Annotated in this window: 43 protein-coding genes and 2 pseudogenes (1 of these 45 running past the window's edge); 18 read left to right on the top strand and 27 right to left on the bottom strand. The window is 55.9% G+C overall.

From position 1 onward, the window contains the following. Window positions 1–104, top strand: the end of a protein-coding gene (locus tag AC2FLU_RS02360) for a DNA cytosine methyltransferase (protein WP_496811850.1). Its footprint begins 1,429 nt before the window's first position; 104 of the gene's 1,533 nt are visible here — the last part of the coding sequence; its start codon lies beyond the left edge, outside the window; its stop codon occupies window positions 102–104. 50 nt (window positions 105–154) lie between these two features. Here AC2FLU_RS02360 and AC2FLU_RS02355 read toward each other — a convergent pair whose 3' ends face one another. The 11 genes from AC2FLU_RS02355 to AC2FLU_RS02305 all read right to left on the bottom strand — a co-directional run bounded on the left by AC2FLU_RS02355 (window position 155) and on the right by AC2FLU_RS02305 (window position 17,708). Next, a complete protein-coding gene (locus AC2FLU_RS02355; protein WP_496811849.1) occupies window positions 155–1,474 on the bottom strand; it encodes an ATP-binding protein in 1,320 nt (439 codons plus the stop codon). A 223-nt stretch (window positions 1,475–1,697) separates the two neighbouring features. After that, window positions 1,698–3,503: an AIPR family protein gene (locus AC2FLU_RS02350; protein WP_496811848.1), complete on the bottom strand. Its 1,806-nt coding sequence runs from the start codon at window positions 3,501–3,503 to the stop codon at window positions 1,698–1,700. 1 nt (window position 3,504) lies between these two features. Next, window positions 3,505–4,509, bottom strand: a complete 1,005-nt coding sequence (locus AC2FLU_RS02345) for a PD-(D/E)XK motif protein (protein WP_496811847.1) — start codon at window positions 4,507–4,509, stop codon at window positions 3,505–3,507. Next, complete coding sequence (locus AC2FLU_RS02340) at window positions 4,493–7,381, bottom strand: Z1 domain-containing protein (protein ID WP_496811846.1); 2,889 nt, start codon at window positions 7,379–7,381, stop codon at window positions 4,493–4,495. The genes AC2FLU_RS02345 and AC2FLU_RS02340 overlap by 17 nt, the downstream gene beginning before the upstream one ends. Beyond that, window positions 7,378–8,844 (bottom strand): ATP-binding protein, encoded by a 1,467-nt coding sequence (locus AC2FLU_RS02335; protein WP_496811845.1) that lies wholly within the window; start codon window positions 8,842–8,844, stop codon window positions 7,378–7,380. The genes AC2FLU_RS02340 and AC2FLU_RS02335 overlap by 4 nt, the downstream gene beginning before the upstream one ends. 32 nt (window positions 8,845–8,876) lie before the next feature. Continuing rightward, window positions 8,877–11,813, bottom strand: a complete 2,937-nt coding sequence (locus AC2FLU_RS02330; RefSeq protein WP_496811844.1) for a sigma-70 family RNA polymerase sigma factor — start codon at window positions 11,811–11,813, stop codon at window positions 8,877–8,879. Then, window positions 11,797–12,657, bottom strand: coding sequence for a WYL domain-containing transcriptional regulator (locus AC2FLU_RS02325; RefSeq protein WP_496811843.1), 861 nt, complete (start codon window positions 12,655–12,657; stop codon window positions 11,797–11,799). Before AC2FLU_RS02325 ends, AC2FLU_RS02330 begins: the two co-directional genes overlap by 17 nt. A gap of 440 nt (window positions 12,658–13,097) precedes the next feature. Continuing rightward, a complete protein-coding gene (locus AC2FLU_RS02320) occupies window positions 13,098–14,750 on the bottom strand; it encodes a recombinase family protein (protein WP_496811842.1) in 1,653 nt (550 codons plus the stop codon). A 1-nt stretch (window position 14,751) separates the two neighbouring features. Then, window positions 14,752–15,246, bottom strand: coding sequence for a DUF2924 domain-containing protein (locus AC2FLU_RS02315; protein ID WP_496811841.1), 495 nt, complete (start codon window positions 15,244–15,246; stop codon window positions 14,752–14,754). Then, entirely contained in the window at window positions 15,243–15,569 is a 327-nt protein-coding gene (locus tag AC2FLU_RS02310) for a DUF3489 domain-containing protein (RefSeq protein WP_496811840.1), read from the bottom strand. Before AC2FLU_RS02310 ends, AC2FLU_RS02315 begins: the two co-directional genes overlap by 4 nt. Window positions 15,570–15,827: 258 nt before the next feature. After that, the gene (locus tag AC2FLU_RS02305; protein WP_496811839.1) at window positions 15,828–17,708 is read right to left on the bottom strand and encodes an ATP-binding protein; all 1,881 of its coding nucleotides are present in this window, start codon (window positions 17,706–17,708) and stop codon (window positions 15,828–15,830) included. Between the two features lie 544 nt (window positions 17,709–18,252). Here AC2FLU_RS02305 and AC2FLU_RS02300 point away from each other — a divergent pair. From AC2FLU_RS02300 to AC2FLU_RS02275, 6 genes are all read left to right on the top strand, one after another. Then, the gene (locus AC2FLU_RS02300) at window positions 18,253–18,723 is read left to right on the top strand and encodes a ParB N-terminal domain-containing protein (RefSeq protein WP_496811838.1); all 471 of its coding nucleotides are present in this window, start codon (window positions 18,253–18,255) and stop codon (window positions 18,721–18,723) included. A 182-nt stretch (window positions 18,724–18,905) separates the two neighbouring features. Further along, window positions 18,906–20,267 (top strand): site-specific DNA-methyltransferase, encoded by a 1,362-nt coding sequence (locus AC2FLU_RS02295; protein WP_496811837.1) that lies wholly within the window; start codon window positions 18,906–18,908, stop codon window positions 20,265–20,267. Then, a complete protein-coding gene (locus AC2FLU_RS02290; RefSeq protein WP_496811836.1) occupies window positions 20,264–20,647 on the top strand; it encodes a DUF5681 domain-containing protein in 384 nt (127 codons plus the stop codon). The genes AC2FLU_RS02295 and AC2FLU_RS02290 overlap by 4 nt, the downstream gene beginning before the upstream one ends. After that, the gene (locus AC2FLU_RS02285; RefSeq protein ID WP_496811835.1) at window positions 20,640–21,038 is read left to right on the top strand and encodes a DUF5681 domain-containing protein; all 399 of its coding nucleotides are present in this window, start codon (window positions 20,640–20,642) and stop codon (window positions 21,036–21,038) included. Before AC2FLU_RS02290 ends, AC2FLU_RS02285 begins: the two co-directional genes overlap by 8 nt. Before the next feature lie 323 nt (window positions 21,039–21,361). Then, window positions 21,362–22,696, top strand: coding sequence for a metallophosphoesterase family protein (locus tag AC2FLU_RS02280; protein WP_496811834.1), 1,335 nt, complete (start codon window positions 21,362–21,364; stop codon window positions 22,694–22,696). Beyond that, window positions 22,693–26,142: an ATP-binding protein gene (locus tag AC2FLU_RS02275; protein ID WP_496811833.1), complete on the top strand. Its 3,450-nt coding sequence runs from the start codon at window positions 22,693–22,695 to the stop codon at window positions 26,140–26,142. Before AC2FLU_RS02280 ends, AC2FLU_RS02275 begins: the two co-directional genes overlap by 4 nt. A 59-nt stretch (window positions 26,143–26,201) precedes the next feature. On the opposite strand, the gene AC2FLU_RS02270 is transcribed toward AC2FLU_RS02275, so the two are convergent. Both AC2FLU_RS02270 and AC2FLU_RS02265 read right to left on the bottom strand, forming a co-directional pair. Next, window positions 26,202–26,867 (bottom strand): hypothetical protein, encoded by a 666-nt coding sequence (locus AC2FLU_RS02270; protein WP_496811832.1) that lies wholly within the window; start codon window positions 26,865–26,867, stop codon window positions 26,202–26,204. A 25-nt stretch (window positions 26,868–26,892) separates the two neighbouring features. Next, entirely contained in the window at window positions 26,893–27,873 is a 981-nt protein-coding gene (locus tag AC2FLU_RS02265) for a helix-turn-helix transcriptional regulator (RefSeq protein WP_496811831.1), read from the bottom strand. Window positions 27,874–28,024: 151 nt separating this feature from the next. Here AC2FLU_RS02265 and AC2FLU_RS02260 point away from each other — a divergent pair, with 151 nt between their 5' ends. The 4 genes from AC2FLU_RS02260 (at window position 28,025) to AC2FLU_RS02245 (ending at window position 35,522) form a co-directional block, all read left to right on the top strand. Next, window positions 28,025–28,288, top strand: coding sequence for a hypothetical protein (locus tag AC2FLU_RS02260; protein ID WP_496811830.1), 264 nt, complete (start codon window positions 28,025–28,027; stop codon window positions 28,286–28,288). 180 nt (window positions 28,289–28,468) lie between these two features. After that, entirely contained in the window at window positions 28,469–31,738 is a 3,270-nt protein-coding gene (locus tag AC2FLU_RS02255; RefSeq protein ID WP_496811829.1) for a TM0106 family RecB-like putative nuclease, read from the top strand. Further along, window positions 31,735–34,206: a DUF8426 domain-containing protein gene (locus AC2FLU_RS02250; protein ID WP_496811828.1), complete on the top strand. Its 2,472-nt coding sequence runs from the start codon at window positions 31,735–31,737 to the stop codon at window positions 34,204–34,206. The genes AC2FLU_RS02255 and AC2FLU_RS02250 overlap by 4 nt, the downstream gene beginning before the upstream one ends. Beyond that, window positions 34,206–35,522, top strand: a complete 1,317-nt coding sequence (locus tag AC2FLU_RS02245) for an McrC family protein (protein WP_496811827.1) — start codon at window positions 34,206–34,208, stop codon at window positions 35,520–35,522. Before AC2FLU_RS02250 ends, AC2FLU_RS02245 begins: the two co-directional genes overlap by 1 nt. 234 nt (window positions 35,523–35,756) lie before the next feature. On the opposite strand, the gene AC2FLU_RS02240 is transcribed toward AC2FLU_RS02245, so the two are convergent. Further along, complete coding sequence (locus AC2FLU_RS02240) at window positions 35,757–36,590, bottom strand: plasmid partitioning protein RepB C-terminal domain-containing protein (RefSeq protein WP_496811826.1); 834 nt, start codon at window positions 36,588–36,590, stop codon at window positions 35,757–35,759. A 70-nt stretch (window positions 36,591–36,660) separates the two neighbouring features. Here AC2FLU_RS02240 and AC2FLU_RS02235 point away from each other — a divergent pair, with 70 nt between their 5' ends. Next, on the top strand, window positions 36,661–37,059 hold the full coding sequence (locus tag AC2FLU_RS02235; RefSeq protein ID WP_496811825.1) for a hypothetical protein: 399 nt from the start codon (window positions 36,661–36,663) through the stop codon (window positions 37,057–37,059). A 740-nt stretch (window positions 37,060–37,799) separates the two neighbouring features. Here AC2FLU_RS02235 and istB read toward each other — a convergent pair. From istB to AC2FLU_RS02210, 5 genes and pseudogenes are all read right to left on the bottom strand, one after another. Beyond that, window positions 37,800–38,591 (bottom strand): IS21-like element helper ATPase IstB, encoded by a 792-nt coding sequence (istB, locus tag AC2FLU_RS02230; protein ID WP_496808375.1) that lies wholly within the window; start codon window positions 38,589–38,591, stop codon window positions 37,800–37,802. Then, window positions 38,581–40,110 carry an IS21 family transposase gene (gene istA, locus AC2FLU_RS02225; protein WP_496811824.1) on the bottom strand — a complete coding sequence of 510 codons (1,530 nt, stop codon included), beginning with the start codon at window positions 40,108–40,110 and terminating at the stop codon, window positions 38,581–38,583. The genes istB and istA overlap by 11 nt, the downstream gene beginning before the upstream one ends. Before the next feature lie 142 nt (window positions 40,111–40,252). Further along, complete coding sequence (locus AC2FLU_RS02220; RefSeq protein WP_496808377.1) at window positions 40,253–40,681, bottom strand: hypothetical protein; 429 nt, start codon at window positions 40,679–40,681, stop codon at window positions 40,253–40,255. Then, window positions 40,662–40,991, bottom strand: coding sequence for an HU family DNA-binding protein (locus AC2FLU_RS02215; RefSeq protein ID WP_496808378.1), 330 nt, complete (start codon window positions 40,989–40,991; stop codon window positions 40,662–40,664). The genes AC2FLU_RS02220 and AC2FLU_RS02215 overlap by 20 nt, the downstream gene beginning before the upstream one ends. A 101-nt stretch (window positions 40,992–41,092) precedes the next feature. After that, a pseudogene (locus tag AC2FLU_RS02210) lies at window positions 41,093–42,042 on the bottom strand (IS3 family transposase); the annotation flags it as partial. A gap of 175 nt (window positions 42,043–42,217) precedes the next feature. Here AC2FLU_RS02210 and AC2FLU_RS02205 point away from each other — a divergent pair. After that, entirely contained in the window at window positions 42,218–43,648 is a 1,431-nt protein-coding gene (locus AC2FLU_RS02205; RefSeq protein WP_496811823.1) for a sulfatase-like hydrolase/transferase, read from the top strand. Window positions 43,649–43,996: 348 nt separating this feature from the next. Here the strand turns inward: AC2FLU_RS02205 and AC2FLU_RS02200 are convergent. Beyond that, window positions 43,997–44,455: pseudogene (locus AC2FLU_RS02200) on the bottom strand (ATP-binding protein); the annotation flags it as partial. A gap of 370 nt (window positions 44,456–44,825) precedes the next feature. Here AC2FLU_RS02200 and AC2FLU_RS02195 point away from each other — a divergent pair. From AC2FLU_RS02195 to AC2FLU_RS02185, 3 genes are read left to right on the top strand one after another with little or no spacing between them, the layout of a single operon-like run. After that, window positions 44,826–45,851, top strand: coding sequence for a hypothetical protein (locus AC2FLU_RS02195; RefSeq protein WP_496808380.1), 1,026 nt, complete (start codon window positions 44,826–44,828; stop codon window positions 45,849–45,851). After that, on the top strand, window positions 45,848–46,693 hold the full coding sequence (locus AC2FLU_RS02190) for a hypothetical protein (RefSeq protein ID WP_480554285.1): 846 nt from the start codon (window positions 45,848–45,850) through the stop codon (window positions 46,691–46,693). Before AC2FLU_RS02195 ends, AC2FLU_RS02190 begins: the two co-directional genes overlap by 4 nt. After that, window positions 46,686–48,107, top strand: a complete 1,422-nt coding sequence (locus tag AC2FLU_RS02185; RefSeq protein ID WP_480554286.1) for an AMP-binding protein — start codon at window positions 46,686–46,688, stop codon at window positions 48,105–48,107. The genes AC2FLU_RS02190 and AC2FLU_RS02185 overlap by 8 nt, the downstream gene beginning before the upstream one ends. Window positions 48,108–48,417: 310 nt before the next feature. Here the strand turns inward: AC2FLU_RS02185 and AC2FLU_RS02180 are convergent, their stop codons facing one another. The 7 genes from AC2FLU_RS02180 to AC2FLU_RS02150 form a co-directional block, all read right to left on the bottom strand. Further along, window positions 48,418–49,158, bottom strand: a complete 741-nt coding sequence (locus AC2FLU_RS02180) for an outer membrane protein (protein WP_496808381.1) — start codon at window positions 49,156–49,158, stop codon at window positions 48,418–48,420. Window positions 49,159–49,367: 209 nt separating this feature from the next. Continuing rightward, complete coding sequence (locus tag AC2FLU_RS02175; RefSeq protein WP_480474890.1) at window positions 49,368–50,123, bottom strand: ABC transporter ATP-binding protein; 756 nt, start codon at window positions 50,121–50,123, stop codon at window positions 49,368–49,370. Between the two features lies 1 nt (window position 50,124). Beyond that, window positions 50,125–50,973 carry an ABC transporter ATP-binding protein gene (locus AC2FLU_RS02170; protein WP_209506685.1) on the bottom strand — a complete coding sequence of 283 codons (849 nt, stop codon included), beginning with the start codon at window positions 50,971–50,973 and terminating at the stop codon, window positions 50,125–50,127. Next, window positions 50,970–51,881 carry an ABC transporter permease gene (locus AC2FLU_RS02165; protein WP_480474889.1) on the bottom strand — a complete coding sequence of 304 codons (912 nt, stop codon included), beginning with the start codon at window positions 51,879–51,881 and terminating at the stop codon, window positions 50,970–50,972. Before AC2FLU_RS02165 ends, AC2FLU_RS02170 begins: the two co-directional genes overlap by 4 nt. Then, complete coding sequence (locus AC2FLU_RS02160) at window positions 51,878–52,936, bottom strand: ABC transporter permease (protein WP_480486517.1); 1,059 nt, start codon at window positions 52,934–52,936, stop codon at window positions 51,878–51,880. The genes AC2FLU_RS02165 and AC2FLU_RS02160 overlap by 4 nt, the downstream gene beginning before the upstream one ends. Beyond that, window positions 52,937–54,532 (bottom strand): ABC transporter substrate-binding protein, encoded by a 1,596-nt coding sequence (locus tag AC2FLU_RS02155; RefSeq protein WP_480773392.1) that lies wholly within the window; start codon window positions 54,530–54,532, stop codon window positions 52,937–52,939. It lies immediately after the preceding gene. A gap of 34 nt (window positions 54,533–54,566) precedes the next feature. Next, window positions 54,567–55,622 (bottom strand): dipeptidase, encoded by a 1,056-nt coding sequence (locus AC2FLU_RS02150; protein ID WP_496808382.1) that lies wholly within the window; start codon window positions 55,620–55,622, stop codon window positions 54,567–54,569. 121 nt (window positions 55,623–55,743) lie between these two features. On the opposite strand from AC2FLU_RS02150, the gene AC2FLU_RS02145 reads away from it, so the two are divergent. Beyond that, the gene (locus tag AC2FLU_RS02145; RefSeq protein ID WP_480518276.1) at window positions 55,744–56,655 is read left to right on the top strand and encodes a LysR family transcriptional regulator; all 912 of its coding nucleotides are present in this window, start codon (window positions 55,744–55,746) and stop codon (window positions 56,653–56,655) included. 299 nt (window positions 56,656–56,954) lie between these two features. After that, window positions 56,955–57,353, top strand: coding sequence for a cupin domain-containing protein (locus AC2FLU_RS02140; protein WP_496808383.1), 399 nt, complete (start codon window positions 56,955–56,957; stop codon window positions 57,351–57,353). Window positions 57,354–57,671: the final 318 nt, after the last annotated feature.

Raw genomic sequence — 57,671 nt, 5'->3', positions numbered from 1 at the left:
TGTTCATGGGCAATCGAACGCAACAATACGTGCAGGTTGGTAATGCGGTTCCTCCGTTTCTTGCTGTCCAGATCGCTAGACTCCTAAATGCCATTCTCAACTAGCTTAAGTATCTTTGAGCAGCGTGACTTCGCTCAACAACTATTTGGATTTCTTAATCCTGTGCGGCTCTGATGGCGGAGGCATCCTTTGCTGAAATGGTCAATACATCTTCAGGATTTGCACAATCAACGATGGTGGGCGAGTGGGTAGCAATAAAAATCTGACCAAATTTGCGCGCGGCCAATTCAACCATTCGGATCTGCAGTTCAGGATGGAGATAAATGTCTGGCTCATCCAAGACCAAGACAGACTTTTCAGAACCACGCATGAACTGTAAAACCATCTGCATCCACACCTGAAGGCCAAAACCTGACCAGAACACCTCTCTCGGGATTCTTTCTTCGAAAAACATCATCTCCATCGGCTCCCCAGGGCTCAAAACCCGTGGGCGCTCCAGCGAGATTTCTGGCCATGCAGATGACACTTCCTCAGAAAACTCGTCAAACTCATCTTCTGTTTTTCGAATGAGGATATTTCTTAGATGTCGGTGAGCGGTGCGGGTATTCTCGCTGCTTGAGATCGTTTTATCGGTCAAATATTGTTCGCTCTCCTCAACTGGACCCAAAGTTGGAACCACAACCAATGATAAAGGAAACTGGCGCCGAAAGGCTGCGGTCGTTCGAGGTAAGGGTCCGTCACAAAGAAGATAGGCTCTAATTGGTTGATCCGCGTGAAGGAGGATTACAAATTGAGATCCGTTTTTTAGTGATAGCCGAACTGAGGCTGGGTCATCAGAGTAATTCCAAGTGATATTATCGATCGGGATTTTTATGGTACTGGTTGGCATGGAGAAGCTAGCGCAACTTCTTCCCTCGAACTCGGATATTTCAGGTCTTCTTCGGGTGGCGTACCTGAGAACGTCATGAGCGACTCGGAGAGCGTCAAGAATGCTTGATTTTCCAGCATTGTTTTTGCCGGTAAGTATGTTTGTAGCTCCACAGTCAATTCGGAAGCTTCGAAACTTTTTAAAATTCCTTAATTGTATGGAAGCAACATGCTCGCAGCTTGTTGTGTTGCTCTTAAGTGTCTCTTTATTCTTTTGCGCACTTGATGTAGCTGGCGTGATGGGAGTCGCGCGATCAATTCGCTCCGTTGGTGAAGGCCGACCATCCTCAAAACTCTCCGTCTCGATAGACGTTCCCGTGCCCAAGCCGTCCAATGACCAATCGACTTCTTGATGATCCCATCTAGTCTCACTAACCTTTATGAATTCACCTTTCGAGGTTTCTGCCTGTCTTGCTCGATGGTAGTCTTCCGCGGCAACCTCCGAACTGAATTCTGAGGGCAAAAGCTCTGAAAGGTCTTCCAAGGAAGCTTCATGATCTTTGGTCGATCCAAGATTATTTTGGCCCGTCTTCGTATCATTTGGCATGGTTTCACCTGTTAAAAATCTGGGAACATGCCCATCTGGAATTTTGCTCGTGCGGTTGTCTAGTGCGCAGCGAGGTTCACTTCAATTTCGCTGTCAACGGACACAGTGAGACTTCGCATCAGTCTTTGAAACGTGGCCTTTGTGTGCGCGCGAGTTAAAAGATTGCCTTGCTTTTGTAGAGAACCGGCTCATCTGCCCGAAGCCCAATTCTTACCTTCCAGTGTTAATTCTCCTTCAATTCATCGATGCCTCCATATTGCATGGGGAAGCTAGCTATTTTGATCTTGTTCCAAGTTTCGAGCCGCTTGGCGACCTCGGAAAACTGCTGACCAGGAGCGATTCTGTTGAACTCGTCATTCACAATAACCGCCCAATCCCAAAGCAGATCCCGGAACCCTTCCGAGATGCTCTGTCGCCTCCAAATCTTCTCAAAGTCGAGCCTTTCGCCAATTCGGTCTGAGACAACAGCAACAACGTATGTGGCAATGTTTACATAACCTTGTCGAAAGATCTCCTTGGCGTCCTTCGTCTTAATCATACTTTCGATGGCCTTGAAAATGATAACTTTTGCAATCATTTCGCGATACCATCTGACGTCTAGTGGACTTGGAACCAAGTTTGGATTTTCGTCGAGCGCCTCCATGAACGCTCTGAAATTTTTTTCTCCAGCGAGAGCTACTTGATTGGGCTTTCCTCTCCAAGCTTCGTGATACTTGGCAATTTCTGTTTTGGTCAGTTTACGCCTAGGTGGGATCATCTCCTTCAGCTTGCGGCGTTTGGCAGGGGTAGTGCCCTCTCTCAACAGCATGACGTTGTAGGCGCCAGCCGCACGCTCATAGAACCAGCGGGTAGCTCCATCCGGACACCAAGTGTCGTTTGCAAGTTTTTCGAGCTCCCGGTGGAACGGGCGATTTGCAGAGAGATCTGACATTTTGACTGCGTTCTGACTGTTTGCAAATCGCGAGACGTTGCTGATCAACCGCTCTCGCGCATCGTCTTGAGAGGCCTTGAGAATGATGATCTTGGCCGGAACCATCACATGGCTGAGATCTATGGTACGGTCGTCGCGCGACGCGAAATATATGCTCGAAGTCGTCTGACCACCGTTCACGATCTGCAATCCCTTCATGAACGACAAACCCAGATTACCGTCATCAGAACGCTCGAACGCAGCCTCGTCGCAGACTAGGACCAGACCGTTGTTGAATGCGAGAAAGTGCTCCGGTTCCTTTCGAAGAGTTTCGACTATTCCTCTGTTCACGGCACGTTTGTTCCCCAAAAACGTGCGAATGTTGGCTTCGAGCAGTGTTGTGCCGTAACGAAGATAAAGATCGCGAATGAGTTGCCCCGGAATGGCGGTCAGAGCGTACTCGTAATCCGCATCAGGATCAGGAACATGAACACAAGGTAGAGGTCTACCTATCGACTGAACAAAACTGACGGCAAGTTCATCTCTTGGTTTACCTTCGGTGTGTCGAAACAGCCGCTCAATGTCCATGGCTTCGACGGCCACCATCTTCTGATGAACCTCTTTGTTCGAGAAGCGCTTGGTCTTGGTTCGTCCATCTGTGATCACGAAAACCCGCAGGCGGTCAATGTCGTGCCAGCGAGAACGGATGGTTGCAACGAGGTCCCTGACCGGGTGGGTAGGATCGATTTTAGTGTCAAGCTGCCCGCTCGCAGCGCGGAAGAGGAAGCGCACGCCTTCGCTGGCGGATCTGGTGGCATCCGAGTCACGCAGATCGTTTAATTCATCTGTTCCAAAATAGTGGGTCACGAACAAGTCGAGCGCCGTTTCATCTGAACTGAGGGCATAGCCGGTTATGCGCAGCTTTGCGTTACCGACCTTGCCGTTCCAATGACAAACGGTCGGCGCGTCGCATATCCCGGTTTCTGCCACGTGCTCCATTACCATTTCGGCAAAAACGAGTTCCTCGGAAGGAAAGGGACCCTCACCATCCGCAACGCGTTCCGCGATGATCGTCTGCATGTCGGAACGGAAATTGTGGTGAAATTCTTCAAGACTCATGTTAATCCAGTCCAAATTCGTTGATCAATTCGGGAAGCGTAATGGAGGGAATTTCCAAAGCATCCAGGTCAAGTACATAGGCGGCAGAACGGATGGCGACCGGCAGCTCAGCACGCGTGAGGCGTGGCATTTGACCTTCCGCATGAAATACCCTTGCGTCCCTCAATATTAACGTGCGGCCATAGAGCGGCGCATGCTCGTCAAGGTAGCCCATCACCATCAGTAGGGCTTCGAAGCAGCGCTGGACTCCAGCATGCTTAAATCTTTGGCGGAGTTCAGAGACGAAATCGACAAGCGAAAATCCGTCCGTTTTTTCCTCGAAGCGAAGCCCGCATAGAAGAATTGGATCTCGAGAACCATCCAGCTGCTCGATGCTGTTGATCCGGGCCAGGAAGCTGCCGGTCCGAACAGTGCTCTTCACTTCAATCGCGCCTCCGCGCACGTGAAAGTCTTGCGCCGCTCGTAATGGTCCTTGCCAGCAATCAAGAGCACCAACTCCCAAGGAAGTGTCTGCGAGCAGTCTCAAAATCCATAACTCGCCGAGAAGGCCGATCTGTGCATCGGGCGAAAGGGGGCGGTGCGTACGGGCCATGAATGCCTGCCATTCCCTGACCCGTTCAAGGAAGGCCTCTATCACATCACGATTCGCCGTGTTTGCTGCGACTTCCAATGTCCGCAAGACATCGACGACCATGATGGCGAAGATGTCCGGCGATCCTTCGGGCCGTCTGACCAACGCTATGGCGGTCTTTCCGACAACGACAGTCTGCCCCTCGATGACAGCTACATCGAAACCCTTGCCTTCAGGCAACCGTGCCGAATTCACTGGCCACGAGCTGGGAAATGAAACAATCAAAGCTTCTCGCCCCAGCGGAAAGTGGCAGCCGGCCTCAACAGAGACAGCACCCATCTCGGTGAGATGTACAAAGCGCCAGTCTTCACTGGCCTCTTGGCGCGCGAGCGCTCGCCAAGCGCGTTCAAGCCCGTCCTCAGTCCACCCAGTCATTCAGACCTCCCCACAGAACGCTGTTGGCGATATACTTGGAATTGGAAACTCTTCTCTCGGAAGTGCTCGAAGGGAAGCTGATTGCCCAAGCTACTACAGGGTCTGCATTTTCGAGTTCAGGGACGCCAGAACCGGCAGGATCTAGCAGGTAGAGCATCAGTAAACCACGTTCGCGTCGAGCCGGAATGCCAGCGTCAAGCACCCCGTTTCCGAGAACGTGACGGATCTGCGGTCCTCTGGGTTCGGAAGGTGGTTCTTTGCCATCGTTTCGATCCGTATCATTGCGCCAGGTTTTTTGACTGAGTTCGAGGGCTGCCTTCCACTCTGCCTCGGTTAGGTCAATAGCCTGATCGCGTGGGGAAATGAGGGTCTTGATGGAGTAACGATCCGCATGCTCGGCCGCTCTGCGGCGATCCAGCATTTTGACCGATGCGCCACCAACCGACTTTTCTGTTCCGGGTTGTTCCTTTCCGATAAGGGCCACGGTCCAGTCTGTCAGTTCCTGGTCCTTGTTCATTTCCTCAACGAAGTCCGCGATCAGCGGGCTCATAATCCGGAAGCTGGCCGAATGGGTCCTGTACTCCCGAAGGAACGAGATCACGCTGAGTGCTGGCACATCTCGCCACAGGTGTCCGTTCCACTTCTGACCTTCAGGTACAAAGAGCTGGTGGTTTAGGTCTTTCGATGGGCCTAGTGCGCTGATGAAGCGATCAGTGGCATTGAAGTTTGCCGTGATATCGTCCTTTCGATTTGGGAACACGATGGTCTGCAGCAGATCGCCTGAATAGGTTAACTGCATCGCTCGCGCGTTTCGCATCTTTGCCCGCGACGTCACGGTCAGCACGGAGTGGGATTTCACGCGCAGGCCGAACTGCTTCGGCGTGGCACCGGCCGCAACCATGTTATCAAACTCTTGGCGAAGCTCTTCGGCTGCATCGGCGATATGGCCGAACCACTCCACCATTTCTTCGGATGTGTATAGGCGGCAGACATCGAGGTAGCCGTCACGGTAGCCGAACCACCGACCCATTTGCATCAGTGTGTCGTACATGCGTGCGGTCCGCAGGAAGTAGCTTGTGCATAGACCCTCGAGCGTCAGACCACGCGCAAGCTTGTCGCCACCGATGGCGATAACCTTCAGGCCGCTGGCGTCGTTCTCAGCATAGTCCAGAGCGTCCTTCGCCGTGCCGTTGATCTCGCGCACGCGAATGTCCGACAGGACGTCCGGCAAAACGTCACGAATTTCCGCCCATGAGAAGTCATCCAGCGTCTCGCCTTCCACAAGCGCATCTCGGATCCCTCGCATACCAGGGAGAAAGGTCGCTTCATATTCTTCGCGCATGGATGCCTCGAGGGGAGCAAGTTCGATGCCACGTGTGTATCGGCCTTTCATGTCTCTCACGTAGGTGGCTACCTGATTGAACACTTCATTTTGTACTGAGGTGAAGCGCGTCACGTGGATGAGCATGGAGGAGTGCTTGTCGCCTTGCCCGCGCAGTTTCCGTACGGCGCAGGCATACACGAATGACCGGATCGCTTCTGCGAGCGAGTCCGGCACGCGATCTTCGCCCTCCCAGCGTGGTCGATGCCCGTTCTTGTGCGGCTTCATTTCTGGCGACGTCGTCGACTTGCTGGGCATCCAGGGCTGGAATTCATCGTCTGATAGTGCGCGCACCAGTGGCAGGTCTTCTGGCGTGCTTGAAGCGGACCCAAACACGCGTCCCGGCCCAACGTAGTTCGATGGTGCCGCTAGGCTGGTGATGAATGCGGAAGGGAATAGGTCGGGACCATGCTCCTGCGTTTCACCTCGCTCGTGAATGAAGATGTTTGCAAAGGGTGTCGCGGTGTAGCCTACGTAAGCCTTGCGTGCAAAGTGGTGCAAAATCGCACGGATGAGCCTGTTGATGGTTTTCGGCTGATGCTCGAGATCTGGATTGCCGAAATCATCTACGACGTCTTCGCCCGTGTCTACTGAACCATGATCCGACTCATCGTCGATCACAAGAATTGGCAAATTGGTAACCATCTTGCGACCCGTCGTGGGATCGGTGTGATTGGCGACTCGATTGCGGATCCAGTGTAACAAGCGCTCAAGGACGGTCTTGTTTTTCTTGACGACGAACAACCAAGGTCGCTGCTCCGGACTGATGTTCATCTTGGCCGCAACGGCTGTGTTGAAGTCGCCTTTGTCACTTCGATTGGTTGCGGCATTGGGGCGGACAGATGTGTCGTTGTCGATAAGTCCAACCCCGACCGCGGGAAGCTCATCGGCATCCGCGATCGTGGCAAAGCCGAGGAACCCCTCGTCTAGGCGGATCTGGGTCTGAGCCCTCAAGTTGTTGTGAAGGCCCGCAAGCACGATAATGATCTTGTAACCAGCGTCTGCTGCCTTGCAGATCAGACCGGTGTAATTGCCTGTCTTTCCGGACTGCACGTGGCCGACGACGAGACCGCGGCGATCCCAAGCGCCTTCGCGAACGGGATCCTCGAGGTTTGAAAGAACTTCATCGGTAGCAACGTCGAGGGCGTCGAGAGCCGACCACGGAATACGCGTTTCCATGTATTCGGAGTAGCGTTGCCAGTACGTCCACCCCTTTTTTCTTTCAGCGTCGAGCCAGGGAATATGGTCCTCGCCGCTCATTAGGGTGGCGTTCTGACCAACGGTGCGGCTTGAGCGACGGATCAGTTCGTCAACGAGAGCGTCCCGATCGACGAGGGCAAAATCCTCCTCCATCATTATTGCGAGCTTTGCCAGCTCCTTTTCGATCATTTCTGGCGTCACAGGGCTCTGTGCCCGTTCCGAAGCGAGGCGCAGCATGTTCTGCGCCATGGAAAGTATTGAATCGAAGGCTTTCTGATCAGAAACCGTCATGGCGAATCTTTCACTTCAAGGGATGAAATTAGGTCTAGATACCTGTCGAATGGGGGCGTGCGACCGAGCCGTTCGCGCGCCTCAGCAGGACTCAGACCGCGAAATGTCACAAGTGCTTCGAACATCGAGGACAATGTCTCCATAACTTCTTCGTCCGGTGCCCCGGCGAAACCTGTCCTCGGCGTTTCTTTGTCTTCTGCGGTATCAAGCCAGATGCGCTGAACTGGAACGGTCTCCTCAATGAGCCTTAGAACAGCGAGGATGTCCGGCTTGAGCGATCCTGCGCGTTTCAGGATCGAGGCGACGAGGTCATGGTCGCGGGCAATCCGGTAAGAGGTCCCTTGTGCGGAGCGCCGCACTTGCCAAGCCTCGGCAACCGCGTTTGAGCGCGTGCCCGAAACAGGCGTAACGTGACCTCGGTGGGCAAAGACCCGTCTCGCCGTATCCCGCGTCTCCGATGCAAGGCGGTGAAGTTGAGGCCGCAGACGTACCGGCGGATTGGCGGTCGACTTCAGAACATTGATCTTCCAATCGGCGTCCGCGCTGTTTGGTATGTCAAGCCTTATGCGGGCGAGCCGGTGAGCTTCATCGCGCGGCCATGGCTTGCCGCCGTCGCCTAGGCCCAGCCAGCCCCCTGCAAGAAGGAGACGGCGGTTGCGATACACGTAGAAGCCTTCCTGCTGCGTCCATCCTCCGGGTCCGGCCGCGGATTCTTGTTCGGTGGGCTTGAGCATGTCGCGGTGCGGAAGGACATGACATTGAACCGTCACACCTGTTGTATGGAGGATGCGATACTCGGGGCTTTCGAGCGCTTTGCCGGGATGTCCCATCATGTAAGGATCCCAGGGCTTCACCCCTCTACCGTTTAGAAGGAGGCGCAGAATCGGCTGCTGGCTGTCCAAAAGACGATGAAAGGTCATAGCAAGATGTGCTTCGACGCGATCGGCGAGCTCGATCATGTCAGTGGCGGCGAAGCCATCGGTCACAATCCGGTCTAGCTTCTCCCAAAGGACGATGGTGCCGTGTTCCATCTGCTCGAGGGGCGCAAGCAGTTGCTCAGATCCTTGTGCGGGCCCTTCAAAGAGGGGCCATTCGGCGCCCGGCTCCTGGCCAATTAGGTCGAGATCCCAGCGCAGGCATGCAACAGGTCCGCCATTCTGCCGACTAGCAACGGTCAGTCTTCGAGCTTGAGAGAAACTTGCTGTCTTAAGGCCTAGTCCGAAGCGCCCAAGGTCGCTGGCTGCGCGCTCCGCTCGAGGATCGCGTGCACCAAGGCGCATTCCGGCTTCAAGGGCCGCGTCGTCCATGCCGTCGCCGTCGTCAACAATCCTTACCCAGCTGTCTGGGCCAGCCCATTCGAGATGGATGGCGACCTCGCTTGAATTCGCCGTAATGGAGTTGTCAACCAGATCGGCCAGTGCAGTAGGAAGCGCATAGCCGAGCCCGCGAAGTGACTCGAGCATTGAACCGGCATAGGGGGGAGCATTTCGCACAGTCATAGACGTTGCTCTCTGCCTGAGTCTGCCAGACCGAGGCGGCTCAACTTACCAATTACTGCATTCCGGCTGGTTCCCCCCAGCTCCTCCGCAATCTCACTTGCGCTCATGCCGGCCGCCCAAAGCTCCTCGAGACGAGCTACTCGGTATCTCGTCCAGGACATAAGTTGCCGCTTGTTGTTAGTTGTTTCGGATGCACCATCTTTTTCTGTGTGCTGCACAGAGGGGACTTTCAATCCTCGACTGCTGTCGTAGCCCAGTAATTCTTGGAGCTGGCGCTTGCGACCAGGATGAGAAAGTCGGTCAAGGCCCTTTGCCTCGATCTGTCGAATGCGCTCGCGTGTCACTCCATAGATCTGGCCAATTTCCTCGAGGGTCATCTCGGAGTCGCGATCGATCCCAAAGCGCATCCGAATTATATCTGCCTCGCGCTCTGGCAGTTCAGCTAGGGCGTCAGCAATGATTTTTTCAGTCTCTGCCTCGTCGAAGGCGTTCGCGTCCTCTTGACTAGGAAATAGCTCATCCCAGTCGTCGATGCTTTCTGGATACACAGCCTCGCGGGGAAACCCACGAAACTGAGACACCTCATCAGTTGTCCATTCCAGTTCCGCGGCAAGATCCTTTTCGGAAACAAAGCCGTCAGCCCTAACGTCGAGCTTATCCATGGCGAGATCTAACCTCGCAATTTTCTCCTTCCGATGAACAGGTATGCGGATCGTAGATCCTTCGTCAGCACGCCATCGCATGATCGCCTGCCGCATCCAGTAAGAGGCATAAACAACGAAGCGATAACCGCGCTCTGGATCAAAGCGCCGCGTGGATCGCTGTAGACCCATGAACGCCACCTGAAACACGTCCTCCGGGTCTTCACCTTCTTCCACGCTCCGTGCAGCAAAGCGTCGTGCGTAAGGCAGGTGTTTGCGAACTAGTCGCTCGTTGGCGGCCTCAAAGAGTGAGATTTGGGTATTCAGCTCGTTGACATGCTCCGGTCCAGCAAGGTTTTTTTCAATCGAACTAACGAGCTCTTTTAGGAATCCCAGAGATAGATCGAGCGCCTCAAGCGCGTTAAGCGCTTGACGTCGCCGTTTACCATCCATAACGCGGCCATTTTCTTGCCAAGACTTGAGGGATTCCGCAGCGGTCATGACTTCGGCCGTCTCGGTGTGGCCGGGGCGAGAAGGGATGATGGTCTTCAGCGAGACAGAACTTGGGTTCCGGACACCACTCTGGATGGTGTCGACGACATCAAGGATCATTTGGACGGCAGCTTCGGAGGCGAGAATTCCCAACTGAAGCTCTTGCTTTGCCCGGACCATGGGCTCCAAGAGTTGCCGTTCATCGGACTTGTCCATGACGAACCGTTGTGTTCCAGGCAGCCGCGTCGATCTCGTGAGTGCTGCCTCGATTGCTTCAGAAAGCTCATCCCCGGATATGTCCGTTCGGGAGTCCCAAAGCCCGTCATTATGTCTGAAGGCAAAATCCACCTCGTCGAAGCCGCCGACCTCAAGGGTGCGCTGGAGGTTGATGCGCAATTCGTCAAGATCGCCATTGCCTTCGCATAGAGCGAGAAGGCTTTCGATGTCGCTGATTGAGTACCATCCCTTCTGCAAAACTTCCTTGGCCCATGTGGTGCAGATCTCCGTATCGATTGACAGTTGCGTGCCGCTCTGAACCACCGCGGGTTTGATTGATTGGCGCCCGCGGTTACGTACCTTGAGAAAATCATGCTCTGCGCCATTGTCCGCGCTTACGGCGGCGGCACCAATGCCTTCACCGACAATCGATGCTGGTGAAAGGTCGAGATCCCAATCTCCGTTCTCATCCGTGGAAACTACAGGTGAGGGACTGACGAGCGCAACGAATGTCCCCGAAACCGCTTCGCGCTCGGACTCGCCGAAGAAACGCTCTGGCTCTTCCTCAGCCTCAAAAACAAGCAAGTCGTCAAGGTCATCTAGTTGGCTTGGTGCCGCACTAGATTGCTCAGTTTCCGCACTAGGCTGTTCCGATTGCGCTGCAATGGGCGGAGCGGCATTGGGCGGGGGTACTTCAGCTACCGTTTGGGAGCTACTGTCGTCATCACCCTCTTTTTTCCGCAGGCCGAGACGATGTGCTTTGCTCAGAACTGCGTTGCGGCTGACCCCACCCAACTCCCTTGCGATCTGGGTCGCACTTCGGCCGTCGGCCCACATTCTTTCCAGGAGGTCGACACGCTCGTCTGGCCAAGACGAACTTGCGGTGGACTTTGGAGTTTCCTCGTGTTGCGAGCGCTCACTGGCCGTTGCCCTCAACTTGTATATGCCCAAACAGTGAATCTGGTTGAGTATTGCGCCGGGAGTAGCGAGCCCGCCAAGTCGCTGAGCGATCTGGCTTGGTTCTGCGCCTAAGGACCAAAGGCGCACCAATTCCTCGTTTCTTTCTGCGGTCCAATACTTTTCCTCAATTTGTTCATCAGCAGGCTTCGAAGGCGCTTCCGGCTTTCTTTGCGGGGTAGGCGTGGATCGATGTTCTGAGACATCGTTTCTCAGCGCTTTGCTGGTTTCGGGTCTTGGGGTGATGCCGCCTTCTTCAGGTTTTTCTTCGATTGGCGATTCTGTAATAAGCGAAGACAGAAGCTGCGATGCTAACCCGTGACCCTCTGAAAGTGCGACGTCAGCGGGGGTTTGCCGTTCATGGTTAAGTGTATTGGGGTCGGCCCCGGAACGGATGAAGAGATCGCATAGAGCAAGGTTTCCCGTCCGTGCTGCCAGATGGAGTGGGGTGTCTCCCTTCGGATCAGCAAAATGGAGGCGTGCAGACGCTGCGAAATCGGCGAGTCTATCGAGCTTACCTTCGGCAATCAGGCGGATCTCGTAAGGGGCAAGAGCTTGGCTTTCAGGTTTGTAGTTAGGCGAGGCACGACCGCCGAGGACTCGAGACAATTTATCCAGTATTTTCATAAACGGCCTCCCTGTTGAGAAGCACGATTTTCTGATCCTGCGGCTTCCTTACGCCGGGATCAGTATCTAGCCCAAGCCGCCTAAGCGCATAGTAGAGCAGCGCGCGCCGAACCTTGATCTTCGTTTTGCCGCCCCGCATGCCGTAGTCGAGAGCGATGACCTTCGCCTGCGTTTCCGAGAGATCTGGGTGGGGGACGACTTCGAGCGTTACCTTGGAATGCCAATCGCTGTCGGCAGCAGCCGTCGCATCGCTCTCCCGTGACCCCCGGATATTCACAATTCGGGACAACAGGAAGTCCTTGAAGACTTCGTCAGTCAGGCAAAATGCCCGCGCGTGCCATCGGTAGCCGTCGAAACCGATCGCGTGTGGAGCTATCCAGCGCCAACGGGGCTCGGGGAACGAAAGCGACTGGTATTTCACCTCTATCGCTTGAGAGCCGCGGATGGCTGTGACCAAAGAACGAAGGGTGACGGGATTAACGCCTCGGGCTGGCGTCGGCACGGCCTCAAAAGGTGGGAGATCGGCGATCCAACAATCTTCGCGATCAAGAATGTCCTCTTTGACTGAGCGTAGTTGAGCCAAGTATTGTGCGGCATCTGGTTGCTGGAAGTTTGGGGAAAAATCCGAACCTCGAACATAGGTCCGTGCGCTCTTGTCATAGACCATATTGTCCGGCGCGATTCTGAGATAGCGGTTCAGGTCGGATGACGCTTGATTTACCGACAACCCAAACTGCTCCATCAAATCACTACGGTTTACATGACCCTCCCAGAATAGGCGGAATTCAATGAACTCGAGCCTTTGCTCGACCCCCCAGCGTAGTTCTGGCTTTTCGTTTTCCACCGCGCCCTCCGTGGATTTATGCGTCCAAAAAATATGCGCGCACAATAATTGGGCTTATGAGAAGATAGCCATGGAGCGCTACGCATTCAATCGGGATGGTGGAGGAATCTTGCAGCGCAACAAGCCTTCTTCTGGAATTGCCTTAGTCGCAAAGCTTTGTCTCACTCAAACGCGCAGGCTTTCGCAAAAATGGCAGCTTGTCCGAAACTGGCACGATATAGAGTTGGGGGCGTGTTACTTTCCCTGCTGTCAATATTAGAAAAAAAGATGCGCTCGCAGCGTCGATCCCCGCCGAGGCTTCAGTTGGTTTTTGTTCACTAAATGCTCTAGGCGCACCCGTTGCGCATCCACTTACTTTGCGTTTTCCGAGCTATCCGAGCGAGCAGTTGCACTCGACGCAGTTACCTCGAATTATGAAGCCTTGCCGACCTACGAAATCGTTAAAGGTCACGGACAACTTGAGTTTGCTCATCCCACCGTTGTGGTAACTGCCTTCGCTTGAACCATTCCGACGTGAAGGCAGCAGGCTGGCGACCCGCTGCCACCTGATCGAGAATATCTGGTGCGAGGAAGGCAAGGCCGATCACCTGCTGGATGCGGCTCGAGGTGGTCTTTTCACTGGCCGCGAGGTCGCTAAAGGAGGCACCAGCCTTGATGGCCGCATACCATTTTTTTGCCGTCAGAATGTTCTTCACCAGCACCTTATCGACCTGTGGCACGGCGGCACCGAGGATTATGCGGGCTTCGACACCTCGGCGCTGCATCCGGAAGGACGCACTGATCCGTCGGGTCGCGCTATCGATCCGATCCGGCGCGATGCCGAGCCGGTCCGCCAGAACCTTCCGTTCGAGCCGCAAGAAGATGCGACCCTGCGCGAGATCGGCGCGGCGTAGCAGCGGTGCCCAGACGTCTGTGGCACCCTCGGGGTCACAATCATTTGCGACTTTTCGAAGCTTTGCCTGCAGATTGGGCACCTCGGAGGCCGTGATATCTCGGACCAGATCGGTCACCACGGCGGGCTTGTGCAGGTGATCGCGGAGGACTCGGGCAATACCGTTCTCAAGATCGCGGGCCGGCAACCGCCACGCATCGGTGTGTTTCTCGCGCCGCTCGGTGACCAGCCTGCGCGAGATGTAGTACCGCAGACGCTTGCCGTTTTTCCGAGAATGACTGGGGGTCAATCGATCACCGGTCTCATCGAAGAGCTTGCCGACCAGGGGCGAGCGTTCGGCAACGTTCGACCGACCGCGTGTGCGGGCCGCCTCGGCGGCAAGACGATTTTGTAATTCGTCCCATGTCGTGGGGTCGATGATTGCGGGATGCTGCCCGTCGTAGATTTTCTCGTGGTGCCGTATGCGGCCAGCGTAGAGCGGATTGGTCAGGATCTGATAGATGTGTCCGCGGCTGAAGGGCGTTCCGCCGGTCGAAGCGCCCGTAGCGAACAAACGCGGCCGCGTTCGGTAGCCGAGGTCTTCAGCACGTTCTGCGACAGCGCGGACCGAGCCGAGATCGTGATAGAGCTCATGTATGTGGCGGATGATGGGCGCTTCGACCTCATCGATCTTCAGGCTGCGCCCCTCGGGCTGGTAGCCGAAGGGCACTGTCCCGCCCATCCAAAGCCCCTTCTTCTTCGAGGCGGCGATCTTGTCGCGGATTCGTTCGGCCGTCACCTCCCGTTCGAACTGGGCAAAGCTCAGCAACATGTTCAACGTCAGCCGTCCCATGCTGGTGGCGGTGTTGAAGGACTGGGTGACAGAGACGAAGGAGGCGCCGGCAACATCAAGCCGATCGACTATTTTTGCAAAGTCGGAGAGCGAACGGGTCAGCCGGTCGATCTTGTAGACGACAATCTGATCAACCAGGCCCGCCTCTATATCCGCAATCAGTTGCTGCAGCGCAGGCCGCTCCAGGGTCCCCCCGGACAACCCGCCATCATCGTAGCGTGTCGGGACCTGTACCCATCCCTCTGCCTTCTGGCTCGCGACATAGGCCGCACAGGCTTCGTGCTGGGCGTCGAGCGAATTAAAATCCTGATCAAGTCCTTCTTCGGAGGATTTCCGAGTGTATATGGCACAGCGTATCCGGCGCGCCATCTTAAGCAGCCTTTCCGCGATGAGACGGCTTGGTGGGCGTTGCTTCCTTTTCGACGTCGCTTGTCAGCCCGAAAAACCGTGGTCCCGACCAGCGCGCGCCAGTGATCTTCCGGGCGATAGCGGAGAGCGAGACGTATCGGTCCCCAGCCATCAGGAACCCGCCGTCGATCACCTCGACTGTCCAAGTGCGCCCATGCCATTCCCGGATAAGCTTGGCGCCGGGGCGCAGTCTGGTGCCAACGGACGCCCGAGACGCACTGCCATCGGCGATGCGATTCAGGTCCTCGATCGTTCGGACCTTGGGCCCCCCGAGCGTCTGACACTGGAGTTCAAAGGCAAGCGCGCGGCGCAAGAACGGCAGCGAGAGGTTCTTTGGGGGCGGTGCCCCGATCATCTCGCGCCAGAGGTTGAGCAGGGCAGCACGATCTGCGGTTTCGAGAGCGGCGAGAGCTTCAGGCAGGTCCTTTAGAGCAACCGGCTGGTTAGCCGAGCTCATTGGTTGGCCTCCGAACTGCTGATCGATTCTGCGTCGGCGCCTGCAGTGGGGACAATCCAATATATCAGGCTGGAACGACTACCCACCTGCTTGGCCGTTTTGACCTTGTGGCCCGACTTGCGTAACCCGGTGATCGCCGCTCGCGTCGTGTGCGGTTGCCAGCCGAGGGCTGAGCTGATCTCGGAAATGGTACTTCCGCCAACACCGCTCAACATTTCAATCATTTGGGATTTCTTGCTTGCCGCGCGGGCCGAAGCCGTCATCGGTGTCATTCCGTTGCCAGTTTCGGTACTTTCAGATGTGATTTTGGGTTTTGTCGACACAGTCGGCCTCCTGGTTTAGACCGGATCCATTCCGGCCTTTCTACCAGGCTGAACCCGGAGATCCGGGCGCGACCGCCGAAGGGTCTATCTGTGTCGACGCGAATTAAATACCGCTTGCCACGCGTTAAAAGTCCAGCGGGAATTCTCGTGAAAATTGCAGTTTGCCGTTAAATGGATCATAATTTGACCTAGCCAAATGATACTGAGTCCCTGAAATCGCGCCGTTAGCACCATAAAAACATTGGCTACGGTAAAAACCTAAGGCTGAACTCTCGCCATCATCTGTGAAATAGTGGCGAACCATCCCCTGATTTCGTTGTTCGGGTCGGTTTGAGCTAGCCTTTCAACGGTCATCTGGCGAACTGCAGCATCATTAAGTTGCCGCTTGGCTTTACTTTCCTTCTTTCGCCTCTTTTCTTCGTCAAGTCCGGCCCATGGATCACCTCCATTGGCTGCGTGAACTGCTTCAGCAACCATTGAAGGCACATCATCGAAATCAGCAAAGGGTCCGGCGAAGGTGATTTCTATTTGGTTCTGTGCGTAGGCCTCAGAAATAGCCTCGTGGTGGATATAGCTTTCTAATTCACGCTTCTGGGTCGCCACAGCTTGACAGTCTACACGGGAATTAATTGTTGCAATGTGCGCTGCATATTTTGGATCGGCGGGCGGTTGGTTGTCCCGATCGCAAATATGAAATTCTGGCCTGTTGAATGGAGCGAGACGGGAAGCCCATAGAGCTAGATTGCTCCCGCCGAGAGGTACAAATACTAACTCGCCATCCAGCTCTAGCTGTTCAAGGTTGGGTACATTTTCGCCGGCCGCATTGAGCATCCGCGAAATCCCCTTAAGAAAGGTTATATCGTGAGGACCTTCGACGCCGACAAATAGCTTAACGTTGTGGTCAGGTAGAACGCCAAGGGATTTTGCGATCTCCTCAGATGCTGCCGGGCTGCCTTCGATAATTTCCCGAACCCCATCATCTCCTTGTCTGATAAAGCGCAAATCGGCCGCATCAAGATATCGAGCGAGCATTGGCGTGTGTGTTGTAATGATCACCTGCCTGCCATCACCCATAGACAGGTCACGGAGAGCGTTAAGAAGTAGCCGTTGATTGCGGGGGTGTTGGCTTGTTTCTGGTTCTTCAATGGCGTAAATCACTGAACTCGCGTTCTTTTCAGACGCGTCTTTTTCCGCTTTCGCCCGAAAGAAGTTTAGCAAGATAAGGCGTTTTACGCCACTTCCGCGCTTGTTGAGAGGTATGCCCTCATCACCTGTTATGCTTGTAGAGAAAAGGGAGTCCCATTTCTTTGTGGAGATGACCGGATTCAATGTTTCGGCCACAGATGGATCCATTTCGCGAAGTTTTTCGACGGTTGCATCCGCAATCTTCTTCACCTCCGATTCGACAAATGTTTGGACTTTCTGAAGCTCGGCTTCAACAGCCTTTACCGCTTCCCGAATGGCTGCTTTCAAAGGGTCCTGAGCCTCTGCATCTTGGTCCGTACTTGCCCGATCTGATTTAAAAAGCGCAAAAGTTGGCAGGTAAGGTTGTAATGCAGCCCAGACTTGTTTTCCGCCCTCTGCGTCAAGGGGGACAGCAACTTCCGCTTTTGTCAGATCAGGGCAAGAAGCCCATATGGCGCCGCGCACAAGGGCGTTCACACGTTTGTCAATCCCTTCCAAGTCAACGCCGAGCTCGTTGGCCCGCTTTGCCAAGTCGGCCTTCTTGAGCGAAAGCAAATCGGCGTAGCCATCTGCAGTCGGATGCAGCGCGAGGGCTTCAACGGCCGTCACACTTGGTGTGCCTATGCTGCCATTGTAGGTCTTTCGTACTATGAGGTTGCCGGTGGGACTTAGCAGGTGTTCCGCCGCTAGTGTGGTCGGAAAATCAGCATCTACAACCAATTCAGTGGGAATATTTTCGAATTCGCAGGTAATTCGCATCTGCTTTGGATCGCCTGTTTTGCAAGCGTCATCCTTGTCCGGTTTATCGGCCTCGAAGAAAATAGCGAGAGCATCCATCAAGGTTGATTTGCCCACGTCATTTCTTCCAACCAATGCGGTTAGTTCATCGAAGCAGACCGAAATCGGAGCTGCGTAACATCGAAAATTTTCAACGGTTAAACCAACGAGTTTCATGATCAGCTCCAAAATTTTCGCGGACGTTGCAACAGTTCAAGCTGAGTAGTCAAAGGATTCATGGCTGGAACGCTCGTGTTGCCGATCCGGGGAAAGGCGTCCGCGATCCGACAAACACTGTGGTTAGGGAGCCGAAACGGACGACGAGGCTCCGGCCGGCACGAAGCGTGAGGAGCCAGATAAAGATGCAGCGCTGAGTATCCCGACTAGGCCCAGGGCTTATTTTTGACCTGCGTCACCCCTAAAATCGGCCCAAAATGCATTTTTTGTATAAGCCATTTATACCTCGGGCCAAAAAATACTTGCGCAATTGGGGATGCGGCCCAATGTAAAGCCTGAGCCACAAAGAACTGCCGGCTCAATAGCAACGGAGTAAGAGAGCGGACGGAGTCTGTTCTCGGGTCGGACAGCCGGCCCATCCGTAAGCGGCCCAATCGAGGTCCAGCTTACGCATCAACGGAAACAACTGAGCGCCGAGAGGCGCGACGAATTTCTGAAGTTCCTGGAATCGTCCGGGAGCACTGGTGCGTAAGGAGATTGAACCATGCACACCGCGACCTCGGGAACGCATGTTCCCAAACTGAGGGCTGTGACCCTCAAGAAGATCATCTGGATTCATCCGGAAGAACTCGACTACTACGCGCCGACTGCGCGTCAGCATAGCGAAGATCACATCGAAAGCTTTGAGCGTACGATCCGTCGTTTTGGCGAAGCTTTCCCTGTCGTGACAAACGGCACCGGCGGCATCATCGCCGGGCAGGGGCGCGTCGAAGCTGCGCGGCGTCTGCGTCTTGAGTGGATCCCGACGCTGCCGCTCGCTTGGCTCACCGAGAAAGAGCGCAAACGCTACGTAAAGACCCTGACCCAGTTCGGTGTCATCGCGGACTGGAGTCGTGACATGTTGCACATCGACCTGCAGCACGTGAAAAAGATCCGCCTCTCCACAATGGCCAAGATCAACGGCCGTTTCTTCCATGCCAATGGAAAAGAGCAGCCGGTTCGCGCACGCCAGTAGCGCATCGGTTAGAAGAAGCGAAGTGATCGGTGGGGGCCTGCCGATCTCGTGCCGGGCGACCGGCCCTTCGCAAGGACCCAACGGTCCGGCCTCTCCCTGAAACAGCGCTGACCGGTTCGCCCGCTTGGGCACCATTGGTCCCTGTCATGGCGAGCCGGCAGCGCGAAACCGAAAGGCCCAGAATGGCTGATATCAAATCCTTGCCGGAAAGCACCCGGCTCAAGATCACCTATCGCAAGACTGGCGATCTCATTCCTTACGTGGGCAACGCCCGGACCCATAGTGACAAGCAGATCGCCCAGATCGCAGCCTCGATCCGCCAGTTCGGCTTCACCAACCCGGTGCTTATCGACGATAATGGCAGCATCATCGCTGGCCACGGGCGCGTGGCTGCCGCTAAGCAGCTCGGCATGATCGATGTGCCGACTATCGCGCTGGGCCACCTCACGCCTGACGAGCGGCGCGCATATGTAATCGCCGATAACCGCCTGGCCGAACTCGCTGGCTGGGACCGCGAGATTCTGAAAATCGAATTTCAGGCTCTCGCCGACATGGATCTCGACTTCGATCTGGAAATCACTGGCTTCGAGACCGCCGAACTCGATTTGTTGCTCGACGACAGCACGGGTGATGAGGTCGTCGATCCGGCCGATGAAGTGCCTGCTCCCAAACCCGGACCTGCAGTGACGCAGGCTGGTGATGTCTGGATCCTGGGCAATCACCGTCTGATCTGCGGTGATGCACGCGCGTCCGAGACTTATGCCGCTCTCATGGGCGCCGATCGCGCCCGCGCGGTCTTCACTGATCCACCCTACAACGTGAAGATCGACGGCCATGTCTGTGGCTCCGGCGCCGTCAAGCACCGCGAGTTCGCTATGGCCTCCGGCGAGATGGATATGGGCACCTTCACCGCCTTCCTCGAAGACTCTCTCGGCGCCATGGCAAAGGTCAGCTTTGACGGGGCAATTCATTTCACCTGCATGGACTGGCGCCACATGGTCGAGCTGCAGGCGGCGGGCTCACAAGTCTACAGCGAACTGAAGAACCTCGTCGTTTGGGCCAAGACCAATGGCGGCATGGGGACCTTCTACCGTTCCCGGCATGAGCTGATTTATGTCTGGAAGGTCGGCACTGGCCCGCACACCAATACCTTCGGTCTCGGCGAACATGGGCGCTACCGCACTAATGTCTGGGACTATCCTGGGGTGAACAGCTTCGGCGGCAACCAGAAAGATTTGGCGCTCCATCCGACGGTGAAGCCGGTGGCGCTGGTGGCCGATGCGATCAAGGACGTCACCCGCCGTGGCGAAATCGTGCTCGACGGGTTTGGCGGCTCGGGCACCACGCTGATCGCGGCAGAGCGCACCGGTCGTATTGCTCGGCTCGTCGAACTTGATCCGATCTACTGCGACGTGATCTGCCACCGGTATGCGACGCTCACCGGCATGCAACCGATGCTGGAGGCCACGGGCGAGACCTTCGAGGCTGCTACAGAGACGCGCACAATTGAGGTCGAGGTACCTGCGACGGAGGCTGCCGAATGAGCGATCAGATCAATCAGCCGGCGGGATATGCGAACCCGCCGGCACAGCACCGCTTTAAAAAGGGCAAGTCCGGCAACCCTCGCGGGCGGCCCCGCAAGCAGGATGATCTCTGGGATCACTTGAACCGGGTGCTGAGCCGCAAAGTTAAGCTCCAAGGCAGTGGCGATCAGATCCCGATCCGCGAGGCTCTGATTCACCGTTTGCGGGAGCTGGCACTGGCGGGTGACCGGCGTGCACTGGAATTGCAGCGCCGGATTCTAGCCGAGGCTAGTGCCGCTGAAAAAGACCGTTTCGACCCGGAAGAGGAAAGGCGGGAAGTCGTTGAAGCTCTCCGCCGCATTGGCGAAGTGATGAGGAAACGCGGAGGTGGCGATGCCTGACGACTACGATATCGGCTATGGCAAGCCGCCCGAAACCAGTCGGTGGCAGAAGGGGCAGTCGGGCAATCCGAAGGGCCGCCCCAAGACCCGCGCGGATCATCTCAGGGACGCAGCAGCGATCCTGTCAGAGCCCGTGATGGCTCGGACCTCCGAGGGGAAGCCCGTGTCCCTCGCTGGGTTGGAGGCGGCCTATCTGGCGCTTTGCCGAAAGGGGCTGAAGGGCGACGTACCGGCGCTCCTTCGGGCCATCACCATCATGCTGGAGGTCCAGCCGGCTGTCGATGCGAAGGTCGACGACAAGCGCCAGCGGCGCGAAGAACTCATTGCCCGACTTGAACGTCTCGGTTTGCCGACAGAGTCCCTGCGCAATCGGCCGTTGGATGAGTTTTAAGGTGACCAAGTGCCCGGGCAGCCCCAAGAGGGCTAAAGAAACCTACAAAGGCCGCGGAGTTTCTATGTTGCGCAATGATAGGATCAATCCAGATTCTTTGCGTTGTCACCGTACAGGAAAATGCAACTTGCCGCCGTGTAAATGAATTCCCAGGCATTTCGTTGGGTCAGCCCGACCTCCTCGGGCGCCCAGGAGACGGTCCGGAAAGTCGTGTTGTGCCAGGACAGAGGACCGGTGCGATCGATCTCGCAAATGCACGCGGCTTAACTTCCCTGTCAAAATTTGACACCCTTGTTCCCTAGACTTGGTCTCAAAGTGGCATTTTGATTCGTGCTGCGCTGCCGGAAGAAATTGCTGAAGGTGATTACCAAGCTGACATCGCGCTGCAGTCTTTTGTACCAGATTATGGGAGAGTATTTTTGATCAAGATTTTGCACACCGCCGATGTTCATCTCGACTCGCCGCTGAATTCTCTGGCGCTTCGGGATGAAGGTTTGCGCGCAAACATCCAATCCGCGACGCGGTCGGCCTTCACGGGGATCATAGACACAGCGCTATCTGAAGGCGTTGTTGCCCTTTTGATTGCCGGGGATCTTTACGACGGCGCACAGCGCAGCGCAAAAACTGCAGCCTTTCTGACGGGCCAGTTTGAAAGGCTGCGGGCTGCCGAGATCCCGGTGTTCTACATCAAGGGCAATCACGACGCTGAAAACCCGATCACCGGCGAAGTCGCTCTCCCCGACAACGTTCATGTTTTCGACGGGCGAGGCGGCAAGGTTCAGCTGGCGGGCTTTGACGTCTGGATCCACGGCGTGAGTTTCAGCGGCAAACACGCCCCCGACAGCTTGCTCGGCAAGTTTGATGCGCCCGTGGTCGGTGCCATCAACATTGCGATGCTGCATACGTCTTTGGCTGGTGCTGCGGGGCACGACAATTACGCGCCCTGTTCTGTTGCCGAACTTGCCGCCCTAGGCTTTGACTACTGGGCGCTCGGCCATGTGCACAAACGGCAGGTACACAATGAGGCACCTTGGGTCGTCATGCCGGGGATCCCGCAGGGCCGCGACATTGGCGAAGCGGGTTCCAAATCGGCCACGCTCATTAAGATCGAACATGGGCAGATTGCCGTGGAAGAAATTTCGACCTCCATAGTGTCTTTCCTCGACCACACCGTCGATTTGTCCGGGGCCGAAAATGATGATGAGATCCGCCAGCGGATCCGACAAAGCCTCCATGCGCCAATCGCTGAATTGCGACCCGACGACGATGCGATTTTGCGCCTGACACTTTCAGGGAGAACGGCACGGCATTGGCATGTCCTACGTGACAGAGACATCTGGACCGAAACCGCCTCGCAAATCGCCGAAGAAACGGGCCGGCTTTGGATAGAGAAACTCAGCTTCGCGCTCGAGGCGCCCTCCGCGGCAGTCGATTCAAGTGCCACCTATGAGCTTGGCCGCCTGATGGGGCAGATCGCGGCAGAAGATGGGTTTGTAGCGCAGGCGCAGGCCGAAGTCGACGAGGTGCTATCGCAACTTCCGCCGGCCCGGCGTGCTGAGCTCATGTCGGATGCCGCCGCACTCTCTGCCTTGACAACCGAGCTGGCCGAGGCTGGGTCCGAGCATCTCTTTGCCCTCATGAAGGGAGCTTCGGAATGATGCGCCTGCGACAGCTCGATCTGGAATTCTTTGGCGGTTTTACGGGCAAGGAATTTGATTTCGGGCCTCGGCGAGATGCCGGCACTCCGGACTTCCATGTCATCTACGGGCCAAATGAGGCCGGCAAAACCACGACGATGGAGGGCTATCTCCGACTTCTCTATGGGTTTCCCCATCGCGAACCGTATGACTTCTTGCACCAGCGTAAGAACCTCCGGGTTTCTGGCCTGCTGGATATTGACGGCACTGAAACGGCTTTCACGCGGCTTCCTACCCGCGATCCTTCGCTCCGCGATGCTCATGGTCAGGAATTGCCTAACAGCGCGTTGCAAGCGCATCTGAGTGGGCTTTCCGAGGAAGATTACCGAAACCTTCTGTGCCTGGACGATTTGACCATCGAAAAGGGTGGTGAGGAGATTACGCGTGCCAAGGGTGATATCGGACGCCTGTTGTTTTCTGCGGCGGCCGGGATCAGCGAGCTTTCCGATGTACTCGACAGTGTGCGGGCGGAAGCTGACGGTCTTTTTCGCAAGCGCGCAAGCACGACCCGGCTCGCGGGGCTGAAAAAAGAACATGCCGAGGTCGAGAAGCAGATCCGCGAGCTTGATGTTTCCGCTTCGCAATATCGCGGGCTTAAGAAAGCGCTCGACGATGCCCAGCTCGAGGAAGCCCAGGTTTCCGAGCGCCGCAAGGAATTGTTCGCGGTCAAAGCTCAGTTGGATGCCAGGATCAAGGCCTTGCCCGTGCTGGGTGAGATCGGTGCGCTTGACGAAAAGCTTGCAGATTTCAACGCCTGGCCTGAGCAGCTGGATGTCGACCCTGAAGACTTGGTGCGGATGCTTACCGAACAGACCACGGCTCAAAGTGACGTCACCAAACTCAGCGATGCGCTCGACGGGTTGCGTTCAGACCTGGCCGCGATCGAACACCATCCCGAGCATCTCGCGCTCACGCAGGAGTTGGAGGTCCTAGACGCCTTGAGGAGCCGGTACGCGACGGCTGACCTGGACTTGGAGCGCCGCCGCAAAGCACTCGATCAGGTTCTCGGAGATATGGGTCTGGCGACCCGGGATCTTGGCGCACCCGCCGGTGTAGACCCGAAGGATCTAGTGCTAACCTCGGCCGCCTTGTCGGAGCTCGAGCGGGCCCGGGAGCGGATGCGGGATGCGGAGGTCGCGGTCACACGTGAGCAGGACGAAGTGGCAGACATCGACGAAAAGATCGAGGCAGCCAAGGAGCGCTTAGGCACTCTTGATGCCGAAACCTCCATCACTGTCGACTTGGCCGAGATCTTCGAACGTTTTGATGTCGACACGCTTTCTGCCCGCCATGCAGCGGCTTCAGAAGCATTGAAGGCGGCCAGTCACAACCGACGCGCCGCGTTTGACGCACTCAAAATCAAAGGGCAGAGCTTTGAGGCTCTGCCGGCCTGCCCCCTGACACTGGAAGAGGCCGAGACTCTGCTCGGCGATCTGCATGAGGCCACCCGAAGGTACGAGACCACTGTCCAGGATATCGACGACACACGTGCCGAAATCGAGCAGCGCAGCGCGCGGATCGCTCAGATCAAGGCGATGGACGGACTGATTGATGATGACGAGGCGCGCAACATTCGCATGGGCCGTGATGAACTCTGGAAGGCTCATAGAGCCAGCCTGACCGACCAAACCGCTGACGCGTTCGAAGGCGCCATGGAGCGCGTCGATAGTGCCATGGATCTTCGCCTATCACAGGCGGCCGATCTCGGGACACTGCGTCAGCAGGAACAGGATCTTGCGGCTGCGACAGCCAAGATGGACACGGTGGAGCAAAAGATGGCGGCACTGGACCAAGCGCGCAATGCCGTGTTGGAGCGCTTGGCTGTTGCGGCAACCGAAGCTGGTATCGGAAACTCGATTGCGCCGGAGGCTTTCTTGAATTGGCTGCGCAAGCTTGATCTAACGGAGCAAGCCGATGGCGAGCTGACCAGGCTTCGGGATGAGCACCGGGAAACGTTTCAAAAGGCGGATCGATTGGTCGAGGTGCTCGCGGAACACATACGTCGGGATGTGCCGGAGTTTGACGAACTTGTCGCGGTAGCGAAAACCGAACTCGCGGTACAGCGCAGCCATCAGGAAAACCTGCGAAGCGCCAAGGCGCGTATCGACGAGCTGACGAGGGACCGAACGAAACGCATTGAAAAACTTTCCGGTATCAAAGAAGCAGCCGCTTCAGCACGCAGCGACTGGGTCGCGCTTGTATCCGGGGCCCTGCCGGAGAGCTTGGATCCCGGCTTGCTCGAGACCTCTCTCCAACCGCTCCAGGATTTGCGCGAGCACGAAAAGGAACGCGTGGCACTGGAACGCCAGGTCGCGTCCATGGAAGACGATCAAATCCAGTTTGCCGAGAAAGTTCAGACGTTGGCCCAGCGGGTCGGCGTCGTTACGACGGCATCGCCTCTGGATGACTACGATGCTTTGACGGCCTTGGCGAAGCAGGCAGTTGATGCAGGCGATGAGGAGCGCGACCTGAACGAGCGGATCGAGGCGCATGAAAAGTCCTTGGCCGAAGCCCAACGGGTCTTGGAAAACATCGATCTTGCGGTTGCAACGCTTGCGCAGATGTTTCCGGATGGCGTCGACACCAGTTCTCTCGGAGCCTTGCGGCGTGCTGTCAGCACTGCCGCTGACGTCATCGCTGACAGGGCCAGACGCACGGAACTTGAGCGCTCGCTGACGTCGCTTCTCAATCTGGACGGCCTAGAGGACGCGCGCACAGCTTTGGCGGGGGCGACCCAGACCGGGTTGCAGGCCGAGATGGACGAGGTCAGTGCCGATCTGGAAGGCATTGAAGACCGCTACAAGGGCGCGATCGAAGCGCGGACTTCTGCGGAGCAAGCGTTGCTTGTTATCGGCGGAGATGCGGATGTCGCGCTTCTGGTCGAGAGAAAGACGACTCTGGAACTCGAGATGCAGGACGCGGCACTTCGGCATCTCGAACTAAGTTTGGGTCACCGTCTCGCCGAGGCAGCGATCCGCCGATATCGCGATGCACATCGCAGTGTCATGATGCAGGCCACTGAGGCCGCGTTCACCGAGCTAACAAATGGCGCTTATTCCAAACTTCAGACGCAGATTGACGGAGCTTCGGAAACCCTGTTGGCGCTGGATACGAGCGGGATGGCAAAACAGGCACAGGACATGTCAAAAGGCACTCGATTCCAGCTCTATCTCGCTCTGCGCGCTGCGGCGTACGAGCAGCTTGCGGACCAGGGGGCATCGCTGCCGTTCTTTTGCGACGATATTTTTGAGACCTTTGATGAGGAGCGAACGCACTCAGCCTGCCGCGTCATGGAGCGGGTCGGCCAGCGTGGACAGGCGATCTATCTCACTCATCATCAGCACGTCGTCGATATCGCGCGCGAGGTCTGTGGCGAGGGGGTGCAGATCCACAACATCGAAGCCTAGCTTGGGACTCCGCGCACTGAAATGAGTTCAGGTCGCGAGGAACGTTGGCCCATAAAGGTTTACTCTATGACAGGGTAGAAAGGCTTGCCCCAATCCTGGTCTGGATTATCCATCATCAGATCGACAAAGACGGGCAGCAGGAATGCCAGGATAGCTGCGCCATCTCTGACTTGCGCGCGATTTACACCGCTATTCCACGTCGAGCCACCGTGAATTAATTGATTGCGCAAGACATACAGTCGATCGAAAACAAAACTCAGTACACGCGCAGTGTCTCCCGCCTGAAAAGCCTGCGCGAACGACTTGGCGGACGCCTTGAAGCGTTCTTCCCAGTCTTCATACCCATCAATACCGTTATGATGCTGCCAGAACGGATTGAACACGTACCGGTTTTCCATGAGCATCCGGACTGGGCCGGTGAACCTCTGCCAAACAGCGCGATAGATCCGTTTTTCATGGTCCAGGGCGACGAGTTTGCCGAAGAAATCCAGAAAGGCTGCGCGCTCGCCTGGTGCGATCGACTGGAATTCTTGCTCATCGGCGTAAGCCGCGTTGAAGGCAATCCAGAGAAACAGGAAGCGTGCGTCGTCATCCCCGTCACATGCTTCGGATCTGCCGACCCAACTGATCGCGCGATGCACCCGTAGCCCCATTGTCTCCGGGAATCCGGCGCGAATAGCCCGCTGCTTTTCTTTGAGAGCACTGAATTCCAAGTTGCCGTCCATCAAAAACCTCCTTTGAAGATTTCTTTTATGGCATCGCCGCGAAATCGGACCGTCGATGGCCTTCCACCATTTTGCGCAAGGCCACGGGCGCAACGACCTCGACCTTGTCGCCCCATTGGTAGAGGTGCCAGGCCATCTCGAGCCATCCAGCTGCGTGGAAGCGAATAATCAGGCTGCCGTCATCTTGCGGCTCAAGGACTTGATCGGGATGAAACTTGAAACCTGCTGCGCGGTCGGCGGCCTCCGGCGAAAAACGCCAGACGACCTCGCCATATTGTTCCGGGTCCTGCCAAACACCGAAGGACTTGGCGGCATAGCCAGCAATGGTGAACCCTTCCTTTTGCGCAAAGCTCTCATCAAGCGCTGTTGCCTCTCGGATGAGATCAATCCTGAAGTTTCGCACCTCATCGGCTTTGGCTGGGTCACGCGCAGCAAGATAGGTGCGATGGCCCAGCAGCACTCCGTGCGGCTCGAGAATTCGCGGCGAGGCGTCTTCATTGTAACGCACGCGTAGCTGGAAGGGCCCGCGCAGCGCCTCGATGATCGCATCCAGGATGTCGGGGGAAACGCTGACGCGCGGCCCGGGTCGCGTCACTTGGCCCATGGCCGTCAGCACCGCCTCTGCATCAGTCTCAACGCGGGCTGCGTTTCGCGAAGACAATCGGGAGAGCAGTCCCTCACGAAGATCAGTAAGGGCCTTGGCATGCCGTAGACGCCCATCGGCCTCTGCGCCGCGCGCCGCGATCTCCAGAGCTTCGACCCCGGTCTCGTGGCGAAGTTGTAGCCGATCAAGATGAGGGTCGGACAAGCGCCAGCGGCGTTTTCTATCTTCTCCGTCCTCAGCGATGACATTTCCGAAGGTGGCTTCAAGCGCATCGGTCATACGTTGCGCGGTTCGATGTGATACCTCGAACTCGGCGCAAATGTCTTCGAGGCTGACGCCGCGGCGTCGAGCCGCCGCCAGCTTTGCGAGGCGGATCAGGTCCTGAGCTTTCGAGAAAGACATAAGCGCACCGAACAAGCCTGTCAGAGTTTGACACCCTCGCAGGTTACGTTTGCTCTAGCGCCCTGTCGAGCCGATTCCCTCAAGCGGATCGTGTCCCGATCAGCAAGGTGGAATTGTTGGCAGGCGCTTCGTGAAACGAAAGGAGCAACAAATGGCTGAACGGGTAATCAGGATCGAACGGGTCTCCCCGCGTGCAGGAACGGTTGAAGAGCCGCAGTTTACAGCGAAAGGCTACAAGCTCGGCGATCCGGTCCATAGAAACCGGAAGCATCACGCGGAGCATGCGGTCTATGTGAAGACACTGGACGACGCCGCGAAGCTGATCGGAAAAGGCTTTTCGCTTTGGATGGAGGCGAAAGGAAAGCGGGCCTCTCTGATATCACCGGAAAGCTTACGCATCGTGCGGGCTTCGTGAGGATTGCCGTTAATTTCCTTTCATCAAGGGGCAATTCTGGTGGTTCTCGGTCGCATTGTTAGGCGGCGCAATGGTGTGTGTGTGACAAATGTTGACACCCTTTATGGTTGATGACCAAGCTGCGCCCAAGTGACGAGTCTGCCTTGGATCGCCTACTATTTTTTTTGATTGAAGGAACGCATGCGGGAATTTGATGGAAACATCCTTTTTTCAGCGACTGACCTGATGCGGTTCATGGGGTGCTCCCATGCAACCCAACTTGATTTGTTGCGCATGCGAGGCGAGGGGCCAGAACCTGGCGAAGATACCGAGGATGCCGCCCTACTGCAAAAGCAGGGGGATGCGCATGAAGCGGCCCATCTGGAAAAGCTGAAGGCGTCCGGGCGTGGTGTGATTGAGATTGAGCGGGGTGATCTGGCAAGAAATTCGGACGAGACACGAGCCGCTCTGGCCACTGGAGCGGACGTGGTTTTTCAGGGTGCGTTTCTTTCTGGCAACTGGGGTGGATGGTCTGACTTTCTGGAACGGGTGGAGTCCCCCTCGGCCCTGGGCCCGTTCAGCTATGAGGTGGCTGACACCAAGCTCAAACGCCGCCCACATCCGAAACATGTTCTGCAATTGGTGCTCTATTCGGACCTGTTGGCCGAGATTCAGGGGTGCGCGCCTGAGTTCGCGCATGTCGAGTTGGGGACAGGCGAAAGAGCCACGCTACGGCTTGCAGATTATGCCCACTATGCGCGAGCCGCCCGCCAACGGCTCGAGGCTTTCGCGACCGAGCCCGCGCCCACACGTCCTGTGCCTTGTTCCGATTGCGCTCTCTGTCGCTGGGCAGATCACTGCAAAAGCATTTGGGTCGCCGAGGACAGCCTGTTCAACGTCGCGAACATCGCCAAAGGGCAGGTCAAGAAGCTTGAGGCCGCCGGGATTGGCACGATGGCAGCGTTGGCCGAGCTTGATCATCCCATCCGGGGCATGGCGGAAAACACTCGACTACGCCTAGTTACGCAGGCGCGTCTTCAACACGCACGCAAGAGCGGCGAGCCCGCCTTCGAATTGCGCTCACCTGAACCCGGGAAGGGCTTCGATCTTCTACCGGAGCCGCAGCCGGGCGACATCTTCTATGACATCGAGGGCGACCCTCACTACGAGGGTGGCCTCGAATATTTGCACGGGCTTTGGTTTGACGGGCAGTTTCGTGCCTTCTGGGCCCATGACCACAAGGCCGAGGCGCAGGCCTTGTCTGATCTGCTGACGTTCTTCCGGCAGCGGCTTGAAGCCTATCCAAAAGCGCGGATCTACCATTACGCCGCCTACGAAATCACTGCCCTGCGTCGCCTCACCACGAAATACGGTATTGGCGAAGCTTTCCTCGACCGCCTGCAGCGCGAGCGCCGGTTCGTCGATCTCTTCGCAGTCGTCCGCGGCGGTTTGATAGGGTCCGAGCCAAATTATTCGATCAAGTCGATGGAGGCCTTCTACGACCGCAAGCGTGAAGGCGAGGTCAAGACAGCCGGCGGTTCGGTCGTCGCCTACGAGAATTGGCGCGAGACGGGTGAGCAACACATCCTCGACGAGATCGAGGATTACAACCGGATCGATTGTATCTCGACCGAGGAATTGCGGGACTGGCTGGTTGGCATCCGGCCGGCGTCGCCCTGGCCGCAACTCGGACCCGATGCCGGTCCCAAAGAGGTAGAAGAAGATGCGGAGACACAAGCTCTCCGCGCAAGCATCGCTGCATCTGGTCTTCCGGAAGATCGGCAGGAGATGTTGTTCAACCTCGGCCTTTTCCACAAGCGTGAAGTCAAACCCGCGCAGTGGGCGGTATTTGACAGTGCGGGCAAGGACGAGGACGACTTGCTTGACGATCTTGATGCGCTGTCGGGCCTACAGGCAACAGATGCAGTCGAGCCGTTCAAGCGTTCCTTTGTGCGCAGCTACCGCTTTCCACCACAGGAGACAAAACTGCGGAGTGGAAAGAAAGCCACGGTGCCGGTATTCGATGGCCCGCCGGTCACTGTAAGTATCGAGGCACTGGACCGAAGCACCCGAGAAGTTACGGTGAAGGCCGGACCTGGAAAAGACCATCTGCTGGCCGATCAGATGTCTCTGCACCCAGATTGGCCACTCGACACCAAAGTGATTGCTAGCGCTCTGCGCGATGTGATCGCTGACCAATGCGGATCTGGTGTCTACCGTGCTGTCGATGACTTACTGTCCCGTGCCGCTCCACGCCTGACCACCGGCCCCCTTCAGCCCGCAACCGATCCTCTCGCTGACACGATCGCGGCCGTCGGCGCAATGGACGAAACCGTGTTGCCCATCCAAGGTCCGCCCGGGACCGGCAAGACCTATGTCACGGCTCGGGCGATCCTGTCCCTCGTGCGGAAAGGCGCGCGCGTGGGTGTCACTTCGAACAGCCATGAAGCGATCCGCAATGTGCTGATTGGATGCTTGGGTGCTCTTGAAGAAGACGACCTACCGATCACGCTGGATCTGCTGCACAAGGTTTCGAGTCCCGATGATGGTTATCCGGACGATTGCCCAATCCGTCGAACCACCGATAATGCCGAAGCTGCGGCCGGGGGACATGTGGTAGGCGGCACAGCCTTCTTCTTTGCCCGCGAAGAGAATGTGCAGGCCTTTGACTGGTTGTTTGTAGATGAGGCGGGACAGGTCGGCCTCGCCAACATGGCTGCCATGGGGAGGGCCGCGCGCAACATCGTGCTGGTTGGCGATCCTCGACAGCTGCCGCAGGTCATCCAAGGGGCGCATCCAGAGCCAGCAAATCTCTCCTGCCTCGATTGGATGTTAAGCGACCACGCGACCGTTCCGCCCGATAGGGGGATATTCTTGCCGGTCTCGCGCCGGATGCATCCAGACGTCTGTCGGTTCATCTCGGATCAAGTTTATGAGGGACGGCTCACGAGCCATGCCGACACCGCGCGCCAGGCTGTGCGCGGAACACAATTCCCAGAGGCTGGGGCTTTTTGGATCTCGGTTGTCCATGAGGGCAACGCACAGGTTTCGCCAGAGGAGGTGGCTGCCATCGCGGCCGCCGCAGGGGATCTTCTGAAGGGAAGCTGGACTGAAAAGGACGGCGCAAATCGCCCGATGCGTCAGTCCGACATCATCGTCGTCGCCCCCTATAACGCACAAGTAAATGCGCTCAGAGACGCGCTGCCTGACGGTATTCGGGTTGGTACGGTCGACAAATTCCAGGGGCAGGAAGCGCCAATTTGTCTCGTCTCCATGACGGCTTCCTCCGCGGACGAGACCCCGCGCGGAATGGAGTTTCTGTTTTCACTCAACCGTATCAACGTGGCCGTGTCCCGTGCAAAGGGGTTGGCACTGGTATTCGGTGCACCACGCCTGCGTGAGGCAAAGTGCGATACGATTGAGCGGATGCGGCTTGTGAACACACTATGTGCTCTGGAGGTACTTAGATGAGTAATCTTACCGAAAGGCGTCGGATCGTATTCCGTCATGTCGACGGAGAGTTGTACGCCGTTGCGCGAAACGGCGGCACAAGGCATCCGGGATACTTGTATCTGCCTTCGGGAGCGGAGCTGTTGGATGAGAATATTGTTGGCACCGAGGATCTCACCGAATTGATGCGCGCTGCATTGGACGAGCACTGCGCTGTACGATGCAAAAATCTGACTTCTGGGGCACAGCACTATCTGAAATTCAGGGAAGACGAACTTTGCAGCTACGAAATCGGCCCGGAAATTGCGGAAACCCTTGGCATTCCAGAGATTGGTAGTGTTGGGGATAAGAAGGCATTGTTGTCGCGCGAAGCCATTGAAGCCGCGATGGATGCCTACGACAGCTACCGCGCAAATGGATCTCATCGGGATATATTCGACGCATTTGGAGAACCGACTGACTACTGGGTGCGCTCTACGCGCGACCGGGAAACCCGAGTTTATCCGACCAAACCGCTCATTGGCTTTGTGCTCAAACCCAAGACCCTTAGTGGTGGATGGAGCAATAGCTCGGGCGCCGCTGCACGCCTCCACAACGCTGGCTTCATAATAGTTAACAAAGAAGATGAGCCCAAGGAGCGGCCTGCACAGTATGATTTCTTATTGGAAGGTGCCGACCGGATCAGACTCTGCGCCGTTAACTATTTCGTCGAGCCGGCGCGGGAAAAGGCGGCAAACGAGGTTAGCATTCGAGCAGGCGATCTCGCAGCGGCAATGGGATTAAAGGACGCCTTTCCAAACATATGCCAAGCTCTTGGAGGCGAAAAATTCCAGACACTTGCGCAAGTGCCGCCGCCTACGAGTACCGAGCCGAACCCAAGCAGCTCGACCGTTTTTACATACACGCTCAATTCCCAACCGGAGGCGGACGCCTTGACCGACACAAACTTTGCACCTTCGCCTTCCGCCGTAAACTTGATCCTCTATGGCCCACCTGGCACGGGCAAGACGTATCAGACGGCATGGGAAGCAGTACGGCTGTGCCTGGGTGACGAGGCTGCCGCTTTCTTAAATGGACAGGATAGCCGAGCAGAGCTCATGAGCACGTACCGCAGCCTCGTGAGCGAGGGGCGCATCGAATTCGTGACCTTCCACCAGTCCATGTCCTACGAGGAGTTCATCGAGGGGCTGCGACCGACCACGGATCAGTCCGAAGACAGCTCGGCGGGCACCGGGTTCCGGCTGGAGCCGGTCCCCGGGATCTTTAGACGCATCTCGGAGCGTGCGGAGAAGGGTGTGCCGACCGTACTGCACGAGAACGTCCTTTCCATCGAGGGGCGGCAGGTCTTCAAGATGTCGATCGCGCGCGCCAACGTGCCCGCGGAGGACTACCTGTTCGAGGAGGCCATCTCCGGGGGACACACGCTCCTCGGCTGGGAGGACATCGACTTCTCCGACGACAGGTTTTCCGATGTCGAAGAGATACAGGAGGCTTGTCGTACCCAAGGTGAGCGCGAAGGCGAGGTTACTCTGCAGTCGGGTCAGGTGAGCCAGGTGGACGTGTTCCGCAACCATTTGGACGTCGGAGACATCATCGTTGTCACCAAGGGCAACCGCCTGTTCCGGGCCATCGGCGAGGTCACGGGCGAATACCAATACCGGCAGCGGGACAACCGGAAATACTGCCACCGGCGGTCCGTGCGATGGCTCTGGGTGGACAGGGATGGGGTTCCCGCCTCCGAGATCTACGATAGCAACTTCACCATGAAGTCGATCTATGCTCTCGATCGGGCCCGCCTCGATACCGTTGCCCTCGAAAGCTACATGAATAGCGGCGGCGATCCAGTGCGTCGCGAGGCAAGACCGCATGTCCTCATCATCGACGAGATTAACCGGGCGAACATCTCCAAGGTCTTCGGCGAATTGATCACGCTTCTCGAGCCCGATAAGCGGCTCGGGATGGCCAACGAAATCCGCCTCACGCTTCCCTATTCCAAGAAGTCTTTTGGGGTACCTCAAAACCTCCATGTCATCGGTACGATGAACACGGCCGATCGCTCCATCGCTCTCCTGGATACAGCACTACGCCGCCGGTTTTCTTTCAAGGAATTGATGCCTGATCCTTCCGTTCTCCCGAGCGACGTCGATGGCGTCGATCTGCAAAAGCTGCTGTCCACGATCAACGAGCGCATCGAGTTTCTGTTCGACCGGGAGCATCAAATCGGGCATGCGTACTTCACTGGCTGCCAGACGCGGTCGGATATTGAAAGCGTCATGCGAGACAAGGTAATCCCACTGCTGGCAGAGTATTTCTACGAAGACTGGTCAAAAGTAGCGGCGGTGCTTGGCGACTCAGCACAGGGTCCTTCCCGCTTCCTCGATGCCAAACGAATTATCGCACCCGGGGGCATGACCGAAGACGACTTCTCCGGCGAAAAGCTGCGTTGGACTGTCAGACACAGATTCGACTTCTCGGAGTTTGCCGCCTGATGCCGGCCTACATCCTGCGCGAATGGGAAACGCTGCCCCATGGCGAAGGGGATGGCTGCATTCCCGAGCATTTTGCTGAGCGCATTGCGGCGCTCGCCAAGGAATCTACCTTTGCCGGCAGCGGCGGCGGAGTGCTCGAGGATCGGCGCAATGAACTGCGAGCGCGTGGTGTTGTGGGCGTCTTGGCAACCGATGGGTGCAGTCTCGAGATCCTTCCAAAGATCGATGTCGAGGTGCAGGCTGGCGAAGCAAAGCAAAACGCTGCCATTCGCAAACGCCTTGTTCACATGCTCGCTGTCGCGCTCAATCTAAAGATCGAGACAGGCCAAGTCACCGATCTCGACTGGCAGCGCGAAACGCTACTGGAAATTCTTATCCGTATTTTTTGCGGCAAGCTAACTGATGCCGTTCGTCGCGGCATGCCACGACGATATGTCGTTCAAGAGGATGACCTTCCGGCTTTGCGCGGGACGCTCAATCTAGCGCGCCAATTCACGCGCCATGCTGCAAACCCCTCGCGGCTGGCGTGCAAGTTCGATGAGCTTTCAGAAGACATCGCACTTAACCGCATCATGAAAGCGACTGTAGCACACCTCTTCAGAATGTCGCGCAACGCCAGCAACCAACAGCGTTTGCGCGAACTTGCCTTCGTCTATGCCGACATTTCCGAAGTTGCCGTTCCCGCGCTGAAATGGGACGAGGTCGTTATCGACCGAACCAACCGGGCCTGGCTGGAGTTGTTCGGGATGGCGCAACTCTTCCTGCGCAATCGTTACCAAACGACGAGCGCTGGCTCGGGAAGGGGGACTGCACTGCTCTTTGAGATGAATGCGCTTTTTGAGGAATACATCGGTCGGTTGCTCACGCGTGCTCTAGCAGGAACAGAGTATCGGGTGACTCTTCAGGGCGGAAGGTTGTACTGTCTGACGTCGCTGGACGATGAGCGCCCAGTCTTTCAGACGAAACCCGATATCTTGATTTGGCGCGCGGGACATGTCGCTCACGTTATCGATACAAAATGGAAGCGGATCTCGTCACGGATCGACGACCGCAAACAAGGCGTTTCACAGGGTGATGTTTACCAGATGATGGCCTACGCTCAGCTCTATGGTGCGCCGCGTCTTACACTACTGTATCCGCATCATCCGGGGTTGGGACGCAAAGAATTTGTCCATGCCAGGCATCAAATTACCGGCCACGAAACCATTCTTGAGACGGCGAGCATCGATGTCGCCAATGGTGACGACATACTCGGTAGACTTCGAAGTTTGATCTTCGTCGACGAGGCTAAAGGGTCGCTGAACAGTCCAATTTGACTGGCTACTGAATTCTCGAGCAGGCGTGCCGAACCGCACAATCTCCCGGCACGCCTGCAAATGTCGCAACCACGTGATCGGTTGCGCAGTCGGCGAAAACTCAGCCGACCTGGTGGGCTCCGAACGGGTTCGCCGCCATCCCCACCACCGCGCTCGATCCGACCCGCCGTCCGGCGTCTCCCGCGGTCCCCGCGCTTATCGGGTCCGGGTCCCCTTTAGTTCTGATTGCTTCTGCTACTGCGTCTCGGGTAGCGGGGTGGAAGCCATCTCGGTGATAGCTTGGAATTCCGCAAGAAATTCCGGTCGGTGCTGCATAAGGTACCGAGCGATACGGGCGTTCTGGAGCAACTTTCCCAAATACCCTTTTACGACAGTCAGCTGCAGATGATCCTTCCCATACGAGTCCCGAATCGAGGTGAAACCTTCCTGCAGTCGGGCTAGTTCCTGTTCCATGCGCACCATGGCCTCGGGAGTAATTCCTTTCATCTTCTTAGGTTTTTTCGTGTCCACCAATTGCGCCTGAGGCGTTCCCGCAAGGATCGCAGAGATGTATGCCGGAGTGTAATTGTTCGCGTTCATCATCAGCTCGGCCGCCTCGATCTGGCGCACTGCTTTCATCTTGCGCAGTGTCTCGAACACAGCCGTTGCGCAGTGTTTGTCCTTCAGAATGCCCACAGCCTCTTCGCAGATACCGTCGAGCAACCTTGCCTTGCGCACAATGCTGCGCGGATTGAGATCCAGCGCTAGGGCGATTTTTTCCTCGGAGACCCCGCGCTCGATAGCCTTGCGGATCATCTTGTGCTCCTGGATCGGTGCAAGGCGGCTGATCCGCTTATTGTAGGTGAAAGCCTCGTCGTCCGTGGAAATCAGGCATTCGACCCGTTCGATGCCTAGATCCTTCAGCACCTCGATCCGGATGTGTCCATCGAGCAGCATGTAGGTGTCTTGCTCACCCGTGGATCGCGTGACCACCGGCGGTTCTACCAGGCCAACCTCTTTGATCGACGCGGTGATCTGGCGGTACTTGCGGCTGGATTTAACCGATGCGCTTAACGCCTTCACGGGCATGCAAATCCATCGCTCCTGTCGGAATCAACGGTTGAATTCTTCGCACTCATGTAAAGCGAAGGAGTGTGGAATGTCGTTTCCGAAAAAGGGCAAGTTCTTTCCAAGGGAAAACGGATATGATGGAAATGGCGGTCATCAGACGAGTGGCTGCTTTGCCGATGAAATTGCATCGGCACTGAAGCGGTCCCTTGGCGACAGCCGGGCGGGCGTGAAGACCGTGGTGGCGTGGACGGGTGCCAACGAGAAGACGGTGAAGAACTGGTTCTCGGGGACTTACGGTCCGAGTGGGGCGCATCTGATTGCGCTGGCGCGACACTCCGACGAGGTGCTGGGTACCTTCCTGGCCATGGCTGGGCGCGAGGATCTGATGGTGGCTATCAAGCTTGCTGGTGCAGAGGAGGCAATTTCTGATCTGCTTGATGCGGTGCGCCGGCTTGGTGCCAACGATCAAACTGACCAGGATAGTTGATCTGCCGGGCAGGCCGTAAGCTTACTTACCGACCTGGGCGGTGACGGAGTCTTTCATTGAGTTTGGCTCAAAGATATTTCCCTGCTTTCACGAAAAAAGTACCCTGTTCACCATCAAAAAGTTCCCTGTTTTTTCTTCTAGGGAAATTCTCTTTAAGTGATTGAAGTAACGCCTAAATTTCGGGGGTAAACTGTCAAAAACCCCAAAAAACCAGAAAATTCCCTGTTATTTTCCCTGTTTGCAGGGAATTTAGTGGAGACTGGTTAGCTCCAGACTGTCTCCTCCGCCACCACATAATATATTGATTTTAAACGATTTTATGACCTCCGTATTGTGGCGGCATTTCCGCGACATGCGAGGCGATCTGCCCCCTAGAGACTTGAAATCACAGGCGAAATAGCCGCCCAGAATGGCGCGAGTCTCCGTTTGGCATTTGGCGCGATACGGTTTTCACGTGGGGCAACGGGCGCTGGACTTGACTTTGGGTCAATTCGAAGCTGGCGCGTGCCTCTTCCCTAGTATGACGCACTCATGTTCTTACAAGGTGTAGAATTTTCGAGATACCAGCCCTCCAATCAAGCGGACGGTCGGGTGTAAATCGCATGGCGTTGGTGGATAGGCGCGTTTCTAGGCCTGACGAGTGGGGTTTCCGTCCTTTGCGGTCAGGGTGTTGATTTCCGCTGATAAGTGACCCGGTATTTTCACCGAGAACTGACCCACCCTTGTTTATGTGTCAGCGGTCATGTTTTGGTCAATGCGTGTGCCTCCTTTCTCTTTTTCTTTGCGGCTTCTGAGCTGGCTTTGTAGCGGTAGCTGTCGTTGCCGGTTTCCAAGATGTGGCAGCGGTGTGTGAGCCGGTCGAGAAGCGCGGTGGTCATCTTGGCGTCGCCGAAGACCTGAGCCCATTCTGAGAAGCTGAGGTTGGTGGTGATGACCACGCTGGTGCGTTCGTAGAGCTTGCTCAACAGATGGAAGAGCAGCGCGCCGCCGGAAGAACTGAACGGCAGATAGCCAAGCTCATCGAGGATGACCAAGTCTATCTTGGTCAGCATCTCGGCCAATTTTCCGGCCTTTCCGAGCGCCTTTTCCTGCTCCAGGGCATTGACGAGTTCGACGGTTGAGTAGAAGCGCACCTTGCATCTGTGATGCTCGATGGCCTGGACACCGAGGGCTGTGGCGATGTGGCTTTTGCCCGTGCCGGGGCCGCCGATCAAGACAACGTTCTCAGCGTTCTCCATGAAGGTGCCGCGGTGCAGCTGACGGACGGTGGCTTCATTGATCTCGCTGGACTTGAAGTCGAAGCCTGTGAGGTCCTTGTAGGACGGGAAGCGCGCCACCTTGGTTTGGTAGGCGATTGACCGGACTTCACGTTCGGCGATCTCGGCCTTCAAGAGTTGGGACAACATCGGCGTGGCTGCTTCGAACGCTGGTGCGCCCTGGGCAACCAGATCATCGACGGCCTGCGCCATGCCATGTAGCTTCAGGCTGCGGAGCATGATCACGATGGAGGCGCCTGCTGGATCATGACGCATGGCGCTTCTCCCTAGCCTGTCTCAGATCATCATAGCGATCGACATTGGCCTTCGGTGCCGTATCCAAGGCCAGAGACTCAGGCGGGTCGAACTCCGGGTGATCTGTCTGCTTCTTGTCGATCAGCCTGTGCAGGAGGTTCAGGACATGCGTCTTGGTGGGCACCCCGGCTTCCAGCGCCAGTTCTACAGCACACAGAACGGCGTCTTCATCGTGGTGCAAAACCAGAGACAGGATATCCACCATCTCTCTGTCGCCGCCTGGTTTGCGCAGCATGTGATCCTGCAGGCGGCGGAAAGCATCCGGCATCTCGGTAAACGGCGCACCATTACGCAGGGCCCCGGGTTTGCGTTGAATGACAGCCAGATAGTGGCGCCAATCATAGATGACCCTGCCTGGCTTGTGGTGCGACCGCTCGATGATGCGGTCATGGGCGCAAACGGTTTGGCCTTCCGCCACGACAACCAGCCGTTCGGGATAGACGTGCAAACTGACCCGGCGATTGGCGAAGCTGGCGGGAACACTGTAGCGATTGCGCTCGAAGGTGATCAGGCATGTCGGTGACACCCGTTTGCTGTGCTCTACAAACCCATCAAAGGCAAGCGGCAGGGCCATAAGCGTGGGCTTCTCCGCTTCCCACACATCGGCAATCGTGCCAGGCAGGTCCCGATGCTTTGTCTCGGCCCACAAAGCAATACAGCGATCTTCCAGCCACTGGTTCAGCTCATCTAGGTCGCTGAAGACCGGCATAACCTGCCACAGGCGGTTGCGCGCATCCTGCACATTCTTCTCGACCTGTCCCTTCTCCCAGCCTGCGGCCGGGTTGCAGAACTCTGGTTCAAAGACATAGTGGCTGGCCATAGATTTAAAGCGGGCATTGATGTCGCGCTGTTTGCCTTTGCCAACACGATCTACGGCCGTCTTCATATTGTCGTAGATCCCACGTCCGGGAACGCCGCCGAAGACGCGGAACGCGTGCCAATGGGCATCGAACAGCATCTCATGGGTTTGAAGCGGGTAAGCCCGCACCAGGAACGCCCGGCTGTGTGACAGTTTGATATGAGCGACCTGCAGTTTGACCCGTTCGCCGCCGATACTGGCCCAGTCCTCGCTCCAGTCGAACTGGAACGCCTCGCCAGGCTGGAACACCAGGGGCACGTAGGTTCCGCGCCCGGTCGTCTGTTCCGCTCGATGTCGATCCGCGCGCCACGCACGGGCAAAGGCCGCCACGCGACCGTAGGACCCGTCAAAACCGAGCTTCACCAGATCAGCGTGCATTTGCTTTACCGTCCGCCGCTCTTTGCGTGGCTTGCGCGTCTGCGCCAGTAGCCAGGCAGACAAACGATCCGCATAAGGGTCCAGCTTGCTCGGCCGGGATGGCGTCTTGAACTTCGGCTCAACCGCGCCTTCGCGCAGGTACTTCCTGATGGTGTTGCGAGACAGGCCGGTGCGCCTGGAAATCTCGCGGATTGGCATTTTGTCACGCAATGCCCAGCGTCGGATAACACTCAAAAACCCCATGTCGATCACTCCATATCTCCCCGACCGAATCCGTCAGGGCAACGTGTTCACATGGGTCAATTCTCAGTGAAAATTTGGGGGGCTACCGGGTCACTTCTCAGCGGAAATCAACAAGCAGTTCACTCAAAAACTATTTGTGCAACTACACAAGCAAAGTTGCCACGCTCACCGTTACCAGAAGAGACCCGATGAGTGCGCCCAACTGTTTAAGATAGAAGGCGGTTGACTGCAAAAATCTGAAAACCTTCCCCCTTTTGCTGTGCTCATAGTTTCCGGCTTCATTGTTTGCTGCATTTGATGCGGCAAACCATCCAAACGCGTATTGCACATAGTCCAGCATAATCACCATGCATCCCAACAAAGTCGCCAACAGCGTTGCAGTTTGCCACTTTGGTTCAAGGCGCGAGAACAGATCAGCTTGGTCTGAAACAAATGCAATGCCAAGAGCAGCGAGCGCAAAACCAATGTATCTGGATAGCTCGCTGATCTTCTCTGAGAAAAAATTCTGATTTTCTCTTTGATTTTTGCGTCTTTCTGCTGGTTCCATAAAATCACCGTTTTCTTGGACCACGCGGTCCACCCCACCCATCGTCTGCAGATGCAACTCTGTCCTTTAGCGCTTTAGAGATCGTCATCTTGACAACCTTGTCAGCTTCCTTGCTGAAAGCTTCGCCAGTTGCAGGATTGCGCACCATTCTTTCCGGTCGCTCTCTGGTGTAGATTTTCCCTATGCCCGGGAGTGTAACGGCACCACCACCAGCGATTTCTTTGGTGATGATTTCAACTATCGCGTCGAGCGCAGCGCCTGCCGACTTCTTGTCGGTGTTCATTTCCTCCGCAAGGGCAGCTATCAGTTGCGTTTTCGTTAGTGGCTTTGCCAATTCCTATCTCCGCAATTTCCTAAATCAATCCACCTAAACACCGGTTCTGTTTGAGCCACCGCATGAAAATAAGTGGCTTTTCATGCACCCGTTCATTGTAGCGAGCCGTTATCGGACAGCATCTCGATGACTGACGGGGCACGGTGACCACCAAAGCGGCGTTCCACGGCCTCGAGCATGATGTCGCGGATGTCCGAGCCGCCGATCCCGGCGTTCACTACGGCGCGCCATGCGATGATCTCGCGGTCGTGGGCATCAATGATGAACGCGCCACGGACGATGTCGCCGTTCCAGCAGGTGAACTCGAACCCGTCCGAACACCAGCGCAGGTTCGAGCGCATGACGATGACCTTGCCGTCGTGAACATGCTCGGGGCGCTCCGTGTATTTTCGAGCCAGAAGCAGGTTGTGGGCCTGCATGATCCGGTAGACCCGCTTGTGATTGACTGCCGCCATGCCCTCCGAGCGCAACTGGCGGTTCAGGATCGCCGTGATCCGCCGGTAGCCGTAGGTCGGGCGCGCCGCCACAAGCGTGGTGATCAACGGCACCAACGCCGCGTCTTGCGCTTTATAATAGCGCCGCCGCGGCTTCGTTCGCCCGTTCAGCCGATCGATCAGGTTCGAGCGGGCCACGCCCAGTGTTTCGGCCACCACTTTCACCGGAAATCGTCCTTCAGCGGCGACCGCGCGAGCAAGGTCGGTTTTTTTGACCGTGACTTGTCGAGTGCCTCGCGCAGGATCTCGGCCTCCAGCGTCTTGCGCCCAAGCTGGCGTTCGAGCTCACGGATGCGGTCCTCCATCTGGCGGACAACCTTGTTGCTGGTGACGTCATCGTCTTCGGACACAGCGACACTTCCTCCTTCGAGCATGAGCCGGCGCCAACGATACAACAGGTTCGGCGCCACACCATTGCGGCGCGCAACGACCGAGATGCTGGCACGCTCGTCCAGCGTCTCCTCCACAATTCGCAGCTTCTCCGCGGCAGTCCAGCGGCGCCGACGGCCGCCATCGGTGATGATCTCTATCTCAGACATAAGCACGTGCTCAGGCATAGGCCTAAGCCTCCATGGTTATGCCCAAGTGTCCGGTCGAAACGTGGGCCAGTTCAAGCCGCTTTAAGGCCAAAAAGGAGTAGTCTTGTTCAAATATCACTGTTAGACGTGAACTATTTCTATGGCAAAGGAAGCACTTCCAAGCAGCTTCCGGGCAAAGCTCTAAGGTAATAAAATGAAAAGATTGAGATCCGCAACTTTGTTTAGTCTATCCTTGGCTTTGGTGACACCGGGAGCGGTGTTCGCTCAAGAAGCCGAGAAGCCAAATATTGTATATTTTTTGGTCGACAATCTTGGGTTTGGGGAGCTAGGCAGTTACGGAGGAGGAATTCTTCGAGGGGCTGAAACACCAGAGTTGGATGCATTGGCGGAAGAAGGCCTTCGTTTGCTGAATTTTGCTCCAGAAACACAATGCACGCCTTCACGATCCGCGCTTATGACCGGGCGATATTCCATTCGTTCCGGCAACCACACTGTGGCTCTCGCCGGTAGCACAAGCGGTCTCGTGGAATGGGAGCGTACATTGGCGGAAGTTCTCGCCGATGAAGGCTATGCAACTGCTATTGTTGGTAAATGGCACATAGGGGCTTCCGAAGGTCGCTGGCCAACAGATCAAGGGTTCGAGGAATGGATCGGCCCCGCACATTCTTACGATGAGGCGTTCTGGGCGGAGGACCCTTGGTATGATCCTGAGCGAGATCCGGTCTCTTATGTTTACGAATCCAAAAAGGGTGAACAACCTACGCAGTGGGCGCAACTCACGGTGCCTTTGAAGCTGGAACTGGATGTCGAATACCTGAAGCGTTCCGAAAGCTTCATTGATCGATCACTCGAAGAAGAAAAGCCCTTCTTTCTCTATTTCAACCACACGATGATGCATATGCCGACGCGGCCCAGACCTGAATTTAAAGGGCGCACGGGACATGGCGATTGGGCCGACAGCCTTGCACAGCTAGATGCCGATTTCGCAAGCCTGAAAGCGATGCTCGAAGAACGCGACATTCTAGACAACACGATCCTGGTTTTTTCGGGAGACAATGGCTCCGAAGAAATGGAACCGGACCGTGGGCATTCCGGTTTCTTTGACGGCTCTTACTTTACAGGCATGGAAGGGTCACTGCGCACGCCTGCGATGATCCGCTACCCTGGCAAAGTTCCGGCGGGTCGGATTTCTAACGAGATCGTCCATATAACGGATATGTTCACGACTATTGCACTTTGGGCTGGCGCCGAAGTTCCACAAGATAGGGAAATAGACGGCTTAGACCAGCGGGAGTTCTTCGAAGGTAAGACAGACGTCTCGGCCCGTGAAGGTTTCCCCTATTGGATGGGAGAGGTGATGTATGGGGTTAAGTGGCGCAACTTCAAGGTAGTAAGCGTTCTCCAAAGAACGTTCACGGATCCAGCTTTGCGACTGGCGACTCCACATATTATCAACCTCGAAGTTGATCCTGGCGAGCGCAAGCCTTTCAACTTCCCCTACATTCACAGCTGGGTTGCGGCTCATGCGGGGCGCATTGTTGGCGACTTCAAGCAGAGCACATTGCGAGAAGAGCTCATACCGCTTGGCGCTCCTGTAGATTTCGTTCCTGGTCCTGCCAAATAGCCAACTCTGCCTAGATTGGCCCGATCCGGTACATTGATCTGTTCTTCCGTAGACCATTTCATAACTGATTTTTTCGAAACCGTGGAGTTTTCTCGAACGAAGTTGGATCCTTGGACAGCTATCGGCGCTAAGTGCCAAAAGAATTTGGCCGCGCAAGGTGTGTTTGTGTCAACGGCGGTGAGAAAGTCTGCCATTGGGCGGAGCAAAAGTCGTCCACTGTTTGGGTGACCGGCGCCTTGGCAAACGCGCTCCCAAATAGCTGGCGGTTGCCAAGGCTGTTGATTTCCACCCAGAAGTGAGCCGGGTTTTTCATCGAGAAGTGAGCCACCTCTGTTTATGGATTTCGGGTTATGCTGGGGTCAAGTCATGGTTTTCTTCCTTGCTGTTTCGGGCAGCTGCTGCTGAGCTTGCCTTGAAGCGGAAGCTGTCGTTTCCAGTCTCCAGAATGTGGCAGCGGTGGGTCAGTCGGTCGAGCAAGGCGGTTGTCATCTTGGCGTCGCCGAAGACCGTTGCCCATTCGCTGAAGCTGAGGTTGGTGGTGATGACGACGCTGGTGCGCTCGTAAAGCTTGCTGAGCAGATGGAAGAGCAGCGCGCCACCGGAGGCACTGAACGGCAGGTAGCCCAGTTCGTCGAGGATCACGAGGTCGAACCTGGTCAGGCTTTCTGCGATCTGCCCGGCCTTGCCCCTGGCCTTTTCCTGTTCGAGGGCGTTGACCAGCTCGATGGTCGAGAAGAACCGAACCTTGCGGCGGTGATGTTCGATGGCCTGGATGCCGAGAGCGGTGGCGACATGGGTTTTTCCGGTTTATACGCTATTAATCGCTAGCGTGCCGAAATCAGCGAATTGTGATGCCCAAACTACGCCTCAGAGCGTCTGAAATTTTTTGCATCAAATATGGGTCTTCGAGGTCAAAAGTTTCGCCTCCAGCGTCCGAAGTGGCCCGGTTGTAGCTCTCCATGCACTTCGCAGCGTGGTGATGAGCCCTCATCTGGCGCGCCGGACAAACGCGACAGCTTGATGATTACAGCACGCATGATTTGGTTTTTGCCAGTCGGCAGGACGTGCCCGGAAAGATTTGAAGTGATATAGGTGATTTTGGAATGGGTACTGCCGAGACGGACGATCCGCCCCGGCCCTACACAGCGTCGAGCGCACCTCATACGGAGATTTCCTTTTGGCTTTGTCCGTTGGGTTTTGCTTTTTGCTGGCCGGGGACAACGCTCTGTACTACCTGCTTCCAATCGCTGTTTTGACACTGGCTGATGCCGCAGCTGCGCTGGCCGGGACCACTTACGGGACCAAACGTTACGTGGTCGAAGATGGCGACAAGAGTTTGGAAGGGTCAGTGGTGTTTTTTGTCATAACGCTATTGGTTGCGATCATCTGTTTCCTGTTCTTGTCGAAACTCCCTCCCTCGAACATCATGATGCTGTGCCTTATGGTTGCAGCCTTTGGCACATTGGTCGAGGCGCAAAGCTGGCGAGGGTTTGACAACCTGTTCCTGCCGCTTGGTTTGCTGATTTTTCTGAAAAGTCACTACCATAGCTCTTTGGCAGAGCTGGCGTTGTTGGCCGTTTTGCTTCTTGCCTCCCTTGCCAGTTTCGGTGTCGTGGGAACCAAACTGGGCCTGACCAAACATACGACCCGCGTCTATGTTGTTGCGGTCTTTCTGTTACTGGCAGCTGCGAAACTCCAGAATACAGTGCTGCCGATCATGGTTCTCGCCGCGCACGGCTGGGCGCGCACCGCCTCTCCGTGTGACAGTAAGTACCCCGATCTGGATGTTGTTGCCGCCCTGGGCCTGTTGGGCTTCGGTTGGCTTGCGGCGGGGAATGCAGCGGGATGGGATGCGATATCCTTTTTTGGGCTGAGTGCGATGGGGTTGGCCATGGGGCTCATTGCAGTGGCGTTGCGCCCCGCGCCAATTGCGATACCGTTTGCTGCCGCCCTCCTGTTCTTCATCCGGTCCTGGGTGGTTTCCCTGAATTCTGACCAATCGAATTGGGCCGAACCCCTGACTGCACTCGCACTTGTATCACTCTCAACAATGGCGATTGTGCCCCTATTGCTTCCACATTTGCTCCAAAAGAATCGTGTTTTCAGGCTCACGCTGTTGGCACTGTTTCCACCGCTTGCCTATTATTTCTGGTCCATAGCAGGGGCCGTTGGCGGTGGGATGGTCTCAGGAGTTGTATCATGACGAAAGAAACCATTCATACTGATGGCGCCAAACTGTCTGTTTATTTGCAAGGCCCCGATTGGGACGATGTTCCCGCTGCAACAATCGGCGACTTTTCGTGCCAGACCCCAGAGGCCGGTTTGGAGGCTTTGAAATCGGCGGTTGCGCGTGTCCGGCGGGCTGGGATTGATCGGATCATTGGGCCGATGTCTGGTGACACATGGCATAGCTATCGGTTCGTATCCGACAGCGACGGTTCAGCGCCTTTTTTAATGGAGCCGACGAACAAGCCACATGAGCCCGATGTGTTTCGGGCGGCAGGATTTGCGACCATCAGCAAGTATTTCTCGGCGCGCGTGTCTTTGGTACAAACGTCCAGGTCGCCTCTTTCTGCAACCGACGCGTTTGATGTCGAACCCTGGGACGGAACCAACCCTGAAGGATTGTTCCGGCAAGTGTACCAACTGTCAGTTGAGGCTTTTTCCAAAAACGCCTTCTATAAACCTATTTCTGAGAGTGATTTTCTTGCAATGTACATGCCCGTCATTCCGCTTCTGACGCGCGAGCTTATCTTCTTTGCTCGCCGTCCGGACGGCTCGTTGGCAGGTTTCCTGTTTGGGATCCCTAACTATGCAGAAGGCCCAAATCCAACTGCGGCCGTCTTAAAGACGTATGCAAGCCTTGAGCGCGGCGCAGGTCGTCATTTGGCCAGTCATTTCCATAGATCGGCACTAAATCTTGGTTTTAAAACAGCCATCCACGCGCTGATACATGATGATAACAAATCCGCCGACCGCAGCGTTGTCGAAGGGGCTAAGGTATTCCGGCGGTATAACCTGTTCGGGTTGCGCCTGGATGATTAATCTGCTGGATCATTTTGCCGTTGCCGTCGACCGATTTCCAGACCGAACGGCCATCGTAGAGAGCAACGGTCGCGAGGTCACCTTTCGAGAGTTGCAGTTACGCGCGCAGCAATTGGCCGGAAAGTGGGGACGTAAGGGGCTTGGCCATGGCGATCGCGTTTTGTTGGCGATGCCGGTCAATGCTGATTTATACGCTAGTCTTGCGGCCTTGTGGTCATTGGGGGCAACGGTGGTTTTGCCTGAACCAGCTATGGGACTCGCTGGGCTGCGTCATGCAGCGAGAGCGACCCGACCCAAGGCCTTTTGCGCATCGGGTTTCTTTGCGCTGCTCGGGTTTGTTGTGCCAGAACTTATTAAGATGCGGCTTTTGCTACCTGGCAATGCCAAGGGCGACCTGAGGAAAGCTGTTGTAAAAGACAGTGACACGGCGCTCATTTCCTTTACGTCCGGGACAACAGGTCAGCCAAAGGCCATCCCCCGCAGTCATGCGTTTCTGATGGCACAACATGATGCCATCGCACCGCTTCTTGACAGTAATGAAGCAGAGCGGGATCTGGTAGCGTTCCCGGTGTTCACCCTGATAAACCTTGCGGCCGGGCGCATGACTGTTCTGCCGAACTGGAAGATGAGCAAACTGGAGCGGCTTTCTCCCGAACAGTTGGCGGATTGGATATCGAAGCAACACGTTACCCGGCTTCTGATCCCTCCGTCATTATGCGAAAAACTGACACAGTGTACAGATATCGGTTCCCTACACACAGTTTTCACTGGCGGCGGTCCGGTGTTCCCTGACCTGGTCGAAAGGCTTCTTGCCCATTTCGACCTGGAAGTGATCTGCGTCTACGGGTCAACCGAAGCTGAACCGATTGCGCATCTTGATGCGCGTGACATCTCCGAAACCGACCAACGTGAAATGGCAGCGGGCAAGGGACTACTTGTTGGGTGTCCGGTTTCGCAAATCAAACTCCGAATTCGAGAGGATGAAATACAGGTGGCGGGCGATCATGTAAATGATGGCTATCTTGATCCCGCACACTCCAAGGAAAATAAGATCAAGGACGACACTACGATCTGGCATCGAACCGGCGACGCTGGGCGCTTGGATGATCTAGGTCGTTTGTGGTTGTGGGGTAGAGTAGCGAGCGATGTGGCAACCTCAGCTGGCCGCACTTTTCCATTCGCCATCGAAATAGCTGCCCGGCAATGGCCGAGCGTGACGCACTGCGCGCTCATGAGCCTAAATGGAAGTTCCACTTTATGCATTGAAGGTGACGCGCATCAGTTGTCAAACTGGGCCAGGCTGGCGAAGGATCTTGGCATTGCCAAAGTGACCCACGTGAGGAAGATGCCAATGGACAAGCGCCACAGATCCAAAGTTGATCGGGTAAAACTCGCCCGCTTATTGGGCAACTAATTTGACGGGGTTATTCCACGCAGGTGCCAACGGAACACCTCTGTCGAACACTTTTTTGACATTCGAACGGCAATGCTACACGCACCGCTGCAGCGCGAAATTGCGGAGTTGGTTTTGATGCCATGATGTCACGCCATTTTGGCAAAATACCAAGTAAAAGGGTCGGCACAATTCCGTGACAGGCCCATAGAATTGGTCAACACGATCCGCAATGGCCAGGCACCATCCGAGCGCCATCCGTTTCCCCAAGTCATCGTCCAACCCGCAACACGTAACAGGTTAGTATCAAAGGATGCGCCCGACGTCGTTTTCAGAACCTGTATGTTGCCCCCAGCAACGGGCCTGACTGGTCAAACCTGAAATCATTGCCGTTGATCTCATGATCAAAGGAGATATAGCGGTAGCCGCCCCGGATCAGCCATCTGTCATTGATTTCATAATCCGCGGTCAGCAGAACTTGCCAGGTTTCGCTACCGCTTCGAAATCCACCGTAATCCACAAATCCGGTCCCTGACCATTTGTCAGAAATCCGAACTCGTGCGCGGGCAGCGACGACCGGATCAGTCCAGTTGTCGTCGATCGTCACACTTCGCCCGGCGACGACCCCCGGTTGCAATCGGAATGTGGTTTCCGTGCTGAACCACCTGAACCCACCGGCAAGGGCCACGCTGATCGCGGGTGTCTCATAAACACGGTATCCGACATAGCCGCTGAGAAATTGCGTGGTGGCGGAGGTGTCCAAACTCGAAAACGCTGGGCCGGGAGTTGAATTACTGAACGCCAAATCGGTGTAGTTATAGTCAGCAAGCAACAACCAGCGCCCGTTAGACGCGGAAATGCCGCCCATAAACGCAAAATCCAAGTTTTCGAGAGCGTCTGAAAAACTCAACGTGCCGTCGATTGTTCCACTTGGTGTTCTAAGGGAAATATCCGTTTCGGCCATGAACAGATAAGCGGTGCCCGCAAAAGACCAGTCAGATTGCTGGGCTGAAATAGGCGGTGCGATCAGTAACGCAAACGCTATCGCCAAGTATTGCACCTTGCTTTTCATCAGTGACCTCGTTGCCAGAATTTATATTGCATTCCTTGCATACTTCACGGTTGCACAATTTGTAGCCTTTTCCAATATCTCGATCGCTGTACCGCCAACACGGTCCTTATTAATCACAGGATGCGTTCACACAGGAAATGCTAAAGGCCGCTGTCGTGCGTCACCCGAACTGATCATACGAAGGATAAATCCCGCTTCTAACGAAGTCGCTACTGGTTTGGGGCAACAGATGCGGTCAACAATTGCTTGGAATACTCGTGGCTTGGGTTCCCCAAACGCAGAGTTTCCGAGGACATGACCTCAACTATTTCACCATTTCTCATAACTGCCAATTGCTCGCACATATGTGCGATAACCGGAAGATCATGAGATACCATCAGATAGGTCAATCCGCGCTGTTTGCGCAGGTCAGTCAGCAGGTTGAGCACCTCGGCCTGAACGCTGACGTCCAAAGCTGACGTGGGTTCGTCCAAAAGCAAGATGTCCGGCTCACCTGCCAAGGCCCTTGCGATTGCCACGCGTTGTCGTTGACCACCGGAAAGCTGGTGTGGATACCGAAACCGGAATCTTCGCCCAAGTCCGACATCGTTGAGCAAATCGCTCACGCGTTTATCGATATCTCCAAACCCATGCAGATGAATTGTTTCACTGAGAACCTGATCAACAGTGTGCCGTGGATGCAAAGACGCGTAGGGGTCCTGAAACACCATCTGGACGGTCCGAAAGAATGACCGATCCCGCCGGGACCCGGATATAGCCTGACCTTCTACGCGGATTGTGCCCGACCATTGCGGTGCAAGCCCGGTAATTGCCCTCAGAATTGTCGACTTGCCGGAACCGCTTTCGCCCACAAGGCCAAAACTCTCGCCCTGCGCGACTTCAAGGTTTGCGTCTTTCACTGCATCGACCCGGTCGTGCGCGTGACCAAACCAGACATTCAGATGGTTGATTTCCAGTGCCTTCATTTCAGCCCCTCACGCTCGGGGCTTCGGACCAAGACGGATCGCGTGTGAGAACACTCAGGTGGGTGCATTTTTCATCAAGGCGCGGCAGCGAGTTTAGCAAGCCCTGGGTATAGGGATGTTGGGCCTGATGCAGCTTGTCAGCCTCGCAGACCTCGACGATCCGACCAGAATACATGATGAGGACACGGTCACAGAACTCAGACACCAGATTCAGGTCGTGGCTGATGAATATCAGGCCCATCCCCCGTTCCTTGACCAATCCATCCATGATGTTCAGCACCTGCCGCTGAACACTGACATCAAGCGCCGAAGTTGGTTCGTCGGCAATCAGAATCTTGGGATTGGGAATCAACATCATCGCAATCATAATGCGCTGCCCCATACCCCCAGACACCTCATGCGGGTATGCTCGCATCACCCGCTCAGGATCACGGATTGAGACGTTATCCAACATCTCGATAGCCATCTTTTTCGCGTGGGCCTTAGAGCCGGAATTGTGCTGGAGGTATGCCTCCATAAGTTGCTCGCCAACCGTGACCACCGGGTTCAGAGAAAACTTGGGGTCCTGCATCACCATCGAGATCTGCTTGCCTCGCACCTCACGCATCTCGCGCTCGCTGAGCTTCATCAGGTCTCGGCCTTCCAGATTGATGTGTTTGGCCTCGACGATACCCGGATTTCGGATCAGGCGCAGAATGGCCCGTCCCGTCATCGACTTGCCCGAGCCGCTTTCGCCGACGATCCCCAGACGCTCGCGCCCGAGTGAAAACGACACGCCACGCACGGCGTCAAACACGCCCTGACGGGTTGGGAAACGAACCCACAGATCTTCGATGTCGAGTAAGTTCATTGGCCACCGTCCTTTGGATCAAGCGCGTCCCGCAGGCCATCACCCAATAGGTTGAAGGCCAGCGAAACCGTGAAAATTGCTAGCCCCGGCACCGTTGCCACCCACCAGTGATCAAGGATGAAACGTCGACCCTCGGATATCATGGCACCCCATTCCGGACTTGGAGGTTGTGCCCCCAACCCCAGAAAACCAAGGCCGGCGGCGGCCAGGATGATCCCGGCCATATCCAGCGTGACCCGCACGATCAAAGATGAGATGCACAGTGGCCAGATATGCCGGGTGATTATGCGCAGCGGCCCGGCACCCTGAAGGCGGATCGCGTTGATATAGTCGGTTGACCGGATGGTCAGGGTTTCTGCACGTGCCATACGCGCATAGGGCGGCCATGCCGTGAGCGAGATTGCCAGAACCGCGTTTTCAATCCCTGCCCCAAGCGCCGCGACAAACGCCAACGCCAGAACAAGTCGTGGAAAAGCGAGGAAAATATCCGTGATGCGCATGAGGATTACATCCGTCCATCCCCCCACATATCCCGCAACCGTCCCGACCAGAAGCCCCGCAATCGGTGCGATGAGCGCCACAAGCGCCACGATGTACAGTGTAATTCGGGCCCCATAGATCAGGCGTGACAGAATATCCCGCCCCAAGCTGTCGGTTCCCAGCAAGTGCCCTTCAGCCCCGATGGGAAGAAGACGGCTGGACAGGCTCTGAACAAAGGGATCATGCGGCGCGAGAAAAGGCGCAAAGACCGCTGTCAGAACAAGGATGACAAGGATCGCAAACCCGACCATTGCCATCGAGTTTGATCGCAAAGTCAGCCAGCCTTTGTAGAAGCTGGCCAATCTGGCATGGCGGCGCGAAGTCGGCTCGTCGGTCAGCAGCCACTGGCGCAAGGTCATGTCGCTCATTTCGACCTCGGATCAAAGAATCGGTAAAGAAGATCCGAGAATATGTTCAGGCAGATAAAGATCAGCCCGACCACAACGGTTCCTCCAAGAACGGCATTCATATCGGCGCTCAGCAAAGCCGTCGTGATATAGCTGCCGATCCCCGGCCAGCTAAAGATGATCTCGGTCAGAACTGATCCTTCTAACAAGTTGGCATAGCTCAGTGCGATCACTGTGATCAGCTGCACTCGGATATTCTTGAAGGCGTGGCGCCAGATAACCTGCCTTTCAGACAGCCCTTTGACGCGGGCAGTGATGACATACTCGGCTGACAACTGTTCCAGCATGAAGGATCGGGTCATCCGGCTAATGTAAGCAAGCGAGTAGTACCCCAGCAAAGCTGCGGGCAGGATGATATGGGACAACGCGTTCCGGAAAACATCCCAATCCTGGGCCAAGGCACTGTCAAGCAAGATCAACCCTGTTCGCGTGGGAACAAGGTCTTCATAGAAGATATCCAGGCGGCCCGGGCCACCGACCCAGCCAAGTATCCCATAAAAGACCAAAAGCCCCATGAGCCCCAGCCAGAATATTGGCATTGAATACCCGACAAGCGCGACCACACGGGCGATCTGATCGATCCACGATCCGCGCTTGACTGCGGCGATCACACCAAGCGGAACACCCAGAAATATGCCAATCAAAACACCCAATGTCGCCAATTCCAGCGTAGCAGGGAAGACGCGGGCAATATCCTGAGAAACCGGGCGCGCATTCAGAAGTGAATCGCCAAAATCGCCGTGCAAAACATCCCAAAGGTAATATCCAAACTGAACCAGCAGCGGCTTATCAAGACCAAGCTGTTGATAGACCGCATCATAAGTCGATTGCGATGCGCGTTCACCGACGATTGCCAGCACCGGGTCGATCGGCATCACGCGACCGATGATGAAGGTCACGAAAAGCAGACCCAGCATTGTAATTGCGATGGTGCCAAGAGTTTTCAGGATACTCTTGATCCAATGGATAAGAGGCGCCGAGCGGCGCCCCTCAGTTGGTCTTTCGGCCAGTGCCATTTACTTGGTCACCTGCCAATACGACGCCGAAGTGATCGCCTGACCGGTTGAGAAATTCGTCACATTTTCACGCAAGGCCGATTGCTCAATCTGCTGGAACATGATGACAAACGGAGAAGTCTCGCGGAACTCGGCCTGGATTTCCTTGTACATGTCAGCCCGTTTCGCGGTGTCGTTTTCGACAACAGCCGCATCCGTTTTCTCGGTCAGCCCGCCGGTATCCCAAGAATTCCGCCATGCCAGCAATCCTGTGGCATTGGCTTCGTCCGAATTATCCGGGTTATAGGCAAAGGTACCTGCGTTCGTCTGCGGGTCGGGATAGTCCGGCCCCCATGCGCCAAGGTAAACATCCAGTTCCCGCGCACGATACCGCGCCAAAATTTGTTTGGCGGTCCCCACGGTGATGTTCATCGTGATGCCAACCTGACTCAGCGCATTCTGTAGCGATTGGGCGATTTCGATCCGTTCCTGCGCTTCACGCACACCTACTTCAATCTCAAGCCCGCTTACACCTGCTTCATCCAGCAGGGCCTTGGCTTTTTCCACATCAAAGCTAAACGGCGTCTCGTCAGAGGCACCGAGATAGGTTTGGGGCAGGAAATTCTGGTGGATCGTGTATTGCCCTTTCAGGAAGCTGTCGCGCATCCCTTCATAGTCAACCAGATATTTGAACGCCTGCCGAACCTGAGGCTTGCTCAGCTCGGGATGTTTCTGGCTCAGCGAAACATACATCAGGCGGCCCTTAAGCTCGTCTGCAATCTTTACGCCGGCAACGGATGAAGCACCGGCAACATCTTCTGGATTCAGGTTGCGCGCGACATCGATATCACCACGTTCCAGCAACAGGCGCTGGCTGGCGCTTTCCTGAACGTGGCGGACAACCACACGCTCCATGGCCGGAGCACCCAAATAGAAATCGGGGTTCGACTTCAGTGTTACGCTTTCATTGGGTTTCCAGCTGACCAGGCTATAAGCCCCAGATCCAGCAGTATTGGTCTTGAGCCATTCATTGCCCAAGTCGCCATCCTTGTCGTGTTCCATCACCGTCTTCTTATCGACAATGCCGCCGATGGTAGCGGTCAGACAGTTCAGAACGAAGGATGTCGCATAGGGTTTGTCCGTCGTGATCGTCAGAGTGTTGCCGTCCGCGACAATCGTTTGTTCGACATTTTCCGGCGTGAACCCAAACTGGGTCAGGATAAAGGCCGGGGTCTTGTTTAGAATGATCGCCCGACGCAGTGAAAATTCAACATCTTCGGCCGTCACCGGATTTCCGGAGTGAAAGGTCAACCCTTCCCTGATATTGAAGGTAATCGATTTGCCGTCTTCAGACACATCCCAACTTTCAGCGATGTCGGGCTGATAGCCAGCATCCAGATTGAGCGGGTCGAAGTTCACCAGCTTCTGATAGACATTCCGGCTGACATCCGAACCCGCAAACTCAAAGCTTTCGGCCGGGTCCAACGTCGTGATGTCGTCGATACGATGCGCGATAACCAACATGTTCGGCGGCGTTTCGGCCATTGCCGAAGTCGAGGTCACGGCCAGCGCCAATCCTAGCGCCGCACCGGTAAGCAATCTGTTAAATGCGTTCATTTTGTCCTCTCTGTCATCAAGTCTTCACTAACGGTTACGAGCCCCAGGTCTTCTCAAGAACACGCAACCAGTTTTCGTGGCAGAGCTTCTTGATGAGCTCTTCGCCGTATCCATGGGTCACCATGGCATCTCTCAATCGAGGCAGCATCGAGACGTCCTTCACGTCGTCCGGCACGACCGCCCCGTCATAATCGGACCCAAGCCCGACCCGGTCTTCACCCATTATCCCGATCAGGTGGTCAAGGTGCTTCAGAACCTGCATCAACGGCACATCGGACAGCATCCGACCATCCTCACGCAGAAACGCAGTGGCAAAGTTCAACCCGACCATCCCGTCGCTTTCCGCGATGGTGCGAAGCTGATCATCGGTCAGATTTCGCGCGTGCGGACAGATGGCGTGGGCATTCGAATGCGTTGCGACCAAAGGCGCATCCGAATACCGCGCTACATCCCAGAAACCTTTTTCATTGAGGTGGGACAAATCCAACATGATACCCAGCGCGTTGCAACGCTGCACAAGCCGCAGTCCATGATCTGTCAATCCAGGGCCAGTATCCGGCCCCGATGGATATCTAAACGGCACACCATGGCCGAAAATGTTGGGTCGGCTCCACACTGGCCCAAGCGATCGCAACCCCGCTGCATGAAACACGTCAAGCGAATGCAGATCGGTATCAATCGCCTCGGCGCCCTCAATGTGAAAAATGGCCGCCATCTGGCCTTGTGCCAAGCTGTTCCGGATATCCGAAACCGATCGAACCACTTTCAACGCCCCCAAACGTTCCAGTTCCAGCAGGATCGCAATCTGCCCCAGCGCTGAGGGCAGAGCATCTTCAGCGTCAATATGATTGGGAAGCGGCAGGTCATAGGTGGGCTGGACCATTTCTTCCATTTTTGCATCGGCATCGATAGGCGAAGGCACCCAAACGGCAAAGAAGCCTCCGCCAAATCCACCGGCCTTGGATTTAACAGAGTCAATCGCACCTTCGAGCCCGGTCAGGAAACGGCCCGCTTCGGGCAGACCACCTGACGAGGCCAGTTTTGACAGAACATCATTGTGCCCATCAATGATAAGAGGGGAGGTGCTCAAACTCACTTTACCCAGGTTAGTGTCATTTCGACACACGCTAACAGACGTAATCATCATAATTGTAAAAAATCTTGATGAGTTTTACTCATAGAGCTAGTCGGAATCATGCGGGTGCCCAGCAATGAAGAAACCTCGCAACTGGCATTCTTTGCCGGAATACCAGGCGCTCCGTGCGCTCATGCAGTCTGGAACAACAGCAGCCGCCGCACGACAGCTCGGCTTGTCTCAGTCTGCGGTCAGTCGCTCGGTCAGCAGCCTGGAGGATCGGTTGGGTAGAACACTGTTCGAACGGGATGCAGGCAGATTGCGACCGACGCAAGAAGCCGTAAGGCTGAATATGCGATTGGATCCTTTGTTCGAGGCTTTGGACAGGATCGATGGCCCGGGCGAAACAGTGCAAGAAACACTGCGTCTCGTTGCACCACCCAGCTACGCTCATCGATACATCGTTTCCCTCATCGCCAGTTTCATTCGCGGGAATCCCGGTTTTTTCGTAAACCTTGAGGTGACAACATCAGATATGGTCACGCTAGGCGTGCTTGAGAATCGATTTGATCTTGCCGTGACCGGGATTGAACAAAGCCGCGCTGGCATCAAACTTATTCCATTTCGCGAGTCACCAGCCGTTTGCGTCATGCGCCCTGAACATCCTCTGTCTGAACGCACCGTTCTGACGCCTTCAGACTTGCATGAGCAAGAGTTGATCGCACTGACATATCGACACGGGCGGCGCGGGCAGCTGGACCGGTTGCTTCAACAGGTGCGCGCTAAACCGAGGATCGTTGCCGAAGTTTCAACCTCATTTGCCGCTGCCGACATGGCGCGCGAAGGATTGGGGCTGTCTGTTATCAATCCCTTTCCCGTCTACCATTACCGATCTCCCGATCTGGCATTTGTCCGATTTGAATCTCCAATGCGGTACCGGGGCCATTTTGTGGTCTCGGATCAAAAACCGGTTCCAAGGATCGCACGGGCATTCATGCGGCATCTGCGATTGAACACCCCTCCGGACCCTTTTTCTGACCCGAGATAATGAAATCTTTCCAAGGTTCTTCACTGGCAACACTCCATGTGGCCGCCCAACAGGGATGATTTTGGAGGGGGTTGTTCGAGGTGCAGACCTCTCATGGCTACGTGCACAGTTTGGTATGAGTAACGTCCGCGAATATGGCTTTCTTTGTCCTTATTTATCTCAGGCCGTATCCCCCGGCATGCGGTTCGTTTATTTGGCTCTTAAGTTCCTCTACCCGCAACCCGCCTGTGATTTCCCTACGTTTCGTAGCGAAGCTGGCGTATCATTATCTCGCTCAAGTCTTAGGAAGGAATACCTAAATGGCGGATTGTGTGAAACTGCGCCCCGGCGAAACCTATACCGGGAAACAGGGGTTCGATTACTTCGAAGGCATCGCCAGACAGACGGTAGGAAGCCAAGCTATCTGCATGCATCTGCTTACGGTCCCGCCCGGAGGGCGCGCCAGGGCGCATAAACATGAGACACATGAAACCGCGATTTATGTGATTTCCGGGTCTGCGAAGATGTATTGGGGCGACAGGCTGGAACACGTTATGGAAACGCAAGCAGGAGACCTGATCTATATACCGGCAAACACTCCGCACCTTCCGTTCAACGATGGGAATGAACCCGCAGTTGCAGTTATCGCGCGCACGGACCCGAACGAACAGGAAAGCGTTGTTCTAATGCCTGAACTTGAGGACCTTGTACTGAGGTGACGCAAAATACTGTTGGGGGCCAGCTGCGCAGTTTTCTAACCCCTATTGCTTCCACGGTGCTTCCAGCGCCAAAGCTCCAATGCAAAACGCCCCGCGGGTTGCGAGGCTAAGTGTTTGATATTCGGCCTAGAAGAATGGTTACGGGAGGGCATAACCACCGTTGCCGAACACAATTGAGATGTCAGATTTGAAGCGCCAAGCGGACTTCATAGTTTCTACGACTAGACTTCCGCGTTGCGGAGAGGGTGTGTGGAAACTTGGTTGATCTCGGAGCCTCCAATCGGTTTTGACTTTTGTGTCCTTTTTGGCTTGGGATCA

The sequence above is a fragment of the Ruegeria sp. SAZD013 genome, from assembly GCF_059612525.1.
This window is presented reverse-complemented; position numbering and strand designations above follow the sequence as displayed.

Excerpts from the sequence above, each read along its gene's own strand:
- AC2FLU_RS02355 (WP_496811849.1), bottom strand. The coding sequence starts at position 1,474 with ATGCCAAATGATACGAAGACGGGCCAAAATAATCTTGGATCGACCAAA.
- AC2FLU_RS02350 (WP_496811848.1), bottom strand. The coding sequence starts at position 3,503 with ATGAGTCTTGAAGAATTTCACCACAATTTCCGTTCCGACATGCAGACG.
- AC2FLU_RS02345 (WP_496811847.1), bottom strand. The coding sequence starts at position 4,509 with ATGACTGGGTGGACTGAGGACGGGCTTGAACGCGCTTGGCGAGCGCTC.
- AC2FLU_RS02340 (WP_496811846.1), bottom strand. The coding sequence starts at position 7,381 with ATGACGGTTTCTGATCAGAAAGCCTTCGATTCAATACTTTCCATGGCG.
- AC2FLU_RS02335 (WP_496811845.1), bottom strand. The coding sequence starts at position 8,844 with ATGCTCGAGTCACTTCGCGGGCTCGGCTATGCGCTTCCTACTGCACTG.
- AC2FLU_RS02330 (WP_496811844.1), bottom strand. The coding sequence starts at position 11,813 with ATGAAAATACTGGATAAATTGTCTCGAGTCCTCGGCGGTCGTGCCTCG.
- AC2FLU_RS02320 (WP_496811842.1), bottom strand. The coding sequence starts at position 14,750 with ATGGCGCGCCGGATACGCTGTGCCATATACACTCGGAAATCCTCCGAA.
- AC2FLU_RS02315 (WP_496811841.1), bottom strand. The coding sequence starts at position 15,246 with ATGAGCTCGGCTAACCAGCCGGTTGCTCTAAAGGACCTGCCTGAAGCT.
- AC2FLU_RS02305 (WP_496811839.1), bottom strand. The coding sequence starts at position 17,708 with ATGAAACTCGTTGGTTTAACCGTTGAAAATTTTCGATGTTACGCAGCT.
- AC2FLU_RS02300 (WP_496811838.1), top strand. The coding sequence starts at position 18,253 with ATGCACACCGCGACCTCGGGAACGCATGTTCCCAAACTGAGGGCTGTG.
- AC2FLU_RS02295 (WP_496811837.1), top strand. The coding sequence starts at position 18,906 with ATGGCTGATATCAAATCCTTGCCGGAAAGCACCCGGCTCAAGATCACC.
- AC2FLU_RS02290 (WP_496811836.1), top strand. The coding sequence starts at position 20,264 with ATGAGCGATCAGATCAATCAGCCGGCGGGATATGCGAACCCGCCGGCA.
- AC2FLU_RS02285 (WP_496811835.1), top strand. The coding sequence starts at position 20,640 with ATGCCTGACGACTACGATATCGGCTATGGCAAGCCGCCCGAAACCAGT.
- AC2FLU_RS02275 (WP_496811833.1), top strand. The coding sequence starts at position 22,693 with ATGATGCGCCTGCGACAGCTCGATCTGGAATTCTTTGGCGGTTTTACG.
- AC2FLU_RS02270 (WP_496811832.1), bottom strand. The coding sequence starts at position 26,867 with ATGGACGGCAACTTGGAATTCAGTGCTCTCAAAGAAAAGCAGCGGGCT.
- AC2FLU_RS02265 (WP_496811831.1), bottom strand. The coding sequence starts at position 27,873 with ATGTCTTTCTCGAAAGCTCAGGACCTGATCCGCCTCGCAAAGCTGGCG.
- AC2FLU_RS02260 (WP_496811830.1), top strand. The coding sequence starts at position 28,025 with ATGGCTGAACGGGTAATCAGGATCGAACGGGTCTCCCCGCGTGCAGGA.
- AC2FLU_RS02255 (WP_496811829.1), top strand. The coding sequence starts at position 28,469 with ATGCGGGAATTTGATGGAAACATCCTTTTTTCAGCGACTGACCTGATG.
- AC2FLU_RS02250 (WP_496811828.1), top strand. The coding sequence starts at position 31,735 with ATGAGTAATCTTACCGAAAGGCGTCGGATCGTATTCCGTCATGTCGAC.
- AC2FLU_RS02245 (WP_496811827.1), top strand. The coding sequence starts at position 34,206 with ATGCCGGCCTACATCCTGCGCGAATGGGAAACGCTGCCCCATGGCGAA.
- AC2FLU_RS02240 (WP_496811826.1), bottom strand. The coding sequence starts at position 36,590 with ATGCCCGTGAAGGCGTTAAGCGCATCGGTTAAATCCAGCCGCAAGTAC.
- AC2FLU_RS02235 (WP_496811825.1), top strand. The coding sequence starts at position 36,661 with ATGTCGTTTCCGAAAAAGGGCAAGTTCTTTCCAAGGGAAAACGGATAT.
- istB (WP_496808375.1), bottom strand. The coding sequence starts at position 38,591 with ATGCGTCATGATCCAGCAGGCGCCTCCATCGTGATCATGCTCCGCAGC.
- istA (WP_496811824.1), bottom strand. The coding sequence starts at position 40,110 with ATGGGGTTTTTGAGTGTTATCCGACGCTGGGCATTGCGTGACAAAATG.
- AC2FLU_RS02205 (WP_496811823.1), top strand. The coding sequence starts at position 42,218 with ATGAAAAGATTGAGATCCGCAACTTTGTTTAGTCTATCCTTGGCTTTG.
- AC2FLU_RS02190 (WP_480554285.1), top strand. The coding sequence starts at position 45,848 with ATGACGAAAGAAACCATTCATACTGATGGCGCCAAACTGTCTGTTTAT.
- AC2FLU_RS02185 (WP_480554286.1), top strand. The coding sequence starts at position 46,686 with ATGATTAATCTGCTGGATCATTTTGCCGTTGCCGTCGACCGATTTCCA.
- AC2FLU_RS02180 (WP_496808381.1), bottom strand. The coding sequence starts at position 49,158 with ATGAAAAGCAAGGTGCAATACTTGGCGATAGCGTTTGCGTTACTGATC.
- AC2FLU_RS02175 (WP_480474890.1), bottom strand. The coding sequence starts at position 50,123 with ATGAAGGCACTGGAAATCAACCATCTGAATGTCTGGTTTGGTCACGCG.
- AC2FLU_RS02170 (WP_209506685.1), bottom strand. The coding sequence starts at position 50,973 with ATGAACTTACTCGACATCGAAGATCTGTGGGTTCGTTTCCCAACCCGT.
- AC2FLU_RS02165 (WP_480474889.1), bottom strand. The coding sequence starts at position 51,881 with ATGAGCGACATGACCTTGCGCCAGTGGCTGCTGACCGACGAGCCGACT.
- AC2FLU_RS02160 (WP_480486517.1), bottom strand. The coding sequence starts at position 52,936 with ATGGCACTGGCCGAAAGACCAACTGAGGGGCGCCGCTCGGCGCCTCTT.
- AC2FLU_RS02155 (WP_480773392.1), bottom strand. The coding sequence starts at position 54,532 with ATGAACGCATTTAACAGATTGCTTACCGGTGCGGCGCTAGGATTGGCG.
- AC2FLU_RS02145 (WP_480518276.1), top strand. The coding sequence starts at position 55,744 with ATGAAGAAACCTCGCAACTGGCATTCTTTGCCGGAATACCAGGCGCTC.
- AC2FLU_RS02140 (WP_496808383.1), top strand. The coding sequence starts at position 56,955 with ATGGCGGATTGTGTGAAACTGCGCCCCGGCGAAACCTATACCGGGAAA.